The organism is Roseovarius sp. MMSF_3298 (assembly GCF_030733705.1).
GTDB lineage: Bacteria > Pseudomonadota > Alphaproteobacteria > Rhodobacterales > Rhodobacteraceae > Roseovarius > Roseovarius confluentis.
Window position 1 is genome coordinate 1 of sequence record NZ_JASHIN010000032.1, and the last position, 41749, is coordinate 41749.

At 64.3% G+C, this 41749-nt stretch carries 44 protein-coding genes; 21 read left to right on the forward strand and 23 right to left on the reverse strand.

From position 1 onward, the window contains the following. Positions 1–906 (forward strand): alpha/beta fold hydrolase (locus RBB18_RS20130; protein WP_306112283.1); only part of this gene is annotated, 906 nt, incomplete at its 5' end. A 116-nt stretch (positions 907–1022) separates the two neighbouring features. Here RBB18_RS20130 and ccoP read toward each other — a convergent pair. Genes ccoP through ccoN form a run of 4 tightly spaced genes read right to left on the reverse strand, consistent with a single transcriptional unit; the run spans position 1023 to position 4520 of the window. After that, positions 1023–1889: a cytochrome-c oxidase, cbb3-type subunit III gene (gene ccoP, locus RBB18_RS20135; protein ID WP_306112282.1), complete on the reverse strand. Its 867-nt coding sequence runs from the start codon at positions 1887–1889 to the stop codon at positions 1023–1025. A gap of 1 nt (position 1890) precedes the next feature. Further along, positions 1891–2088, reverse strand: coding sequence for a cbb3-type cytochrome c oxidase subunit 3 (locus RBB18_RS20140; RefSeq protein WP_306112281.1), 198 nt, complete (start codon positions 2086–2088; stop codon positions 1891–1893). 12 nt (positions 2089–2100) lie between these two features. After that, entirely contained in the window at positions 2101–2871 is a 771-nt protein-coding gene (gene ccoO, locus RBB18_RS20145; protein ID WP_306112284.1) for a cytochrome-c oxidase, cbb3-type subunit II, read from the reverse strand. Between the two features lie 44 nt (positions 2872–2915). Further along, positions 2916–4520: a cytochrome-c oxidase, cbb3-type subunit I gene (ccoN, locus tag RBB18_RS20150; protein ID WP_306112280.1), complete on the reverse strand. Its 1605-nt coding sequence runs from the start codon at positions 4518–4520 to the stop codon at positions 2916–2918. A gap of 203 nt (positions 4521–4723) precedes the next feature. Here ccoN and RBB18_RS20155 point away from each other — a divergent pair, with 203 nt between their 5' ends. Continuing rightward, positions 4724–5572 carry a universal stress protein gene (locus tag RBB18_RS20155; RefSeq protein ID WP_306112279.1) on the forward strand — a complete coding sequence of 283 codons (849 nt, stop codon included), beginning with the start codon at positions 4724–4726 and terminating at the stop codon, positions 5570–5572. A gap of 144 nt (positions 5573–5716) precedes the next feature. Here the strand turns inward: RBB18_RS20155 and RBB18_RS20160 are convergent, their stop codons facing one another. Both RBB18_RS20160 and fnrL read right to left on the reverse strand, forming a co-directional pair. Next, entirely contained in the window at positions 5717–6298 is a 582-nt protein-coding gene (locus RBB18_RS20160; RefSeq protein WP_103764675.1) for a hemerythrin domain-containing protein, read from the reverse strand. A gap of 221 nt (positions 6299–6519) precedes the next feature. Continuing rightward, on the reverse strand, positions 6520–7266 hold the full coding sequence (gene fnrL / locus RBB18_RS20165; protein WP_306112278.1) for a transcriptional regulator FnrL: 747 nt from the start codon (positions 7264–7266) through the stop codon (positions 6520–6522). Between the two features lie 67 nt (positions 7267–7333). Here fnrL and hemN point away from each other — a divergent pair, with 67 nt between their 5' ends. After that, the gene (gene hemN, locus RBB18_RS20170) at positions 7334–8689 is read left to right on the forward strand and encodes an oxygen-independent coproporphyrinogen III oxidase (RefSeq protein ID WP_306112277.1); all 1356 of its coding nucleotides are present in this window, start codon (positions 7334–7336) and stop codon (positions 8687–8689) included. Between the two features lie 7 nt (positions 8690–8696). Here the strand turns inward: hemN and RBB18_RS20175 are convergent, their stop codons facing one another. The 6 genes from RBB18_RS20175 to greA all read right to left on the reverse strand — a co-directional run bounded on the left by RBB18_RS20175 (position 8697) and on the right by greA (position 12476). Continuing rightward, positions 8697–9113: a GNAT family N-acetyltransferase gene (locus RBB18_RS20175; protein WP_103764672.1), complete on the reverse strand. Its 417-nt coding sequence runs from the start codon at positions 9111–9113 to the stop codon at positions 8697–8699. After that, positions 9103–9765 carry a tRNA (adenosine(37)-N6)-threonylcarbamoyltransferase complex dimerization subunit type 1 TsaB gene (gene tsaB / locus RBB18_RS20180; protein ID WP_103764671.1) on the reverse strand — a complete coding sequence of 221 codons (663 nt, stop codon included), beginning with the start codon at positions 9763–9765 and terminating at the stop codon, positions 9103–9105. The genes RBB18_RS20175 and tsaB overlap by 11 nt, the downstream gene beginning before the upstream one ends. Before the next feature lie 4 nt (positions 9766–9769). Then, entirely contained in the window at positions 9770–10330 is a 561-nt protein-coding gene (locus RBB18_RS20185; protein WP_103764670.1) for a NifU family protein, read from the reverse strand. Positions 10331–10414: 84 nt separating this feature from the next. Next, positions 10415–10870 carry a universal stress protein gene (locus RBB18_RS20190; RefSeq protein WP_103764669.1) on the reverse strand — a complete coding sequence of 152 codons (456 nt, stop codon included), beginning with the start codon at positions 10868–10870 and terminating at the stop codon, positions 10415–10417. Between the two features lie 91 nt (positions 10871–10961). Further along, positions 10962–11978, reverse strand: coding sequence for a hypothetical protein (locus RBB18_RS20195; protein WP_103764668.1), 1017 nt, complete (start codon positions 11976–11978; stop codon positions 10962–10964). A gap of 27 nt (positions 11979–12005) precedes the next feature. Then, complete coding sequence (gene greA / locus RBB18_RS20200; protein WP_103764667.1) at positions 12006–12476, reverse strand: transcription elongation factor GreA; 471 nt, start codon at positions 12474–12476, stop codon at positions 12006–12008. Between the two features lie 283 nt (positions 12477–12759). Here greA and RBB18_RS20205 point away from each other — a divergent pair, with 283 nt between their 5' ends. The 3 genes from RBB18_RS20205 (at position 12760) to RBB18_RS20215 (ending at position 17062) form a co-directional block, all read left to right on the forward strand. Beyond that, a complete protein-coding gene (locus RBB18_RS20205) occupies positions 12760–14406 on the forward strand; it encodes an electron transfer flavoprotein-ubiquinone oxidoreductase (protein ID WP_306112276.1) in 1647 nt (548 codons plus the stop codon). Between the two features lie 120 nt (positions 14407–14526). Beyond that, the gene (locus tag RBB18_RS20210; protein WP_306112275.1) at positions 14527–16239 is read left to right on the forward strand and encodes a tetratricopeptide repeat protein; all 1713 of its coding nucleotides are present in this window, start codon (positions 14527–14529) and stop codon (positions 16237–16239) included. Next, a complete protein-coding gene (locus RBB18_RS20215; RefSeq protein WP_306112274.1) occupies positions 16226–17062 on the forward strand; it encodes a 4-(cytidine 5'-diphospho)-2-C-methyl-D-erythritol kinase in 837 nt (278 codons plus the stop codon). The genes RBB18_RS20210 and RBB18_RS20215 overlap by 14 nt, the downstream gene beginning before the upstream one ends. A gap of 9 nt (positions 17063–17071) precedes the next feature. Here the strand turns inward: RBB18_RS20215 and RBB18_RS20220 are convergent, their stop codons facing one another. Then, entirely contained in the window at positions 17072–18073 is a 1002-nt protein-coding gene (locus RBB18_RS20220) for a polyprenyl synthetase family protein (RefSeq protein WP_306112273.1), read from the reverse strand. Between the two features lie 56 nt (positions 18074–18129). Between RBB18_RS20220 and RBB18_RS20225 the strand changes: the two genes are divergently transcribed. The 3 genes from RBB18_RS20225 (at position 18130) to RBB18_RS20235 (ending at position 19378) form a co-directional block, all read left to right on the forward strand. Next, positions 18130–18351 carry a DUF2007 domain-containing protein gene (locus RBB18_RS20225; protein ID WP_103764664.1) on the forward strand — a complete coding sequence of 74 codons (222 nt, stop codon included), beginning with the start codon at positions 18130–18132 and terminating at the stop codon, positions 18349–18351. Then, positions 18348–19103: a tRNA1(Val) (adenine(37)-N6)-methyltransferase gene (locus RBB18_RS20230; protein ID WP_306112272.1), complete on the forward strand. Its 756-nt coding sequence runs from the start codon at positions 18348–18350 to the stop codon at positions 19101–19103. Before RBB18_RS20225 ends, RBB18_RS20230 begins: the two co-directional genes overlap by 4 nt. A gap of 110 nt (positions 19104–19213) precedes the next feature. Continuing rightward, a complete protein-coding gene (locus RBB18_RS20235; protein WP_103764794.1) occupies positions 19214–19378 on the forward strand; it encodes a YdcH family protein in 165 nt (54 codons plus the stop codon). 50 nt (positions 19379–19428) lie between these two features. On the opposite strand, the gene RBB18_RS20240 is transcribed toward RBB18_RS20235, so the two are convergent. From RBB18_RS20240 to RBB18_RS20260, 5 genes are all read right to left on the reverse strand, one after another. Beyond that, the gene (locus RBB18_RS20240; RefSeq protein WP_306112271.1) at positions 19429–20367 is read right to left on the reverse strand and encodes a transcriptional regulator GcvA; all 939 of its coding nucleotides are present in this window, start codon (positions 20365–20367) and stop codon (positions 19429–19431) included. Positions 20368–20666: 299 nt separating this feature from the next. After that, on the reverse strand, positions 20667–21389 hold the full coding sequence (gene phbB / locus RBB18_RS20245; RefSeq protein WP_103764662.1) for an acetoacetyl-CoA reductase: 723 nt from the start codon (positions 21387–21389) through the stop codon (positions 20667–20669). A 108-nt stretch (positions 21390–21497) separates the two neighbouring features. After that, the gene (locus RBB18_RS20250) at positions 21498–22325 is read right to left on the reverse strand and encodes a patatin-like phospholipase family protein (protein ID WP_306112270.1); all 828 of its coding nucleotides are present in this window, start codon (positions 22323–22325) and stop codon (positions 21498–21500) included. A gap of 74 nt (positions 22326–22399) precedes the next feature. Beyond that, positions 22400–23575 (reverse strand): acetyl-CoA C-acetyltransferase, encoded by a 1176-nt coding sequence (locus RBB18_RS20255; RefSeq protein ID WP_103764660.1) that lies wholly within the window; start codon positions 23573–23575, stop codon positions 22400–22402. 130 nt (positions 23576–23705) lie between these two features. After that, positions 23706–24545, reverse strand: a complete 840-nt coding sequence (locus RBB18_RS20260) for an EAL domain-containing protein (protein WP_306112269.1) — start codon at positions 24543–24545, stop codon at positions 23706–23708. Between the two features lie 113 nt (positions 24546–24658). On the opposite strand from RBB18_RS20260, the gene RBB18_RS20265 reads away from it, so the two are divergent. The 5 genes from RBB18_RS20265 (at position 24659) to RBB18_RS20285 (ending at position 28907) form a co-directional block, all read left to right on the forward strand. Then, positions 24659–25237 carry a DNA-3-methyladenine glycosylase I gene (locus RBB18_RS20265; protein WP_103764658.1) on the forward strand — a complete coding sequence of 193 codons (579 nt, stop codon included), beginning with the start codon at positions 24659–24661 and terminating at the stop codon, positions 25235–25237. 76 nt (positions 25238–25313) lie between these two features. Next, positions 25314–27071: a dihydroxy-acid dehydratase gene (gene ilvD, locus RBB18_RS20270; protein ID WP_103764657.1), complete on the forward strand. Its 1758-nt coding sequence runs from the start codon at positions 25314–25316 to the stop codon at positions 27069–27071. A gap of 8 nt (positions 27072–27079) precedes the next feature. Further along, the gene (locus tag RBB18_RS20275) at positions 27080–27655 is read left to right on the forward strand and encodes a hypothetical protein (RefSeq protein WP_306112268.1); all 576 of its coding nucleotides are present in this window, start codon (positions 27080–27082) and stop codon (positions 27653–27655) included. A gap of 99 nt (positions 27656–27754) precedes the next feature. Beyond that, positions 27755–28525: a DUF6478 family protein gene (locus RBB18_RS20280; protein ID WP_103764655.1), complete on the forward strand. Its 771-nt coding sequence runs from the start codon at positions 27755–27757 to the stop codon at positions 28523–28525. 10 nt (positions 28526–28535) lie between these two features. After that, positions 28536–28907 (forward strand): hypothetical protein, encoded by a 372-nt coding sequence (locus RBB18_RS20285; protein WP_103764654.1) that lies wholly within the window; start codon positions 28536–28538, stop codon positions 28905–28907. Positions 28908–29182: 275 nt separating this feature from the next. On the opposite strand, the gene RBB18_RS20290 is transcribed toward RBB18_RS20285, so the two are convergent. Further along, the gene (locus RBB18_RS20290; protein ID WP_306112267.1) at positions 29183–30418 is read right to left on the reverse strand and encodes a DNA recombination protein RmuC; all 1236 of its coding nucleotides are present in this window, start codon (positions 30416–30418) and stop codon (positions 29183–29185) included. Beyond that, positions 30415–32277, reverse strand: coding sequence for a DNA mismatch repair endonuclease MutL (gene mutL, locus RBB18_RS20295; protein WP_306112266.1), 1863 nt, complete (start codon positions 32275–32277; stop codon positions 30415–30417). The genes RBB18_RS20290 and mutL overlap by 4 nt, the downstream gene beginning before the upstream one ends. Positions 32278–32460: 183 nt before the next feature. Between mutL and RBB18_RS20300 the strand changes: the two genes are divergently transcribed. Further along, complete coding sequence (locus tag RBB18_RS20300; protein WP_306112265.1) at positions 32461–32838, forward strand: rhodanese-like domain-containing protein; 378 nt, start codon at positions 32461–32463, stop codon at positions 32836–32838. Positions 32839–32937: 99 nt separating this feature from the next. Next, entirely contained in the window at positions 32938–33618 is a 681-nt protein-coding gene (locus RBB18_RS20305; protein WP_103764650.1) for a hypothetical protein, read from the forward strand. A gap of 9 nt (positions 33619–33627) precedes the next feature. On the opposite strand, the gene RBB18_RS20310 is transcribed toward RBB18_RS20305, so the two are convergent. Both RBB18_RS20310 and RBB18_RS20315 read right to left on the reverse strand, forming a co-directional pair. Beyond that, positions 33628–34662: a succinylglutamate desuccinylase/aspartoacylase family protein gene (locus RBB18_RS20310; RefSeq protein WP_306112264.1), complete on the reverse strand. Its 1035-nt coding sequence runs from the start codon at positions 34660–34662 to the stop codon at positions 33628–33630. Positions 34663–34802: 140 nt separating this feature from the next. Next, positions 34803–35456, reverse strand: coding sequence for a peroxiredoxin (locus RBB18_RS20315; protein ID WP_103764648.1), 654 nt, complete (start codon positions 35454–35456; stop codon positions 34803–34805). Between the two features lie 151 nt (positions 35457–35607). On the opposite strand from RBB18_RS20315, the gene RBB18_RS20320 reads away from it, so the two are divergent. The 3 genes from RBB18_RS20320 (at position 35608) to RBB18_RS20330 (ending at position 38615) form a co-directional block, all read left to right on the forward strand. Next, on the forward strand, positions 35608–37050 hold the full coding sequence (locus RBB18_RS20320; RefSeq protein ID WP_274594004.1) for an aldehyde dehydrogenase family protein: 1443 nt from the start codon (positions 35608–35610) through the stop codon (positions 37048–37050). Positions 37051–37055: 5 nt separating this feature from the next. Further along, on the forward strand, positions 37056–37289 hold the full coding sequence (locus RBB18_RS20325; RefSeq protein ID WP_274594005.1) for a hypothetical protein: 234 nt from the start codon (positions 37056–37058) through the stop codon (positions 37287–37289). A 279-nt stretch (positions 37290–37568) separates the two neighbouring features. After that, positions 37569–38615: a phosphotransferase gene (locus RBB18_RS20330; protein ID WP_274594006.1), complete on the forward strand. Its 1047-nt coding sequence runs from the start codon at positions 37569–37571 to the stop codon at positions 38613–38615. A 163-nt stretch (positions 38616–38778) separates the two neighbouring features. On the opposite strand, the gene RBB18_RS20335 is transcribed toward RBB18_RS20330, so the two are convergent. Beyond that, positions 38779–39423, reverse strand: coding sequence for a pseudouridine synthase (locus tag RBB18_RS20335; protein WP_103764793.1), 645 nt, complete (start codon positions 39421–39423; stop codon positions 38779–38781). Positions 39424–39725: 302 nt separating this feature from the next. Between RBB18_RS20335 and RBB18_RS20340 the strand changes: the two genes are divergently transcribed. Then, positions 39726–39935, forward strand: coding sequence for an AlpA family transcriptional regulator (locus tag RBB18_RS20340; RefSeq protein ID WP_103764644.1), 210 nt, complete (start codon positions 39726–39728; stop codon positions 39933–39935). A gap of 231 nt (positions 39936–40166) precedes the next feature. After that, on the forward strand, positions 40167–41591 hold the full coding sequence (locus RBB18_RS20345) for an amidase (protein WP_103764643.1): 1425 nt from the start codon (positions 40167–40169) through the stop codon (positions 41589–41591). The last annotated feature ends 158 nt before the right edge of the window (positions 41592–41749 follow it).

Consider the following 41749-nt stretch of genomic DNA (forward strand, 5'->3'; position numbering starts at 1 on the left):
GGTGCGCGGGGCGTCTCCCCCGACTGGCCCGTGGTCCCGGCCTTCTGGCCGCGCCACGGGTCTTTTTTCACCGACAGGCTTGCCCTCATGACCTGGAACCTGGATCACACCACAGACACCCCCGCCGGCACCGTCGCCTGGGGCAGCGCCGGATCGGGTCCGCCGCTCGTCCTCGCCCACGGCTGGCCTTGGTCGTCAGTGTCGTGGCACCAGATCATCCCCACGCTGGCGAAAACGCACACTGTCTACTGGCACGACATGCCCGGCTATGGCCGCTCCGAAAAACGCGCCGATCAGCCCACCGGACTCGACGTGCAGGGGCAGGTCTTTGCCCAAATTCTGCGCCATTGGGGCCTCGACCGGCCCCGCGTCGTGGCGCACGACTTCGGCGGCGCGACCAGCTTGCGCGCGCATCTGCTGCACGGGGCCGAATTCGACCGGCTTGTGCTGATGAACGTGGTGGCGATGCGGCCCTGGGGGTCGGAGTTCTTCGACCATGTCGGCCGCCATATCGACGCCTTCATCGGCCTGCCCCCGCACATCCACGAAGCCATCGTGCGGGCCTATATCGACGGCGCGCTGGTCACTGACCTTGCAGCCGACGATACCGAGGCGCTCGTCGCCCCCTGGCTGGATGAGGCGGGCCGCGCCAGTTTCTACCGCCAGTTCGCCCAGGCCGACGAACGCTTCACCGCCGAGATCGAGCCGCATTACTGCGAGGTCCGCTGCCCGGTCAAAATCATCTGGGGAGAGGCCGATCCGTGGATCCCACTGGACCATGGCCGCGCCTTACACGCGCTGATGCCAGGGGCGGAATTTGAAACGCTGCCCGGCGTCGGCCATCTGCCCCAGCTCGAAGCACCAAAGGCCGTTCTAAGCGCCCTGGCCGATGTGCTCGAAAACTGATCCCTTCCAACGAAAAACACCGGCCCCTCCTGAAATGCGCGAACAGAGGGAGGGGCCGGTGCCTTCCCGGGGGCATTGCAATAGCACCCCCGGGAATCTCTTGTCGGAACGTCAGCTCATTCGCCGCCACCCAACTGGTGGACGTAAGCAGACACCGCCCGGATCTCCGCTTCGCTCAGACGCTCCTGCCAGGACGGCATGACGCCAAAGCGCGAATTCCACACCGTCTCGTACAGAGCGTCGTAATCCCCGCCGTAAAGCCAGATCGCGTCGGTCAAGTTCGGCGCACCCTGCTCCTCCATTCCCATGGCGTTCTCGCCATGGCAGGCGGCACAGTTGTATTCGAACACTTCCGCACCTGCCTCGGCGGCCTGCGCATCCTGCGGCTCACCCGACAGGGACATGACGTAGTTCACCACCTGCACGACCTCTTCCTCGGTCAGAAGCTCGTCGCGGCCAAAGGCCGGCATCTGCGAATAGCGCGCGTCGGGGTCCTCGTCGTTGCGGATCCCGTGGGTGACGGTCGTGTGGATCGCCTCCATCGAGCCGCCCCACAGCCAGGCGTCATCCGACAGCGTCGGATAGCCGGTGGCCCCGCCGCCCTCGCGCCCGTGGCACTGCACGCACCAGGTGTTGAACACCGCCTCGCCCGCGGACCGGGCAAAGCCCGCCAACTCGTCGTCGCCCGGAATCGCCGCCAGCTCGACACTGGCCAGCCGCTCGTTGATCTGCGCGTTGGCCGCCTCGGCCGCCTCGATCTCGGTCTGCACGTTGGCCCGGGTCGAATACCCCAGGTAACCTTGCGTCGCGCCCGAGATCATCGGCCAGGCCGGATAGGCGATCGTGTACCAGACGCCCCAGGCGATCGTGGCGTAGAACACCCACAGCCACCAGCGCGGCAACGGGTTGTTGTATTCCTCGATCCCGTCCCATTCGTGGCCGGTCGTTTCGACCTCATGGTTGTCTTGCGGTTTCTTAACCATTTTATTGCTCCTCGTCCGAGGCACGGCGCGTGGCCGGGGCCGGCGCGTCTTCATTGCGGAAGGGAATGTCGGCGACATCCTGGTAGGCGCCCCGCGACCCGGGCCGCATGACCCAGAGCACGACGCCGATGAAGAAGGCGAAGAGCGCCAGCAGCATCCAGCTGTCCGCGAACTCCCGCAGCAGGGAATAGGTGTCCATCGTCGTCCCTCCTTACCGGCTGGCCACGGGCGTGAAGGTCGAGAAATCGACCAGCGTGCCCAGCATCTGCAGATAGGCGATCAGGGCGTCGGCTTCGCTGATGCCCGGACGGCCGTCGAAATTGGCTACCTGTGCGCTCTCGCCATACCGCTCGATCAACCCGTCATAGTCGCTGTCGGGATCGGCCTGCGCCCGGAAATCCGCCTGCGCGTTCTCCACATGCGCTTCCTCGTAAGGCACACCCACCAGCTTGTGCGTCGCCAGAAGGTCGCCCACGTACTGCCCGTCGATCAGCCGCTCCTCGAGATAGCCGTACTTGGGCATCACCGATTCCGGCACCACCGATTGCGGGTCGCGCAGGTGGTCCACATGCCAGGCGTTCGAATACCGTCCGCCGACGCGCGCCAGGTCCGGCCCGGTCCGCTTGGACCCCCACTGGAACGGGTGGTCGTACTGGCTCTCCGCCGCAAGGCTGTAATGCCCGTACCGCTCCACCTCGTCGCGCATCGGCCGGATCATCTGGCTGTGGCAGACATAGCATCCCTCGCGGATGTAGATGTCACGCCCGGTCAGCTCCAGCGGGGTGTAGGGGCGCATCCCCTCCACTTCCTCGATGGTGTTCTCCAGCCAGAACAGCGGTGCGATCTGCACGATGCCGCCGATGGTCACCACCAGGAAGGCAAAGATCGCCAGCAGGGTCACGTTGCGTTCCAGGATCTGGTGCCGGTCCAGGAAGGTCTTCTTCTTGGGCCGGTCCCCCACGCCCGAGGTCGAAGCCGGCATCGGGGGTTTCTGCATTTTATCGTCAGCCATTTTTCCGGCCCTCCTTATTCAGCCGGGACAGCGGAGTTGTCGGTCTGCACCGCCGGGCTCCGTCTGACTGTCATGTAAAGGTTGAAGCACATGACGATCGCACCGGAGAGGAACATGACCCCGCCCAGACCGCGCACCACGTACATCGGCAGCTTCGCACTCACCGTGTCGGCAAAGGAGTTCACCAGGAACCCGTTGGCATCCACTTCGCGCCACATCAGGCCTTCCATGATGCCGGTCACCCACATCGACGCCGCGTAGAGAATGATCCCGATCGTCGCCAGCCAGAAGTGCCAGCTCACCAGGCTCAGGCTATACAGCCGCTCGCGGTTCCACAGCTTGGGCACCAGGAAGTACAGGCACCCGAACGTGATCATCCCGTTCCAGCCCAGCGCGCCGGAATGCACGTGCCCGATGGTCCAGTCGGTGTAATGCGACAGGCTGTTCACCGAGCGGATCGACATCATCGGCCCTTCAAAGGTGGACATCCCGTAAAAGCCAAGGCTGATCACCATCATCCGGATCACCGGATCGGTCCGCAGCTTGTCCCACGCGCCGCTCAGCGTCATCAGGCCGTTGATCATCCCGCCCCACGAGGGCATCCAGAGGATGATCGAGAACACCATGCCCAGCGTCGAGGCCCAGTCGGGCAGCGCGGTATAGTGCAGGTGGTGCGGACCCGCCCAGATATAAAGAAAGATCAGCGCCCAGAAGTGGATGATCGAAAGTTTATAGCTGAACACCGGCCGCCCGGCCTGTTTCGGCACGAAGTAGTACATCATCGCCAGGAATCCCGCCGTCAGGAAGAAGCCCACGGCGTTATGGCCGTACCACCATTGCGTCATCGCATCCTGCACGCCCGAAAAGATCTGCACGGATTTCGAGCCGAAGATGCTCACCGGAATGCTCAGGTTGTTCACCACGTGCAGCATCGCGACCGTGATGATGAACGACAGGTAAAACCAGTTCGCCACGTAGATATGCGGCTCTTTCCGCTTCACCAGCGTGCCGACGAACACGGCCAGGTAGGACACCCAGACGATGGTCAGCCACCAGTCCACGTACCATTCCGGCTCCGCGTATTCCTTGGATTGCGTCGCGCCCAGCAGGTAGCCGGTGGCGGCCAGCACGATCACCAATTGGAACCCCCAGAACACGAACCACGCCAGGTTCCCGCCCCACAGCCGCGCCGCGCAGGTGCGCTGCACCACGTAGAACGACGTCGCGATCAGCGCGTTGCCGCCAAAGGCGAAAATCACCGCGCTGGTGTGCAAGGGCCGCAGCCGGCCAAAGTTCATGTAGCCTTGCGCCCATTCGAAATTGAGCGTCGGAAAGGCCAGCTGGAACGCGATGAACGTCCCCACGAGGAAGCCCACGACCCCCCAAAGCGCCGTGGCGATCACCCCGGCGCGCACGACCCCGTCCATGTATTCCCCGGACAGGTCGACCACGGGGCGGTCCTCGTCCGTGTTGCGCAGCACCCAGATGAACATGCCCGCCGCCACAAGGGCGATGGTCAGCGCATTCACAAGGTACGCGATATCCCGTGCCTGGTTGGCGGCGAACAGCGCGAAAAACGCGATCAGCCCCAACAGGATCAGTTTTACGTAGTTACCCATTTTGCGTCCCTTTGCCGTATGTCCGCGCAGGCCCTGCCGGGGCGCACGGAGTCATTTGACTGGGGCCGCTTATTTCCGATGCCGAGTCACCCCGCTTTGATCTGCATCAAAGGATTGGCGGGAATGGGTTGACCGGCATCAAGGCAGCGTCTCGCCCCGGGGGCCAGATTGCGTTCGAAATGGTTAATGAAAGGCGAATCGCAATGTCCTGGAAAACGATCTTCTGCGCCCTGTCCGATGCCTCACGCGTCGAGCATACCTTGACCCACGCCGCCGAACTGGCCCGCCTGCACGGCGCGCATCTCGACGTGCTCAGCCTCGGCGTCGCCCGCGATCCGGCAACGCATTATTTCTCCGGCGCCGGTGTCAGCGCCGTGATGGTGCAGAACATATTCGAAGGTTGCCACGAGGAAGCCGCCGAGATCGACAGCGCCGCGCGCGGGCTCCTGGGCCGGCAGGACGGCTTCTTCTGGTCCTGCGACAAGGGCGTCGCGCAGCTTGCCGACCTGGGACACCATGTCGCCGACCGCGCCCGCTTTGCCGATCTCGCCGTACTGCCCATGCCCTATGGCGAGGGGCTGGGCCCCGAGCTTGCCCCCCTGACCGAGGCGATCCTGTTCGACGGGCGCATTCCCGCGATGGTTCTGCCCAACACGCCGGACATCACCCTTGACCCCAAGCGGGTCGTGATCGCCTGGAACGACGGTCAGGAGGCGCTGCGCGCCGCCCGCGACGCGCTGCCGATGCTGCAACGGGCCGAGCGCGTACACGTCGTGGTCGTCGACCCGCCGGTACACGGCCCGAACCGCTCCGATCCCGGCGGTCTGCTATCACAATTCCTGGTGCGTCACGGCGTGGCGGTCGAAATCGACGTGGTCTCCAAGACCCTGCCCCGCATCGCCGACGTGCTCTTGCGCCGCGCGCAGGATATCGACGCCGATGCCGTTGTCATGGGCGCCTACGGCCATTCCCGCGTCCGCGAGGCGGTCTTCGGCGGCGCCACCCGCTACATGCTGGAGCACGCGCCCCTGCCGCTCTTCATGGCGCATTAAAGCGTTTCCGGGTCAGTCTGAAACATGCATCGCTTTTTGCGTCTCAAGAGGCAGCGAAAAGCGATTCAGTGTTTCCCGGAAACGCTCTGAGGTCGGGGCTGGGGTCGCGCAACGGACCAGACACATGGGTTCCTGCGCGCGGCCTCAGATCGTCCCGAGGTAATACCCGATGGCCTCTTCCAGCTCCGTTTCCTCGTACCCGAAATGAGAGCGCACGACCTCTTCCAGCTTCCGGTACGTGGCGGCGGCCCGGGCAAAGTTTTCCTCGCTGGGGTCTTCCGCCAACGTGTCTGCCGCGCGCCCAAGACGAACGATCAACTCGTGGACGACCTCGTGCTCTGACACCAGTTTCGCCACGACCTCCCGGAACATTCCCCCGCCCGCTGCCTCGATGCGGGGAAACATGTCGGTGCTCTCGATATCGTGGTGCAGCTTCAACACCTGGCACTCGCGCCCGCACAGGGTCCCGAACACCCGGAAATTCTCGGCCATGTCCAGCGACAGCACGATCTGCCTCAGGTTCTCGGGTGGGGCATCCCGCGCTTCGATCCGCGCCAGCACCGCGCCGATCCGCGCCATCTCCATCAGGTAGTGCCGGTGGATCGCCGCCAACTGTCGGCCCTGGCGCCGATGCCTGTCCGTGGCGTCCGGCACCTTCGGCGCCCGTGGCCGCGCGGCCTCGTCGATGGTGAGGTCATCCAGCGAATAAGTCGAGAGGTCAGCCATGCCCGGTAACAAAGCCCCTCCCGGACCGAAGTCAAGACCATCGGTCACCCCGTAGAGTGGGTAAAAAACCACGCGCCGCGCCTTAACCGCACATTACCCCCGAACGCCCCGTTAACCCCGCCAATTCGGAAAAATCGCACCGTCGCGATACCACTTGAATACCGACGCAATACCGACGTCGAATTTTTCCTGAATTCAAAGGATTAACCTTATTCCCGGGCTCAGGCCAGCATCCCGCCGTCGCTGTCATCCCCCGCCTCTTCCAGCAGGCGGTCGAAATCCGGCACCGTCACATGCCGCTTGCCTTCCAGGTGGATCACCTGGTCACGCTTCAACGCACTGATCTGGCGGCTCACCGTCTCCAGCGTCAGGCCCAGGTAATCGGCCATCGCCTCGCGCGTCAGCGGCAGGTCGAACACCACCTGCCCCGCGGCCTTGGACATGTTCAAGACCGCGTTACGCCGCCCCAGGATCGCCAGGAACGACGCGATCTTCTCCCGTGCCGTCTTGCGGCCCAGCAGAAGCATCCATTCGCGCGCCGCATCCAGCTCGTCCAGCGTCATCTCCAGCAGGCGCTGACCTATATGCGGCGTAACTTCCATCATGTTCTCAAAGGGATGCTTGCGGAAACAACACATCACCACGTCGCTCACCGCGACCACGTTATAGGCCGCCTTCTCGCGCCCTGGACGGCCCACGAAATCGCTCGGCAACAGCAGGCCCACCATCTGTGTGCGCCCGTCTTCCAGCGTCTGCGTCAGCATCGCGATGCCCGACACGACCGAGCCCACGAAATCCATCCGGTCCCCGGCCCAGATCAGCGTCCGGCCTGCCTCGAAGCTGCGATAGTACTTGATCTGGTCCAGCTGCTCCAGTTCCTGCGCATCACATCGCGCGCACACGGCCCGGTGCCGAATGGGACACGCATCGCATTCACGGGGGATCAGGTCATGTGCGTCTTTGAGCATCGACAATGCTTTCGGTCGAGTTGATCTGCATCAAGGCTTCGCTCTTCCTTGTGAGTATTTTAACGGCATGATTGACCGAGAACAACTCCGCAGACTGGGCCTGTTCGACGCGAATGTACCGCGTTACACAAGCTATCCCACCGCACCGCATTTCTCCGATTCCGTCGGGTCCTCGACCATGCGGGACTGGATTTCCAACATCGAACCGGGCAGCGCAATCTCGCTCTACCTGCATGTGCCCTTCTGCCGCAGGCTATGCTGGTTCTGCGCCTGCCGCACGCAGGGCACCAAATCCCTTTCGCCCGTCGCCGCCTATGTCGAGACGCTCAAGGCGGAATTGGCCCTGCTGAAAGCCACCCTGCCACAGGGCATCACGCTGTCGCGCCTGCATTGGGGCGGCGGCACGCCGACTCTTCTGTCTGCCGACCTTATCACCGATCTGGCCGAATCAGTGCGCGACGCGGTCCCCTTCGGCGACGACACCGAGTTCTCGGTCGAGATCGACCCGAACGAGATCGACGCCCCCCGGATCGAGGCGCTCTCCGCCGCAGGGATGAACCGCGCTTCCGTGGGCGTGCAGGACTTCGACGACACCATTCAGCAGGCCATCGGCCGCATCCAGACCTTCGACATCACCCGCGACACCATAGACGCGCTGCGCGCCGCCGGCGTGCGCAGTCTGAATGCGGATATCCTTTACGGCCTGCCGCACCAGACCAAGGGGCGCATGGTGGAAAGCGTGCAGAAACTCCTGTCGCTCAACCCCGACCGCGTGGCGCTTTATGGCTATGCCCATGTGCCGTGGATGGCCAAGCGTCAGCAGCTTATCCCGTCCGATGCGCTGCCCACGCCCGAGGAACGGCTGGAGCTCTTTGATGCCGCCCGCCGCCTGTTCGTCTGGGACGGCTACCGGGAAATAGGGATCGACCATTTCGCGACACCCGAGGACGGCTTGAGCATCGCCAAGAAACTTGGCCGCCTGCGCCGCAACTTCCAAGGCTACACCGACGACACGTCCGAGGTGCTCATCGGGCTGGGGGCCTCGTCGATTTCGCGCTTCCCGCAAGGCTATGCCCAGAACGCCCCCGCGACGGGAGCCCATACCGGGGCAATCCGCGAGGGCCGCTTCTCGACCAGCCGGGGGCATGTCTTCAGGGGACAGGATCTTCTGCGGGCCCGCCTTATCGAGGCCGTCATGTGCGACTTCCGCATCGACGCCGGGGAAATCTGCGAAACTTTCAGCATGTCGCGCAAGGCTGTACGTGAAATGCTTGAACCTGCCACACGCGCCTTTGACGGGCTTCTGGACCTAAGCAACGAGGGCCTCTTCATCCCGCACGAGGCACGCCCGCTAACCCGGATGATCGCCCGCAGCCTCGACGCCTACGACCTCAACCACGCCGGACACAGTTCGGCGATCTGAGCCGGGATCAGGTCAGGCGCTTCTCCAGTACCAGCGCGTCGACCGTCCCGCCATCGGGCCGCTTGTAATACTTCGCGCGCCGCGCAAGCTCGGTGAAGCCGAACGAGCGGTAAAGCCCCAGTGCCGCCGCGTTGTCTGCCGCGACTTCCAGGAACAGGCGCTCGGAGCCGCGCGCACGGGCCTCGGCCTCGAACGCTTGCAACGCCGCCCGCCCGTGTCCTTGCCGCCGCGCGTCGGGATCGGCGGCAAGCGTCAGAAGCTCCGCATCGCCCGCAACCGCCTGTCCGACAGCAAACCCCTTGGTGTCACCGACCACGAAGATATGCGAATGCTCCAGAAGGTCACGGAACTCGCCTGCGTCCCAAGCCCGCCCCTGCCCGTCGAATGCCCGCGCATGCAGCGCGGCCAAGTCGTCAGGCGTCATCAAGGATCACCGGGGGAGCATCGCGCGAGGGCGCCGCGTCGGCGGGCTTGAGGTACAGCGGCGCCGGGGGGGGCGTGTCTTCGCGCCAGCGCGTCGCGGCAATCCGCGCGATGGCAGAGGCCGGCGCAAAGGTCGCCGGAACCGCGGGCGCGCCGATCTGTGCCGCCACCGCCTTGGCCGCCGTGCCGACACATACAAGCCCCGGCTCCATCAGGCCTGTGTCGATCTCGTCGATCGCCATCAGGTCCGGCCCAAGCGGTGTGTCCATGTCAAAACCTTGCACATAAGCCTGTCCACGGGGTGCGTCCCGCGTCGCCAGCACCGGGCTGTCCTGCCCATATGCTGCGGCCTCGAGGATGCTGACGCCAATAGCGGGGATTTCCAGCGACAAAGCCAGCCCCCGCGCCGCGGCGACCGAAATCCGGATGCCGGTGAAATTTCCCGGCCCGATGCCGACCCCAATGGCGTCAAGGTCGCTCCAGCCGGCGCCGCCCTTGGCCAGAGCGTCTTCCAGCGCCGGAAACAACGCCTCGGCCTGTCCTTTTGGCATATCGACATGGTGATCGCTCAGAACGTCCTGCCCCGAAAGCAACAACACCCCCAGCCACGGGCCGGAGGTGTCGAATCCCAATACGAGCGGCGCGTTGGTCACGAGGTCAAACGCCGACGGGGCGGACCTCGGTCACTTCGGGGATGTAGTGCCGCAGCAGGTTCTCGATCCCCATTTTCAGGGTAATGGTCGAGGATGGGCAACCGGCGCACGCGCCTTGCATGTGAAGGTAAACCACGCCGCGCTCGAAACCATGGAACGTGATGTCGCCGCCATCCTGTGCCACGGCAGGGCGGACTCGGGTATCCAGCAATTGCTTGATCTGGTCGATGACCTCGGAATCCTCGCCTTCGCTGGCGGCGTGGCCCGACTCCGGACCGTCGCCGGTCATGACCGGCTGACCGGACTGGAAATGCTCCATGATCGCGCCAAGAATTGCGGGTTTCACATGGTCCCACTCCACCGCGTCCTGCTTGGTCACGGTCACGAAATCATTGCCCAGAAACACGCCGGTCACACCCTCGACGCCAAAGACGCGCGCAGCAAGCGGCGACTTGTCGGCCGTCTCGGAAGACGGGAAGTCTGCGGTCCCGGCGTCCAATACGGTCTGGCCGGGCAGGAACTTCAGCGTTGCGGGATTCGGTGTCGATTCCGTCTGGATGAACATTGTGCGCGCCCTTTTTGTCAGTTGTGCAAGATATGCGCAGCGAGACTGGCCCTGTCAAGGTTTGGAACGATTCTAAAACTGGGTTCAGGTGATCGCTTCCAGTCGCTCCTTGCTCAGGTCGCCGGGCACGATGGTGATCGGGATGGGCAAGCCACCGGAATTCTTCGACAATTGCGACACGAGCGGCCCGGGCCCCTTTTTGTCGGCGCTGGCGCCCAGCACCAACACGCCGATCTCGGTGTCCTCCTGAACCTGCGCCATGATCTCCGCCACCGGCTCGCCTTCGCGGATCACCAGCTCGGGGTCGATGCCCTGCTTGTCGCGCATCCACTTCGCGAAGACCTCGAAATGCGCGTGAATGCGCTCGCGGGCTTCCTCGCGCATGATGTCGCCCACGCCGATCCAGTGGTTGAATTCGTCGGGCGGAATGACCGCGAGAATCTCAACCCCGGCTTGCGTGTTCTTGGCGCGCATTGCGGCGAACCGCATGGCGTTGAGGCATTCCCGGCTGTCGTCCAGCACCACGAGAAACTTGCGCATGATGTTCCCTTCGTCTTCCGGCGTTCATATTGACGCGTTCCGGGGCGTCCGGCAACAGCCGCTTTCTTGCACGGCTCACACCACGGCAGTATCAGTCAAACGTCCCCGCCACGCGCCCGACCAGCATGAAGGCGCGCGCCGTGCGCGTGTCCGACATCTCGGACATCTCGGCATCCGTCGCCACCTCGGCGAACTGGCTGATCGTGCGGTCGAACAGCCGCAGGAAATGGTGGGCGGCATCGCGAAAGATCATGTCCTGCTTCATGCGAGCGGCCGTCAGCGCCAGCGACGAGCGGTCCCGCACACCGCCCAGCGCGGCTACGGCGCGTCCGCGTTCCCCGGCAGCGAACCGGCGCCAAACTTCGGGCCGGGCCATGTCTGGGCGCAGGTCGTCCATGTAGATGCCGTCCTGAGACAACAGTGTCAGCACGTCCTGGCTGGCCTGAATCAGTTGCGCGCTATGGCGGACCTTCAGCGCCCGGCGCAGTGCGGCGAAGCCTGCCTTGTCCTCGGCGTTCTCCGGGAAATTCAGCGCCCTTATGAAGTCTTCGGTCGCCAACGGCGGCGCCATCTCTTCGGGCGGGGTGCCCAACGGCAACGCAACCTGGTCCGTGCCCACCTCCTCGTTCTTTGACACTGGCGCGGGCCGCACCTCCACCGGGCTGCGCGACGTCGAGAACGTCGCCAGCGCCGTCTCGGTCTTGCGTTGCGCCGCCGCGATCTCCTCCAGCTTTTTGGCGACCGAGGGCTGTGCGACCTCGTGCGCGGCCTGGCTTTGCGCCACATAGGCCTGCCGGATCGCGTCGATGGCGGTTTGCAGGCGCCGGCTCTCCTCGCGCATCACCTTGCTCGAACGTGCCGCCGTAGCCGCGACCCAGATCATCGCCACCGGCATGAAGATGGCCAGCAGGACCACCACGAATTGCAGCGCCCCGCCGGATTCCGAGAACATGCCCATCGGCTCCAGCACCAGAAAGAACACCGCCGTGCCGACAAGCCACAGAATCGTAAGCGCCAGCGCGATTATCTCGACACCCGTGACCCCGTCCTTTCGGGGCCGGTCATAGACACCAAGCGGTGTCTGCGGTGACTGGTTCGGATCGGTCATGGGCAAACCTGATTGAAAAGGACCGGGTCAGATATATTCGACCTTCAGCACCTCGTAGGCCTTATCGCCGCCGGGCGTGCGCACTTCTACGCTATCGCCCTCCTCCTTGCCAATCAAAGCCCGCGCAATCGGCGATTTTACGTTCAGCAGGCCCTTCTCGATACTGGCCTCATATTCGCCCACGATCTGATAGGACTTCTCCTCGTCCGTATCCTCGTCCACCAGCGTCACCGTCGCGCCGAACTTGATCGGGCCGGACAGCTTCTTGGGGTCGATCACGTCGGCGAGGCTGATCGCGCCTTCCAGCTCCTTGATGCGGCCCTCGATGAACGACTGTTTTTCCTTGGCGGAATGATACTCGGCATTCTCCGACAGGTCGCCATGCTCGCGCGCCTCGGAAATCGCCTTGATGATGGCCGGGCGCTCGACGGATTTCAGCTGTTTCAGCTCCGCGTTAAGCGCGTCGAAACCGTCCTGTGTCATCGGGATCTTTTCCATGACCTGTCCTTCTTTCTTGTCCCTAGTATCACCAAGGGGCCGCCGTTACGCGACCCCGTTCGTTTTCCAAACCATGCGCGACAGATTGACCCGACCTGCCCCGCCAATGCAAGTAGGTCCAGACCGCCGACCGCACAATCGTGCCGAAACTTGCGCCTTTTTGACGCTTTTGACCGTCTGTTACGTCGTGTTCGAATTGACCTTGCGCAACCCCGCACGATAACCAGTTGCGAAGTTTCTTACGCGGGCCGGCATGCGACCGGACGACCAGGAGAGGACCAAGATGACCCAAGTCGAACGCGAAGCCATGGAATACGACGTCGTGATCGTCGGCGCAGGGCCCGCAGGCCTGAGCGCCGCGATCCGCCTGAAACAGCTCGACCCCGAGCGCGAGGTCGTGGTGCTGGAAAAAGGCTCCGAAGTGGGCGCGCATATCCTGTCGGGCGCGGTGCTCGATCCCTGCGGTCTCGACGCCCTCATACCCGACTGGAAGGAAAAGGGCGCGCCGCTCAACGTCCCGGTGAAAGAGGACAACTTCTTCATGCTGGGCGAGGCGGGCAAGGTCCGCATCCCCAACTTTCCGATGCCGCCGCTGATGAACAACCACGGCAACTATATCGTCAGCATGGGCAATGTCTGCCGCTGGATGGCCGAACAGGCCGAGGCCTTGGGTGTCGAAATCTTCCCCGGCATGGCCTGCTCGGAAATCGTCTATGGTGAAAACGGCGAGGTGAAGGGCGTCGTGGCCGGCGAATTCGGCAAGAACGCCGACGGCACCCCCGGCCCCGGCTACGAGCCCGGCATGGAACTGCACGGCAAATACGTGTTCCTGGGCGAAGGCGTGCGCGGTTCGCTGTCCAAGGAGGTCATCGCGAAATACGACCTTTCCAAGGGCAAGGAGCCGCAGAAATACGGCCTCGGGATGAAGGAAATCTGGGAAATCGACCCGGTAAAGCACCGCGAAGGCACCGTCACCCACACGATGGGCTGGCCCTTGGGCAAAAACGCGGGCGGTGGCTCGTTCATCTACCACCTCGACAACAACCAGGTCTACGTCGGCTTCGTGGTGCACCTGAATTACCGTAACCCGCACCTCTACCCCTACATGGAATTCCAGCGGTTCAAGCATCACCCGGTGGTGGCCGACCTGCTCAAGGGCGGCAAGCGCGTCGCCTACGGCGCCCGCGCCATTTCCGAGGGCGGATACCAGTCGATGCCCAAGATGGTCGCGCCCGGCGTCGCCCTTCTGGGCTGCTCGGTCGGCATGGTCAACGTGCCCCGCATCAAGGGCAACCACAACGCCATGCTGTCGGGTAAGGCCGCGGCAGAAGCCGCGCACGAAGCCATCGAAACCGGTCGGGCCAGCGACGAGCTGTCCAACTATGAGAGCGAAGTGCGTAACGGCGCCATCGGCACGGATCTGAAAAAGGTCCGCAACGTCAAGCCGTTGTGGTCCAAGTACGGCCTCACCGCCTCGCTCACGCTAGGGGGCCTCGACATGTGGACCAACACGCTCGGCTTTTCCTTTTTCGGCACGCTGGGCCACGGCAAGACCGACGCCGAGGCGACCGAAGAAGCCAGCAAGCACGCCGAAATCGACTACCCCAAGCCCGACGGCAAGCTGAGCTTTGACCGCCTGACCAATGTCAGCTTTTCGATGACCAACCATGAGGAAAGCCAGCCCGCGCACCTCAAGCTGAAGGACCCGAATGTTCCGGTCGAGGTGAACCTGCCCAAGTATGCCGGCCCCTCGGCCCGCTACTGCCCGGCAGGGGTCTACGAGTTCGTGGAAAAGGACGGCGAGCAGCAGTTCGTCATCAACTTCCAGAACTGCGTCCACTGCAAGACCTGCGATATCAAGGACCCCGCCCAGAACATCAACTGGACCACGCCACAGGGAGGCGACGGGCCGAACTATCCCAATATGTGAGCGACAGGCGAAATCACGCGGACACCGAGGGCGGCAAATTGGCCGCCCTCATTGCGTTAACGGGCCGCTCATACTACTTTCTCGCAAATCATCGACCATACAGGCAGGGAGCCCAGACCCGTGAAAATCCTGACCGCAGGCGCAATCGCCGCGATTCTGCAGGGCATCGCGTTGCCCGCACTGGCTGATATCAATGTCGGTGCCTACCTTGCCGCACGGCAAGCACGCTACCTCAACGATTTCGACGCCGCCGCGCAGTATTACACTCAGGCGCTGACCCGCGACGCCAGCAACCCCGTCATCCTCGAAAGCACCGCGATTGCTTTCATGGCACTTGGCGAGATCGACCGCGCCGTGCCCGTCGCCCGCCAGATCGAGCAACAGGAGCTGCAAAGCCAGGTCGCCTTCATGGCCCTCATCGCCGAAGATGTGGCAGCCGGCAACCATGACGCCGTGATCGAACGGATCGAGGCCGGCAAGGGCGTAGGCCAACTGGCCGATGGCCTCGTAATGGCCTGGACCGAACTCGCCCGCGGCGATGTCGACGCGGCCCTCGCGCGCTTCGACGAGGTCTCCGAGGAACGCGGCCTTAAGAATTTCGCCCTCTATCACAAGGCGCTGGCTCTCGCCTCCGTTGGCGATTTCGAGGCAGCTGAGGCTATCTTTTCCGGTGGCGACGATGACGCACCCCTGCAACGCACCCGCCGTGGCACCCGCGCCTGGGCCGCCGTGCTAAGCCAGCTGGAACGCAACGACGAGGCCATCGCGCTTCTGGATGACGCCTTCGGCGCCAATGCGGATCCCCAGATCCTCGCCCTCCGGGCCGAGCTTGAAACCGGCCTGCCCGTGGCCTTCGACATGATCTCCGGCCCCAAGGACGGCGTGGCAGAGGTGTTCTTTTCCATCGGTCAAGCCTTGTTGGGCGACATGGGCGATGACTATACCCTGCTTTACGCCCGCGTGGCGCAGTACCTGAACCCCGACCACGTCGATGCTATCCTCATGTCGGCGGAACTGCTGGAATCGCTCGAACGCTACGAACTGGCCACCGAAACCTACAAGAGCGTCCCGCGCGATCATCCGTCTTTCACCGCCGCCGAGATGGGCCGCGCCGAGGCCCTGCGCCGGGCGGACAAGATGGACGCCGCCATCGAGGTGTTGGAACAGCTGCGCGACTCGCACCCCGAACTGCCCATGGTGCATGTCGCCGCCGCAGACCTTTATCGCCAGAGCGAACAATACGGCAAGGCAGTCACCGCCTATGACAACGCCATCGACCTTCTGGGCGAGGCACAGCCCGGCCATTGGTTCGTATACTATGCCCGCGCTATCAGCCATGAACGGCAGGATGAATGGCCCGAGGCCGAGGCCGATTTCCGCAAGGCGCTGGAACTGAACCCCGAACATCCGCAGGTGCTGAACTACCTCGGCTATTCGCTGGTCGAAAAACAACAGAAGCTGGACGAGGCGCTCGACATGATCGAACGCGCTGTCGAGGCGCAGCCCGAATCTGGCTACATCGTCGACAGCCTCGGCTGGGTCCTTTACCGGCTGGGCCGCTACGAGGAGTCCATTGGTCACATGGAACGCGCCGCCGAGCTGATGCCGGTGGACCCGGTGGTCAACGACCACCTCGGCGACGTGCTTTGGGCCGTGGGCCGCGAGGTCGAGGCTCGGTTCCAATGGAGGCGTGCGCTGTCCTTCGTCGACAAGGAAAACCCCTCGCCCGATGTGGATCTCGACCGGATGCGCCGCAAGCTCGAGGTCGGCCTCGACGTTGTCCTGCAGGAAGAAGGCTCGCCCCCGCTGGAGGTCGCGGATGACGGCGGCTGAGGGCTTCGCCCCGGCCAAGGTAAACCTGACGCTGCACATCACCGGGCAGCGCGATGATGGCATGCACCTTCTCGACTCGCTGGTGATGTTCGCCGATGTGGGCGATCACCTGACGGTCTCGCTCTCCGACACGCCGCACCTTTCGCTCAGCGGCCCGATGTCCAAGGGCGTGCCGGACGGGCCAGACAACCTCGTTCTGAAAGCCGCCGACCTGATGGGGGTCAGTGCCGATATCACGCTAAACAAGCTTCTGCCCCATGCCGCGGGCCTTGGTGGCGGCTCGTCGGACGCAGCCGCCACCCTGCGCGTGCTGTCGCGCCTGACCGACACGCCCATGCCCGCCGATGTCACGCCGCTGGGTGCCGACGTGCCCGTCTGCCTCGGCAACAGCGCTGCGCGGATGCAGGGGATCGGCGAAAAGATCACGACGGCGCACGACCTGCCCTGCCTGAACGCGGTCCTGATCAACCCCGGCGTGCCCATGCGCACGCCCGACGTCTTTGCCGCCGTCGGTCAGAAGAACAACACGCCCATGCCCCCGGACCTTCCGGCCAATCTCAGCGGGATCGAATTCATCGACTGGCTTCGTGGCATGCGCAATGATCTGGAATATGCGGCCATCGGGCAGACGCCTGTCATCTCGCAAGTGCTGGGTGCGCTCAGCGTGACGGCGGGCTGCCGCATGGCCCGCATGACAGGCTCGGGCAGCAGCTGCTTCGGCCTCTACACCGGCGAGGAAACCGCCCGCGCCGCCGAGGGCCGCCTGAAAGAGGAAAATCCGGGCTGGTGGATCACCGCCACCCGCCTCAACGCGCATCCCTGAGAATGCGTCCTAGCGGATGCGCGCCACCACGTAATCCGACAGCGCCAGCAGCATCTCCCGCACCGGATGTTCAGGCAGTTGCGCCATCGCCGTATTCGCCTTTGCCGTCCATTCCAGCGCGTCGGCCCGCGTGGCCTCCAGCGTGCCGTGCTTGTTCAGCAACCTAAGCGCCTCGTCCAGGTCGCCGTCGCGCTGGTCGCCCTTCTCGATGGTCCGCGCCCAGAACGCCCGCTCGCTCTCGTCGGCCAGCGCCACCGCCTTGATCACCGGCAGGGTCAGCTTGCGCTCCCGGAAATCGTCGCCCACGTTCTTGCCCGTGGCCTTGGCATCACCCTGGTAGTCCAGCAGGTCATCGACGATCTGGAACGCAATGCCCAGCGCGTCACCATAATCGAAAAGCGCCTGCACCTGGTCGTCCGCTACGCCTGCGATCACGCCGCCCACCTCGGTCGCCGCCGAAAACAGCGCCGCGGTCTTGCCGCGAACGATCTGCAGGTAGATATCCTCATCCGTCTTCAGGCTGCGCGACGCGGTCAGCTGCAGCACCTCGCCTTCGGCAATCGTTGCCGCCGCGTTCGACAGGATGTCCAGCACCGTCAGCGACCCGGTTTCCACCATCAGCTGGAACGCGCGTGCGAACAGGTAATCCCCGGTCAGCACGCTGGACTTGTTGTCGAACAGCAGGTTCGCCGTGGGCCGTCCTCGCCGCTGGGCGCTTTCGTCCACCACGTCGTCGTGCAACAGCGTCGCGGTATGGATGAACTCCACCGTTGCTGCCAGCTTCACGTCGTCCTCGCCGACATAACCGCACAGATCCGCCGCCGCCAGCGTCAGCATCGGGCGCAGGCGTTTGCCCCCCGCCTCGACCAAATGCGCTGTCACCTCGGGGATGCGCGGCGCGTGACGCGACGCCATGCGCGCACGGATCAGGCTGTTCACCGCGTCAAGTTTGTCCTCGAAATGCGAGGCCATTGCTTCGTGCGGTTTGGTAGCGGCGTGGTCCAGTCCCATCAAACTCCCGTCACTCAGGCTCGACAATGCGCGTCCGGTGTCCTTAAGTCATCCCCATGAAGCATCTTCTCAGCACCACCGACCCGACCGTGATGGCTTTCGCCAAGGCTTTGCTTCAGGGCGAGGATATAGACTGCTTTGAATTGGACGTAAACATGAGCATCCTCGAAGGCGGCATCGGGATTTTCCCCCGCCGCTTGATGGTCAGCGAGGAAGATTACTTTCCCGCGCGCCAGACCCTTGAGGACAACGGTATAGAGGTCGAGGCACGCTCGTGACGCTTGAGACCACCTGCGACGATTTTCTCGGTGGCGGGCTGAAAATCCTGCAGCCCCAGGCCGGCTATCGCGCCGGCATCGATCCCGTGCTGCTGGCCGCCAGCATCCCTGCCAAGCCGGGCGAGACCGTGCTCGATCTCGGCTGCGGCGTCGGCGTCGCGGGGCTTTGTCTGGCCCGGCGCGTGCCCGGCGTTCACCTGGTGGGCCTGGAGCGCCAGCCTGCCTATGCCGAACTCGCCCGGCAAAACGGTGCAGCGAACGCCCTGCCGTTCGAGGTGGTCGAAGGCGACCTGTCCGCCATGCCCGACACCCTGAAAAAGCGCCAGTTTCACCACGTTCTAGCCAACCCGCCCTATTTCGACCGCGCTGCCAGCACGGCGGCCACCGATCCGGGCCGCGAAGGGGCCATGGGCGAGGATACTCCCCTCGCCGCCTGGGTCGCCGCCGCCGCCAAACGCACCGGGCCCAAGGGCACCACAACCTTCATCCAGCGCGCCGACCGGCTGCCAGAGCTTCTGTCCCACGCCGCGCGCCACCTCGGCAGCCTCCAGCTTCTGCCACTGATTCCCCGACCCGGCCGCCTTGCGCGGCTGGTCCTTCTGCGCGGCCGACGCGGCGGACGCGCCGCATTTCGGCTGCATGACGGCTGGTGCCTTCATAATGGGCAAAGGCACGTTAACGATTGCGAAAACTACACATCGGCAACGGCTTGCATACTGCGCGACGGCAAGGAAATGCCTTTCCCGGACTAATTTAAGCAAGTTGCAGCTAATTCCCGCCGTCGGATTTTGCGTTCGCAGCGTGACAGACCATATCTTTTATGCTGCACTATCCCGTGCACACCAAAAGAGGAGACGCATTCATGGCTTTGAGTTCACATGTCGAGGAACTGAAAAAGAAACACCAAGCTCTCTCGGAACAGGTCGAAGCGGCACAGCGTGCCCCGGGAATGCCCGACCTAGAAATCTCAAGCATGAAAAAGCAGAAACTCCGACTGAAAGAAGAGATTGAACGACTGACCCATTAGCATGTCACGCAATGACTGATCGGGATGCGCCCTCGCGGCGCATCTCGTCATCAATCGGGCACCAGCGGTACCATTTCCAGCTTCGCCGTCGTCTCGAACCCCTTGGCGGTTTCGGCCAACATCCATTCTCGGAATACCTTGATCTGAGGTTTGTCCTCGGCGCCCCTGCGACAGACAAAGCGAAACTGGGCGCCCGCGCTTACCGCTTTACCGTAGGGCGCAACCAGCCTGCCTTCCATCAGGTCCTTGATCACCAGGGCCCGGCGCCCCAGCACCACGCCGACGCCCGCAAGGGCCGCATCCACCGCGTGGTCACCTTGCGAAAACCTCGGACCGTGCGGCGCGACCGGCGTCGTGCCCATCGCACGGAACCATGCCGCCCAATCGGTCGCCGGATCCAGAAAATCGATCGACTGGTCGACGATCAGCACCGCGTCGCGCAGGCTTTCGATCGTCGGATACCGTTCGGCCAGCGCGGGTGTCATCATCGGCGTTACCCACTCCTCGGCCAGCGGCAGCGAATACAACCCTTTGTCCGCCCCGTGACCGAACCGGATCGCCACGTCCACCTCGTCGCGGGCGAAATCCATCAGCCGCAACGACGCCGTGAACCGCAGCTCGATCTCGGGATGCGCTTGGGCAAACTCGTATAACCGTGGCGCCAGCCATTTCGCGGTAAAGGCCGGCCCGGCGGTGACTGTCAGCGTGCTGTTGTCCAGCCCCCGCCGGGTCGCCATCCAGGCCGCCGACAGCGCCGAGAACCCGTCTCGGCACCCCGGCGCCAGTGCCGCGCCCGCCTCGGTCAGTTCCACTGCCCGGTTCAGCCGCCGGAACAGCGCCGCGCCCAGATGCTCCTCCAGCGACTTGATCTGGAACGACAGCGCGGCCGGCGTCACGTTCAATTCCGCCGCCGCCTTCTGAAAGGACATGTGCCGCGCCGCGCATTCGAACGCGCGCAAGGCAGTCAACGGGGGTAGACGATCGCTCATTTCACTAAAGTATTACTTAACTGAAGCCGTGAAAAGTCTCGATTGTGGTCTTTTCTGCAAAGACGCATATTCAATCCAGTCAAGTTTCCCTGAAAGGATCAGCCATGATCGAAACAGCCACCGATGCCAAGACCCGCGATGCCTATCGCGCCGCGCACTACGAACGAAGCCGTGCTTTTGGCGAGCTACTCAACTGGCTGGGCCGCAAGACACCTTCCAGATGATCGTTGCAGGTCTCTGGAAACAGAAAGGGCCGGTTCCCCTGACCGGCCCTTTCGCTTTTCGTGGATGCATAACCCTCAGACGAAGAATTGCGCCCCGTTGGCCGAGATGGTCGAACCGTTGATGAACCCGGCATCGTCCGACGCCAGGAATGCCACGCAGCGAGCGATCTCTTCCGGCTCACCCAGTCGACCCGCCGGGATCTGACCAATGATCGATTCGCGCACGTTTTCGGGCACCGCCATCACCATTTCCGTCGCGATATAGCCCGGACAGACCGCGTTCGCGGTGATCCCGGCGCGCGCGCCTTCCTGCGCCAGCGACTTGATGATGCCAAGATCACCCGCCTTGGTCGCGGCATAGTTCACCTGCGCGAACTGCCCCTTCTGACCGTTGATCGAGCTGATGACGATCACACGGCCGAACTTGCGCTCGCGCATGCCGGGCCAGACCGGGTGCACGGTGTTGAACACGCCCGTCAGGTTGGTGTCGATCACGTCCTTCCACTGGTCCGGCGTCATCTTGTGGAACGGCGCATCGCGCGTGATGCCCGCATTGGCCACCACCACGTCGATCGGCCCCAACTCGGCCTCGACGGTTTCGATCCCGGCCTTCGAGGCGTCGTAATCGGCCACATTCCACTTGTAGGTCTTGATGCCGGTCTCTTCGGTGAACTTCGCCGCGGCTTCGTCGTTGCCCGCATAGGTGGCAGCAACCACGTAGCCCTCTTCCTTCAGTTTTTTCGAAATGGCCTCGCCGATACCGCGGCTACCGCCGGTCACAAGGGCAACTCTCGCCATGGGAATCCTCCAGTCTTTCTGTCCAGTGTTGGTTCTCTTGGAAACTTTGCTACTCATCATGCGCGCAAAGCGCAACATTGTTGCGCGATTCTTTTTGCCGCGCGGCACTCATCCGCCGTTCAGGTACGCTTCCGCGTCTTGCTCCCCCAGAGCCCACGTATCGCGCAGCTTTTGCGGGTCGGTAAAGTCGATCTTGTCCGCGGGCGTTTCCTCGGACGGCCAGACATAAACGCGGCCCGGCACATCCGGCAGTTTCTTGTAGGGCCGGGTCAACAGCACCAGCGTCTCGCCTTCGTCGGGGTCGGGCAGCGGGGCCTGGTCTGCCATGCCGCCATCGACCACGCGCCGGTCGCCCCAAAGTGGCGGCTCGAACACCGGCGGGATCACCGCAGCGGCATTGATCAGTTCCACCAGCCGCCCGTCGCGAGCCGCCTGGTTGGCATCGACCAGTTGCGAGGTCAGGCCCATTTTCTCGGCCCAGTCGAAATGCGGGCCGCCCACGATATGCAGTTCCGCCTCATAGGCCGCGGCCAGCGCAGTGCCCGTCATGGTCGGATGGCCGGTCGAGGGCGGATGCGCGATCTGGATCTGAAAGGCCGGACCATTCGCGACCCGCTCCTTGGCCGCCTCGTCAAGAACTGTCTCGACCACATCGCAATAAATGCGCTGGTGTGGCGTGATGCCTTCCTCGTCTGCGGCAAACAGATCGAGGTTGTGGTCGCGCTTCTGGAACGCTTCGCACATCACGTCCAGCAGCCGATCTTCGATCCCGGCAATCCACGCCGCGCCGGCCATCGCGCCGCCGCTCACCCCGGTCACCCGCTCGGGCGTAAACTTGCGCACCTGCTCCAGCCGCGTCAGGAAACCGCCCTGCCAGAAACACCGCAACCCACCGCCGGAAAACACGATCTGCGGGGGATTGTCGGGCAGCTTCATGCAAATGGCCTTTCGGGAAATCACATGGAAAAACAGGCCCCGCAGGGCCTGTTTTCTATTTCGGTATCAGGTACTTACGGACGCTCGATGCACATCGCGACACCCATGCCACCACCGATGCACAGCGTGGCGAGGCCCTTCTTGGCGTCGCGGCGCTTCATCTCGAACAGCAGGGTGTTCAGAACGCGGCAGCCCGAGGCCCCGATGGGGTGGCCGATGGCGATGGCGCCGCCGTTCACGTTCACGATCGACGGGTCCCACCCCATGTCCTTGTTCACGGCACAGGCCTGCGCGGCGAACGCCTCGTTGGCTTCCACCAGCTCCAGGTCGTCGACGCTCCAACCCGCCTTTTCCAACGCCTTGCGGCTGGCATGGATCGGGCCCACGCCCATGATCGACGGGTCCAGTCCGGCCGTTGCGTAGGAGGCGATCCGCGCCAGCGGCTCGATCCCGCGCTTCTCGGCATTCTCGGCACTCATCAGCAACACGGCCGCCGCACCGTCATTGAGGCCCGACGCGTTGGCCGCGGTGACCGACCCATCCTGCGTGAAGGCCGGGCGCAGCTTCTGCATGCCCTCTATCGTGGCGCCGTGGCGGATGTATTCGTCCTTGTCGACGACCGTCTCGCCCTTCCGGGTCTTGACGGTGAACGGGATCACCTCGTCATCGAACTTGCCCGCCTTCTGTGCCGCCTCTGCTTTGTTCTGGCTGGCGACGGCGAACTCGTCCTGCTGGTCGCGCGTGATCTGCCACTTGTCGGCGACGTTCTCGGCGGTCTGGCCCATGTGATAGCCGTTGAACGCGTCCCACAGCCCGTCGCGGATCATCGTGTCAATGTATTTCATGTCGCCCATCTTGTGCCCGGCCCGCAGATGCGCGGCGTGGGGGCTGAGGGTCATGTTTTCCTGTCCGCCGGCGGCCACGACATCGGCATCGCCCAACTGGATGTGCTGCGCGCCCAGCGCCACGGCCCGCAGGCCCGAACCGCACACCTGGTTGATGCCCCAGGCCGCGCTTTCGATCGGCAGGCCGGCGTTCACATGCGCCTGGCGTGCGGGGTTCTGGCCCTGCGCCGCGGTCAGGACCTGGCCAAGGATCGTTTCCGAAACCTCGGCCTTGTCGATGCCCGCGCGCTCGACGATGGCTTCCAGAACGGCTGCGCCAAGGTCATGGGCCGGGGTGTTGGCGAACGCCCCGGAGAAAGAGCCGACAGCGGTGCGTGCTGCCGAAGCGATAACTACATTGGTCATAGTGTCCTCCACCAATTCTTTCTGGCCGAGGAAAAAAGGGCAGCATGCCTGATGCGGCCCCCGGATTCCCCGCATTACGCAGGGTGTACCGCAGTCGCCGCAACGCGGCAACTGTAGCCGTTGTCACAGGTCAGGCCGTCGCCGCCGCCTGAGCCGTTGCCAGCCATGGCGGCTGTACCGTGGGCGCACCGAAGTAATAGCCCTGAAGGCAATGCACCCCGATATTCTGCAGGAATACGGCGTCGTTGGGCCGCTCCACGCTTTCGGCCACGGTGACCATGTCGAACTGTTCGGCGATGGCGATCAAGGCCCGCGTCAGAACCTGGTTGTCCGGGTTGTCCGCGATTCCGCGTATAAACTGCCCGTCGATCTTGAGTATGTCGAAATAGAAATCCTTGAGGTACCGGAACGAGGTGAACCCGGCCCCGAAATCGTCCAGCGCGAAACTGATGCCCTTCTTCTGCAGATCCGCCATGAAATTCACCACCAGCTCGGGCACCAGCATCGCCGAGCTTTCGGTGATCTCGAGGATCAGTCGCTCACCCAGCGTCGGGTCTTGCCCCAACCCGCGCTTCAGCGTCCGCATCCAGCGCGGGTAGCCGATGGACCGCGCCGACATGTTGATCGACAGGCGGATATCAGGATACTCGCGCAAGGTGCGGATTCCCTTTTCAAGCGACAGGCAGTCGACGATGCGGCCCGTCTCGGTCGCTTCGATCGCGTCGATGAATTCGCGCGCCGGGATGATCCGGCCCGTTTCGTCCAGCACCCGTGCCAATCCTTCGTAAAACGCCGGCCTGTCCTGCCGCCCGGACGGCACCACGGCCTGATAGGCCAGCATCATTTGGCCGTGTCGCACCGCCTCCTCGACCATCTGGACCACCGACTGGTCCCGCGCCGACACGGCGTAGGACAAGGGGTTGTGATGCCCCGTTGGCACGGTCGCCCACTTCAATCTCTTTTCACCCATGAATCTCTCCGTACTCCACCGCTGCCCAATAAGCGCCACGCAGCCTAAGGAATTGTTAAACCGGGCATTTGAGTCATACTGTCCGCAACAGGCGAAACCGGGGGGCTTGAAGGATGGAAAGATGCGGCTGGGTCGGCACCGATCCGATTTACGAGGCCTACCACGACACCGAGTGGGGCGTACCCGAATGGGACAGCCGCGCGCTGTGGGAAAAACTCATTCTCGACGGCTTCCAGGCCGGTCTCAGCTGGATCACCATCCTGAAGAAGCGCGACAACTTTCGCGCGGCTTTTCAAGGCTTTGATCCGAACCTCATCGCGACCTGGGGCGAGGATGACGTGCAGCGCCTTTTGGACGATGCCGGCATCATCCGCCACCGCGGCAAAATCGAGGCCACGATCACCAACGCCCGCGCCTGGCAGGCAATCGAGGCCGAACAGGGTTTTGATTCCTACCTGTGGTCCTACATGGGCGGGGCCCCGCTTCAGAACCGCTGGGCCAGCCTGGCCGAGGTGCCCACCGAAACCGAAATATCCCGCGCAATTTCGAAAGATTTGAAGAAACGCGGCTTCAAATTCTGCGGCCCCACCATCGTCTATGCCTTCATGCAGGCCGTGGGCATGGTCAACGACCACGTCCTCACCTGCCATCGCCACGTCCCTGTTGCAAAAATGGCCACGTCGCCGCGCTGAACTTTGACCGCGCGAAAGCTTGCCCCCGCCGCCCCTGTGGCCTAGACCGGATCCGAAGATTTCAGGGGAGGCCCAAATGACCAAGTTCGACAAAAGCAAACTGCCCAGCCGCCACGTGACCGAAGGGCCCGCCCGCGCGCCACACCGCTCGTATTACTACGCGATGGGCATGACCGAGGAGGAGATCCACCAGCCCCTCGTCGGCGTCGCCACCTGCTGGAACGAGGCCGCGCCCTGCAACATCGCGCTGAACCGCCAGGCCCAGGCCGTCAAGGGCGGCGTGAAAGAGGCCAAGGGCTCCCCCCGCGAATTCACCACGATCACCGTCACCGACGGCATCGCCATGGGCCACGAGGGGATGCGCTCGTCGCTCGCCTCCCGCGAGGCCATCGCGGATACCGTCGAGCTGACCATGCGCGGCCATTGCTACGACGCCATCGTCGGCCTTGCGGGCTGTGACAAGTCGCTGCCCGGCATGATGATGGCCATGGTCCGCCTCAACGTGCCGTCGGTCTTCATCTACGGCGGATCGATCCTGCCGGGCAAAGCCCCCCAGATCGACGAGATCCCCGAGGAATTCCGCACCCGCGACCTGACCGTGCAAGACATGTTCGAGGCCGTGGGCTGGAACCAGAACGGCACCATGTCCGACAAGGCGCTCGACGCGCTGGAACGCGTCGCCTGCCCCTCCGCCGGCGCCTGCGGCGGGCAGTTCACCGCCAACACCATGGCCTGCGTATCCGAGGCGATCGGCCTTGCCCTGATGAACTCTTCCGGCATGCCCGCGCCGTACGAGTCGCGCGACCAGTATGCCGAAGCCTCCGGTCGCGCCGTAATGGACTTGCTGGAGAAAAACATCCGCGCCCGCGACGTGGTCACCCGCAAGTCGATGGAAAACGCCGCGCGCGTCGTCGCCTGCACCGGCGGCTCCACCAATGCCGGTCTTCACCTGCCCGCCATCGCGCATGAGGCCGGGCTCGAGTTCTACCTCGACGACGTCTGCGAAATCTTCCGCGACACGCCCTATTTCGTCGACCTGAAACCGGGCGGCCAATACGTGGCCAAGGACCTTTACGATGCCGGCGGTATCCCCGTGGTGATGAAGGAGCTGCGCAAGGCGGGCCTCATCCACGAGGACTGCATGACCGCCACCGGGCGCAGCATCGGCGAGGAACTCGACCGCATCGAGCGCGAGGCCGACGGCAAAGTGATCTATTCCATCGATGCGCCCCTCACCAAGACCGGCGGCGTCGTCGGTCTCAAGGGCAACATCGCCCCGCAAGGCGCCATCGTGAAGGTCGCGGGCATCGCCCCCGAGCACCAGGTCTTCACCGGCCCGGCCCGCGTTTTCGAGTGCGAGGAAGACGCGTTTGCCGCCGTGCAAAAGCGCGAATACGAGGAAGGCGAGGTTATCGTCATCCGCAACGAAGGCCCCGCCGGCGGCCCCGGCATGCGCGAGATGCTGGCCACCACCGCCGCGCTTTCGGGCCAAGGCATGGGCAAGAAGGTCGCGCTCATCACCGATGGCCGCTTCTCCGGCGCAACGCGCGGTTTCTGCGTGGGGCACGTGGGCCCCGAAGCGGCCCACGGCGGCCCAATCGCGATGCTGAAAAATGGTGACATGATCACCATCGACGCCATCAAGGGCGAGCTTTCGGTCGATCTCGGCGATGACGAACTTGAGGCACGCAAGAAAGACTGGCCCGGCCCGCGCGAGACGATCTACGCCTCCGGCGCGCTCTGGAAATACGCGCAACTCGTGGGCGAGACCTACAAGGGCGCAGTAACGCACCCCGGCGCCGAGGCCGAGCGTCACGTCTACGCGGACCTCTGACCCTGTCCGTGCGCGCACTCCGACCGGTCTGGCTGGCGGCCCTGCTCTGGCCGCTGGCCGCCTGTGACGACGTGGGGCTCGGCACTGCCGACGAGCCCAACGTGGTCGAGGCGCTGGCACTCTATGACGGCGCGGTCGTGGTGCGCGGCCCCCGCGGCTATTGCGTCGACGCAGGCAACGTCCGCCGCCAGCCTTCCAGCCGTCTCGTCTTCCTCGGCAGTTGTGAATCGCTCAGCGGCGAGCCGGGCGTTACCGTGCCGCTGGCTCTGATCGCGGTCAACGTGGCGGGCAAGCAGCCGGGCCGCGCCCAGCCCACCGCCGCCACCATCGCCGCCAGCGCCGCCCCGAAAAAGCCGTTGGCCGCGGTAGATATCGACGGACTTGCGCTGGTGCACCTCGATGCGGGCGGCGAACTGGCCCTTCCCGGCGGTGACCCGCGCTACTGGCGCGGCGGCATGGTCATCAACGACCATTTCGTCAGCCTCGCGGTCTACGCCCCCGCCGACAGCAACCTTGCCGGCGCGTCGGGCCGCCGCTTCATCACCGATCTCGCACGCACCCTGCGGAGCGCCAGCGCGCAGTAACCCAAGGCAATCAATGGATTGTTTCCAAACGCGGGTTAATGATATGGCAATGTCTCAGGGGCAAACTGTGGCATAACCAACCGGAATCGATCCACGCATATGGGGCTGAAACGTTCAGGACTGGATTGGCTGGCCCATCGGCGCGACCTGCGGCGGTGGAGGCAAACCGTGCGGGACGCCACGTCGATGACGCTGGGACAGCTTCGCGCCGAACGCTCCGAGGCGCGGAAACTGCGCTATCATCTCAACGAGTTGATCAGCCTTGCCGACAACCGCCTTGCGTTGCCGATGATCGGCTCCCACGCGTTTCCCAAGCCGCATGGCACCGACTGGTCCTGGCGCCCCGCGATCTGGCGCGAACCCTTGGCAGTGCCCGGGCGCTCCTCGGTTCTCAGCAAGACGCAATTGGGACGCGAGCTGACACTGTTTCACGACTGCCAACAGTCCGAACTGTCCCTGCGCCAACTGCGCAACACCCGCGAGGCCGACCTCGCACCCTTCGGCCTGCGCATGGACGTCTTCAGCTTTGACGGCTCCTTCCTGTCGCTCGTTCTGGATCTGCCTGAGGCTGCGGTATCGGGGCTGCAATCGCGCCATCTCATCCGCATGGACACCATCGTCGAGATGGAAAAGCCCCTGGAGATCTTCGCCCGGCTGAACATCAAGCACGGCCCGAACACCGAACAGATCGTGCGTGAATTGCCGCTGCACGAAGAGGAAATCATGGTCGAATTCGACCTCGCCTATTCCAAGCTGAACGAAAAGCGCATCGAACGGGCCTGGGTCGACCTGATTTTCGAGAACCCGCAGATGAGCCAGGTCATCCTGCGCGACCTTACCTTCAGCCGCCGGCCACGCGCGGAATTCTAGGGGGATACGGATGCAAGAGCTGACATTGACCAAGACGCGCCTCTTCGAAGGGGTCTGGGAAGGAGTCATCACCGGCGCCGGCGATCGCCGCCCGGACGTGTCGGTCACGCACCTGCAAGAGACCATCGCCGGGGTCGAGGTCGTCGAGAAACCCGGGGAACAGGCCTGGGTCCTACGGGTGCCCATCCCAGCCGACCGTATTGCCGACGGGGTGCAGACCTTCCTGATCTCCGACACCGAAACCGGCGCCGCCCTGGGCAGCTTCTCAATCGTCTCGGGCGATGCGCTGGCATACGACATCCGCGCCGAGGTGACGCTCCTGCGCGAAGAGCTCGACATGCTCAAACGCGCCTTCCGCCGGCACTGTCTGGAAACGATGTAGGTCCGCTTTGCGGACCTAAAAGACGTTTGATCTAAGGCCCCAGCGCGGAATCAGGCCGCAGGCCCCGCGCCATTGACGGGCCGCCCCCACGGCCCGGCGATTGGGTGAAGTTCGGTGCATCGCTCAATTCTTTTTCGGATTTGGCCTGGATAAAACGCTGCCGAACGACCGTCGGATCGCCGCGCCGCGGCCCGTCAATGGCGCTCGAGGCTATAGATCACACTTGTCTCGCAATGGGCTCGTTTCGAACTTTCGCAGCCATCCCAGACCGCCGGCTAGCCGTCCTTGCCCAGCTTCACTACGTTCACCGGATCCTCCGGCGCCAGTTCCTCGAAGTCGAAATTGTCCAGCTTCGCCGCCCGCTTGCCCGCGCGCTCGGCGGCGGTGGAAATCCCTTCCACGTCCCGCCGCGCCTGGTCGAAATGAGTCTCGAGCTTGCCCGCGCGTTCCAACACCAGTTCCACGTCGCGGTGCAGCTGCCCCAGCATCTTGCGAATGGCCCCGGCCTGCTCGCGCATCCGTGCATCCTTCAGGATCGCGCGCATCGTGTTCAGCGTGGCCATGCAGGTGGTGGGCGACACGATCCAGACCTTCTGGGCGAACCCCTCGCGCACCAGTTCCGGGAAATTGGCGTGAAGTTCGGCATAGACCGCCTCGGACGGCAGGAACATCAGCGCGCCGTCCGCCGTTTCCCCATCGAGGATATACTTCTCGGAAATATCCTTGATGTGCTTTTTCACCGAGGTCCGCAGGCACTTCGCGGCCTCGTTCAGTTCGTAATCGCTCGTGGCGTTGCGCAGCGCCTCGTAAGCTTCCAGCGGGAACTTGCTGTCGATCGCGATAGGCCCCGGCGGGTTCGGCAGGTGAATCAGGCAATCCGCCCGCCGCCCGTTCGACAGCGTCGCCTGCAACGAATAGCTGTCCGACGGCATCGCCTTGCTGACGATATCGGTCAACTGGATCTCGCCGAACGCCCCGCGCGTCTGCTTGTTCGACAAGATATCTTGAAGCGACAGCACATCCCCCGACAACTTGGTGATATTGTCCTGCGCCTTGTCGATGGCGCTCAGCCGTTCCTGTAGCGCGGTCAGGCTGTTGGTGGTCTGCTTGGACGAGCCGTGCAGTGTCTCGCGCATCCGCTCCTGCATCTCGGTCAGCGCCCGCTGGCTGCGCATCGCATTGTCCGCCAGCCGGTCCTGCATCTGCTGCTGCACCCCCGCCAGCCGCTGTTCCACCATCTGCGCCAGCTGCGTCTGTCCGCTGGTCGCCGTGTCGCTCACTACCTGGATCGAACTGCGCAAGCCCTCCTGCCCATTGGCAAGGCTCTGCACATTCTGCCCCAGATGCCCCAATTGCTGCGCCAAAGGTTCCGTCGCCCGCGCCGTCCGCGCCGCGGCCCGCAGCGCAAGGATGACCAACAGGAGGATCAGCAGAACCACGGCACCGGCCGCCATCGCGGCCATCACCAGCGGGTCGTCCAACGTGTAAGTTGTCTCGCCAATGGTAATCATGTCCGCCCGAACAGCCGCTCGATATCGCTTAGTTTCAGTTCCACGTAAGTAGGCCGTCCGTGGTTGCACTGCCCCGAATGCGGCGTTGCCTCCATCTCGCGCAACAGCGCGTTCATCTCTTCACCACTCATGCGCCGCCCCGACCGGATCGAGCCATGACAGGCCACCCGGCTCAGGATCGCCTCGATCCGCGCCTGAACGTTCAGGCTCTCACCCATGTCGGCTAGCTCGTCCAGCACGTCACGCAGCATTTTGCCCGCGTCGCACGGCCCCAGGATCGCCGGCGTCTCGCGCACCGCGATGCTGCCCGGTCCGAACGCCTCGATCACCAGCCCCAGCCGCGCCAGGTCTTCGGCCATGTCCAGCAGAATGCCCGCCTCACCGCTGCTCAACTCCACGATCTCGGGGATCAATAGCGCCTGGCTGGCCACGCCGTTCTCGGCCATCTGCCGCTTCAGCTTCTCGTAAACCAGCCGCTCATGCGCCGCGTGCTGATCGACGATCACCATCCCGGTCTCGGTCTGCGCCACGATGTAATTCTCGTGCACCTGCGCCCGCGCCGCCCCCAGCGGCAGCGATTGCGGCGCCACGGCGTCTTCGTGCGTCTCCACCACTTCCGGCTCGACCCGCCCGGAATATGCACTCTGCATCTCGGCAAAGCCCGCCTCCGGCGCCTGCATCTGGTAACTCGCCGCCCGCGCCGATGCCCCGGGCCGATCCATCTGGTACACCCGTGCGCCGCCCGCCTGCGGCACCGGCTCGGGCCGCATCGCGCCCAGAGTCGCACCCGCCACCGTGGTCGACGCCCGATGTCCCGCCTCCGCCAGCGCGTGACGCAGCCCCGAGACCAGCAGCCCCCGCGCCACGCCCGGATCGCGGAACCGCACCTCGGACTTTGCCGGGTGCACGTTCACATCCACCAGTTTCGGGGCGCATTCCAGAAACAGCGCCGCCACCGGATGCCGGTCCCGGCTAAGGAAATCGTGATAGGCCGCCCGCAGCGCGCCATACAGCATCTTGTCGCGCACCGGCCGCCCGTTAACGAACAAGTACTGCGCCACCGAGGACCCCCGCGAATAGGTCGGCAACGCGGCATAACCCGTCATCGCGATCCCCTCGCGCTCGGCCTCGATCCGCAGGGAGTTCTCGGCGAACTCCCGCCCCAGCACCTGGCTCAGCCGCCCATGCAGCGCATCGAACAGGTCGCCACTCTCGGCATCGGCGCGAAAGACCGTGCGCGGCTCGCGCCCTTCGCTCACGTCCCGCAGGGTAAAGCTGACGAACGGCTCGGCCATCGCCAGCCGCTTGATCACGTCGCCCACCGCCTGCGCCTCGGCCCGGTCGGTGCGCATGAATTTCAGCCGCGCGGGCGTGGCATAAAAGAGGTCCCTCAGCTCCACCACCGTGCCCCGGTTCAGCGCCGCGGGCTTCACCGCGCCGATGCCACCGCCCGACACCGTGATTTCGACCCCGTCAAACCCCTGCGCCCGGCTGGTGATCGTCAGCCGTCCCACCGACCCCAGGCTGGGCAACGCCTCGCCCCGAAACCCGAAGGAATGAATGTTAAGCAGGTCCGAGCCGTCGATCTTCGACGTCGCGTGCCGGCTCAGTGCCAGCGGCAGCTCGTCGGCGGTCATTCCGCAGCCGTCGTCCCGCACCCGGATCAGGGTCTTGCCGCCATCGGCGATATCCACCTCGATCCGCCGCGCGCCGGCATCCAGCGCGTTCTCCACCAGCTCCTTGACCGCCGAGGCCGGGCGTTCCACCACTTCACCGGCGGCGATCCGGTTGATCGCCGTCTCCTCCAGCTGGCGGATGACAGGCCGCTCCTGGCCTATATTGGGGCTGATTTCATTCATACCCCAATACCTAGCATGGCCGCGTCCGATTCTGCTAGGTCCGACTGCGCCAATAAATGCGTCCGGCACCGCTTCTCTCTCGATCCCGATCGCCACGGAACCCAAGGCACTGGACCGCTTCGGGAACTCGCAGCGCAACGCCCTAGTTTTTCTTCAAATGCCAAGCGCAGGAAAGGCCATCCCATGAAATCCGAAACCATCGGCACCGCCACTTTCGAGACCTGGACCATCGATGAGGTCGCAGACGCCTTCGCCGCGAACGAGATCGTCCTGATCGACGTCCGCACCATACCCGAATACGCGTTTCAGCATATCGAGGGCGCCATGCTCTTCCCCATGCCGTTCTTCGACGCGCACAAACTGCCCGGCCAGACAGATAAGCGCATCGTCCTGCATTGCGGGTCCGGCGTCCGGTCCGAAAAGATGGCCCGTGCCGCAATCGAGGCCGGCATAGACCGTATCGCCCACATGGAAGGCGGCTTCGGCGCCTGGAAAGAGGCCGAAAAACCCTACATCGGCACCTCCATGAGCACCGGCGGCCCCGAGCGCGTCAACGCCTGATCCGGGCGGGTCTCCGCCGCGCAGGCGGGCTTTGCGCTTGATGCGGCGCCGCGCCTCGCCTATTCCCGCGCCAAATCCATCGCGAGAGGCACGCGTCCCATGACCCTTTCCACGATCCGGACCATCGACAGGATCCTTCTCGGCATTGTCGTCGCCGTACTGGTCCTCACGGTCGGCATATACTTCTACAGCACGGATTTCTTCTCGCTGACCTACGCCCGCGAGGACGGGTACGTCGAATACGGCACCGCGATCTTCCTTTTCGTGGCCAGCCTCGTCCTGTTGATGAACGCGCGGTCGCTCAAGGCCCGCGGGGCCGGTCTCGCCCTCGCCTGCACCGTGTTCTATGCCCTGCTCTTCTTCTTCGCCGCGGGCGAAGAGGTGTCCTGGGGCCAGCGCATCTTCGGCTGGGAAACCGGCGAAACCTTCCAGCAGATCAACAAGCAGCAGGAAACCAACCTGCACAACCTGATCGTGCCTACGCCGTGGGGCGATTTCCATCTGGCCAAGACCCTCTTCGGCCCGATCCTGACGCTAATCCTGTTGCTCTACCTCGCGGTGCTGCCCTTGCTCTACCCGCGCGTGGGCTGGCTCAAGCGCACGCTCGACCGTATCGCCGCGCCAGTCCCCGGCACCCGCCACGCGGTGCTGGCCGTCTCCGCCAGTCTGGTGATCGCCGCTATCGACGTCTCGCGCAAATGGGAGGTCTACGAACTGGTCTTCAGCCTGCTGGCCACGTCGATCTTCCTGCTGCCCCAGAACCGCGACCACACGACCTGAGACCCCGGCTCAGATGATCTCGTCCTCATCGTAAAGCGGGGCCGCCTCCATGTGCGCTGCCACCCCCTCGGCAGCATGCTCGGCACGCGGCGTCTCGGCGATGTGAAACAGCGCCTCGCCCTCGTAGACCGCCGGCATATTCGATCGTCCGATCACGATCCCCGCCTCTTCGCACACCACCTCGCAATCGGTCTGGCCCATCGGGTCGCTGACCGCACCCAGCACCGTGCCCGGCGCCACCGCGTCGCCGACCGCCTTGTAGCCGCGAAAGACACCGCCGACCGGGGCCCGGTACCAACTCGAAGAATTCGCCACCACTGGCACGCTGCGCCGCTTCGGCACGCCCTTGGCCCCGATCATGCCCAACCGCCGCATCACCCGCAGACAGCCGCTCACCCCGGCCCGCACCGCCAGCTCGTCGAACCGCAGCGCCTCGCCGCCTTCATATAAAAGGACATCCACGCCCTCCTCCTCGGCGGCCAGCCGCAAGCTGCCCTCGCGCAGCTTCGAGGCCATCATCACCGGCGCGCCGAACGCCTCGCCCAGTGCTTTCAGTTGTTCGTTGTCCGGCGTCAGCCGGATCTGCGGCAGGTTCGTACGATGAATCGCCGCCGAATGCAGGTCGACCCCCACATCCGACCGCCGCACCACCTCTTCCATGAAGATATGCGCCAGCCTTGAGGCCATGCTGCCTTCCGCGCCTCCGGGGAAACACCGGTTCAGGTCGCGCCGGTCCGGCAGATAGCGGGAATGATTGTGAAACCCGAACCCGTTGACGATCGGCACCGCCAGCAGCGTACCCGCCATCCCCTTCAGGGGCGCAGCCCGCAACAGCCGCCGCACGATCTCGACCCCGATCACCTCGTCGCCATGAATCGCGGCCGACACGAACAGCACCGGCCCGGGCCGCCGCCCGTGGATCACGTGCACCGCAAGGTTCACCGGCGTGTGGTCCGACAGCGTGCTCACCGGCACATCCACGGTCTCACGCGAGCCGGCCTTCACCACCTGCCCCCCAATCTCGAATGCGTCCCGTTTCGCCATGCCCGGCTATGTCGCGCAAAAAAAGGGCCCTGTCTACAACCGAACAGGACCCTCTTTCTCTGGCTATAAATATCCCGAGGAGTTTGAGGGGCAGCGCCCCTCATCCCACAGATAGGGCGCGGCGCAGCCGCCCCGCTGGATCAACCCGGCAGCTTCGCCATCCGCAGATAGGGCAGCACCGTGTTGAACTCGCCGAACTTCGCCTTGGCGTCCTCGTCGCTGACCGAGGTGGGGATCACCACGTCCTGCCCCACGGTCCAGTCGGCGGGCGTCGCCACGCCCTGCCCGGCGCTGGTCTGCAACGCATCCAGCGCGCGCAGCACCTCGCCAAAGTTGCGGCCCACCGTCATCGGATAGGTCATGGTCAGCTTCAGCTGCTTGTCCGGCCCGATGATGAAGACCGACCGCACCGTGGCGCTGTCGGCGGGCGTGCGACCGTCAGGCAGATAGGCCTCAGCGGGCAGCATGTCGAAGGCCTTGGACACTTCCAGGCCGTCATCCGCGATGATCGGAAAGCCCGGCTTCGCGCCGCCGGCGGTCTCGATGTCGCCCTTCCATTTCTTGTGATCCTCCACGCCGTCGACGCTCACGCCGATCACCTTGGTGCCGCGTTTCTCCCACTCGTCGGCCAGCCGCGCGACGGCGCCGAACTCGGTGGTGCAGACGGGCGTGAAGTCCTTGGGATGCGAGAACAGGATCGCCCAGCTGTCGCCGATCCAGTCATGCAGGCTGAATTCACCCTGGTCGGTGGTCACGGTCAGGTCGGGAATGGTATCGTTGATCCGCAGTGCCATGGGGCATCTCCTTCTTTTGCAAATCGGGTTCTTTCGCTCAACATAAGAAGGCTGCGCGAAATTAACAGCCGCCCACTTGCGGCAATCCGCCCCCTATGGTCATGTGCGCGCGAAATGCCCACATATGCGGCTCAGACGAAAGGAATGCGACATGATCGAGAAGAAACAATTCTACATCGATGGCGCCTGGGTCGACCCGGTCGCGGGCACCGATCATCACGTCATCGACCCCTCGACCGAAGACCCCTGCGCCGTGATCTCGCTGGCCGGCGAGGCTGACTGCGATGCCGCCGTCGCCGCCGCCAAATCCGCTTTTCCCGGCTGGATGACCACCCCGGTGTCCGAGCGTATGGCCCTGGTCGAGAAACTGCGCGAAATCTACAAAGCCCGCGCCGAGGACATGGCCCGGGCCATTAGCCTGGAAATGGGCGCCCCCATCGACCTTGCCCGCGCACAGCAGGTCGGCGCCGGGTCGTCGCACATGAAGGCTATCCTCAAGGCCGCATCGGAATTCGACTGGATCGAACCCCTGGGCGATCACGCCCCCAATGACCGCATCATTCACGAGGCCGTGGGCGTCGTGACCATGATCACGCCCTGGAACTGGCCGATGAACCAGATCTCGCTCAAGGTCATCGCCGGGTTGCTGGCGGGCTGCACCATGATCCTCAAACCGTCCGAGGAATCGCCTCTCTCGGCCCTGCTCTTCGCCGAGATGATCGACGAGGCGGGCTTTCCCAAGGGCGTCTTCAACCTCGTGAACGGCGACGGCGCGGGCGCAGGCACGGCGCTCACCGGGCATCCGGATGTCGACATGGTCTCCTTCACCGGTTCCTCGCGTGCCGGCAAACTGATCTCCAAGAACGCCGCGGACACGCTCAAGCGCGTTTCGCTGGAGCTGGGCGGCAAGGGCGCCAACCTCATCTTCGCCGACGCCGACGAAAAGGCCGTCAAGCGCGGCGTCCTGCATTGCATGAACAACACCGGCCAGTCCTGCAACGCGCCCACGCGGATGCTGGTCCAGCGCGACATCTACGACCAGGCCGTCGAGACCGCTGCCGAGACGGCAAACAAGGTCGCCGTCGGCCCCGCGTCCGAGGAAGGCCGCCACATGGGACCGGTTGTGAACGAGACCCAGTTCAACAAGATCCAGGACCTGATCCAGAAAGGCATCGACGAAGGTGCCCGCCTCGTCACCGGCGGCACCGGCCGCCCCGACGGGCTCAACCGCGGTTTCTTCGTCAAGCCGACGATCTTTGCCGACGTGACCAACGACATGACCATCGCGCGCGAGGAAATCTTCGGCCCGGTCCTGTCGATCATCCCCTTCGAGACCGAAGAGGACGGCATCCGGATCGCCAACGACACGCCCTACGGCCTGACAAACTATGTCCAGACGCAGGACCCGGCCCGCGCCAACCGCTGCGCCCGCGCCCTGCGCTCGGGCATGGTGGAAATGAACGGCCAAAGCCGCGGCCTCGGCGCGCCCTTCGGCGGCATGAAACAGTCCGGCAACGGGCGCGAAGGCGGCAAATGGGGGCTTGAGGACTTTCTCGAGGTCAAGGCCGTCTCCGGCTGGACCGAAGGCGCCTGACACGGATGGAAGTCCACGCCTTCGTGTTGCATCTCATCCGGGCTTCGGCCCGGCGAGAGAACGCGCAGGCGCTGCTGGCCGACGCCCGCGAAATCGGCGGCATGAAAGGCGAGATATGGCCCGCCGTCGACGGCGGCGCGATGTCCTCCACCGACTTGTCGGCCAGTGTCGGCGCCGCGCTGTTCGATCCGGCATACCGGCCTGCGCCCGGCGATGATCTACCCATCGGGCCTTGTTGATATCGGGGAAGAGCTTGACGGGCCTGACACCCGACCCGACGACCAAGCCTGGACCGAGAAGATCACGCGCGAATATCACCGCGCGAGGTACGCAGCGAGCGTGTCACGACTCTCACGCCTCAGCACGGCCCCCACTAGCGGCGGTTTCGCAAGGGACGCACAGCACGACTGATCCAACCGGATCGACCGCCAACGCCCCACAACCGCGCGTATCATTCACCGTTCAGGGGGCGGCGCAGATACCTTTTCCCCTCCGTCAAAACCCACTACACAGCTCGAATGAACAGCACCCCCGATATCACGCAGGCCGCCTTCGTGCCCGAGACCGTGCACAAGCGCGATATCTTTTCCGAGACCATCTCCGGCCACCTCGAAGGCCACCCCGACATCGCCGTCGTCCTGCGCAAGCTCGACACGGTGCCGCTCTACGCCCGCCCCCTATCGCGTTGGCTCGCCGGCCGCGAAACCCGCGGGTTGCGTGCAGTGCAGGGAATCGAAGGCTGCCCTACCCTGATCCGCGCTGACCGCGTGGGCCTTTTGCGCAGCTGGACGCAAGGCACGCCCCTGCAACTGGCCAAACCCACCGATCCGGAATGGTACCGCGACGCCAAGCGCCTGCTGCGAGAGATGCGGCGCGCCGGCGTGACCCATAACGACATCGCCAAGCCGCAGAACTGGCTGATGACGCCCGAGGGCCGCGCCGCCGTAATCGACTTCCAGCTTGCCTCGGTCCACCCGCGCCGCGGCAAACTCTTCCGCCTCAAGGCCCGTGAGGACCTGCGCCACCTGCTGAAACAGAAACGCGCCTACGCGCCAGACCTGCTCACGCCTTCAGAGCATCGGATGCTGACGCAGAAATCCCTGCCCTCTCGTTTGTGGATGGCCACCGGCAAGCGGCTCTACAATTTCATCACGCGCCGCCTGATGAACTGGTCCGACGGCGAAGGGACCGAGGACCGGCTGGACCGCGACGGTCCCGCCCTGCGCAAGGCTCTCCTTGCCGATCCGCAGATCACCGACGTCGCCCTTTGCACCTTCGCCCTGCCCGCCAAGGGCGTCGGCCTCTACGCCTTCGTCGAAACGCCGCTTTCGGCGGCCGAGGTCACGAAACTGGCCCCCGCACCAAAGCCCGAGCACATCCAGACCGTGCCGGCCCTGCCCCGCCACGCCGACGGCACCCCCCGTCTCGATGCCCTCACGCTGGTGGCCACCAACCGGCTCGACGAACTGGAACAGCTTCAGACGGGCGACCCGGATCTCGCCACCACGCTCCACCCCATCGTCGCGCAGCGCCTCAACCTGACCGACCGCGTCCTGCGCGCCTGACAATGTGCCGCCCGCCCGATGAGCCGTTATTCTGGCTGACACGTGTGGCGACGTTCCTGTTCGCGATGTGGCTGGCCCGGCGTTGACCGCGTTGCCCTTAGCCCGGTTTCACTGTTCCAAAAATACTCAGGACCAACGGCCCGGTCCGGGCGCACCGCCCGCCTCAGAACGCTGCTTTCTGGCGAAACACCATCCCAGCCCCTCCATCCGGGTGCCGTAGCCGCAGTTCCTCGGAATGCAGCATCAGCCGCTCATGGTCCAGCGCCGCACCCTCGGCATAAAACGGATCCCCCAGGATCGGATTCCCCAAGCTCAGCATATGCACGCGCAGCTGGTGGCTCCGCCCGGTCTTCGGCATCAGCCGCATCCGGGTCTCGCCCTCGCCATATCGCTGCACCCGCCAGTCCGTCACCGCCGCCTTGCCGGTCTCATGGCACACTTTCTGCCGGGGCCGGTTCGGCCAATCCACGATCAACGGCAGGTCAACCGTCCCGGTCCGCTCCTCGACTCGGCCCCAGACCCGCGCGGTGTAGATCTTCTTCACCTGACGTTTTTCGAATTGCAGGCCAAGATGCCGCTGCGCATGGGGCGTCAGGGCAAACACCATCACGCCCGACGTGTCCCGGTCCAGCCGATGCACCAGCAGCGCCATCGGAAACACATCCTGCACCCGGGCCAACAGGCAATCGGCCAGGTGTTCGCCCTTGCCGGGTACGCTCAAAAGGCCGGGCGGCTTCGCCACGACAAGGATCTCGTGATCCTCGTGCAGCACGTCCAGCGGCGTCATCGGCGGGTTGTAATCGGACATGGCCCGCCGCATACACCAGCTCCGCCAGCCATGCCAGCCCAGCCCGCTCTTCGAACCTTCCGACCGCTTTCGCGGTTCTCGAAATACTTCCGCCGGAAGAGATTGCCGAAGCTTGCATCGGTCACGTCAGAACGGGCGATGAAGCTGTCGATGCCTACGAATGTTCAACTTACTTGCCCAAGCGCACACCCTTGATGAAAGAGTGGGCAAACATTCTTACCGGCAATTCCTGAACAAAACGTAAACGTGGCTTAAATCATTCGCTGTTAAGGTGATTGCATCCAACGAAATAGAGGACATGCATGACCGATAAAATATTAAGGCAGAAAGATATTCAGGAACTGACCGGGCTCAGCCGCTCGACGATTTACAGACATTTCAACGCTGGCACATTTCCAGCACCCGTTAAGTTGACCGAGCGCCTTATCGGATGGCGCCACAGCGCGATTTCTGAGTGGGTCGCGGATCGCCAGGCGTTTGCCTTCGTATGTCCCACGAACGTCCGGCATTAAGTGCCGGGCGGCTCTTTACGGCCCATTGCGGCGGTTGGTCAGCCAGTCTGGTGCCGCGGCGCAGCTTCACCGAAGCAGCCATTCGCTGCACGTGCATCATCCCGCTTCAGGTTGACGCTCATATTGCGGCCGAACCCCGCAGTGCGATGCCTTGCTTGCCGTTGCGCGAGACGTCGGGATCCCAGGAACAACTCGTGCGTTGCTCCGGTGATGGCAATCACGAGGAACGGAATGACAAACGACATCGGAAGCCTGACCGCCACGCAACTCGCGCAGGCCTTTCGGGAAGATCGCGCCACTCCGAGCGACGCCGTTCGGGCCGCTCTGGATCTGATCACGCGCTACAACCCGGCGGTGAACGCCTATGTCCACGTCGATTATGCCGGCGCCGAGGAGGCCGCCCATGCCTCGGACCAACGCTGGGCGGACGGCGCTCCGCTGAGCGCAATCGACGGGCTGCCGGTCTCGATGAAGGACCTCACCGAGGTCGCCGGCATGCCCGCCCGGGACGGCTCGCTCCTGACAGGTGACGGGCCCTGCGACACCGACGCCCCGCCCGCACGCATGCTGCGCGAGGCCGGAGCGGTGATCCTCGGCAAGACCAACACGCCGGAATTCGGCTGGAAAGGCGTGACCGACAACCGGGTCTTCGGCGCGACCCGAAACCCGTGGGACACCAAACTGACGCCCGGAGGATCGTCCGGCGGAGCCGCCGCCGCGGCAGCGCTCAACATGGGTGTCCTGCACCAAGGCGGGGACAGCGGCGGGTCGATCCGCATCCCGGCCTCCTTCACCGGCACGTTCGGGTTCAAGCCGACCTTCGGTTGGGCGGCGCAATGGCCGCCGTCCCGGGCACCGACCCTGTCCCAGATCGGCCCCATCACGCGGACTGTCGAGGACGCGGTCTTGATGCTGAACGTGATCGGCCGATACGATCAGGCTGACCCCTATGCGCACCGCGGCCAGCCGACCGACTGGGGCGAAGACTTGGGCCGGGGCCTCGACGGGCTGCGGATCGCCTGGTCGCTCGACCTCGGCTATGCGTCGGTCGATCCCGCGGTGGCGGCGCGCGTTCGCGAGGCCGCCGAGCGCATGGCCGCGCTCGGTGCGGACATGGTCGAGATCGATCCCGGATTCGAAAGCCCGATCGAGATCTTTCAAATGATCTGGTTCACCGCCTCGCTCGATCTCTACCGCCAATGCGACGAGGAAGAGCGTGACATGCTCGATCCTGGCCTCGTGGACAACGCCCTTCGGGCGGAGGCTTGGGACGCGGTCGACTATTTTCGCGCGCAGACCAGAGGTGCCGAGTTCACCCGCCATCTCGAGCGGTTCAACCAGGACTATCACCTGTTGATGACGCCGACCGTGGCGATCCCGCCCTTCGAGGCCGGCCACGATGTTCCTCCCGGCAGCGCCATGACCGACTGGACCGAGTGGTCGCCTTTCACATATCCGTTCAACCTCAGCCAGCAGCCGGCGGTCTCGGTGCCCTGCGGGTTCACGCAAGCGGGCCTCCCAGTGGGTTTCCAGCTGGCGGGCGGCAAGCACGACGACACCCGCGTGCTGCGCGCAGCGCATGCCTACATGGACGCCCACCCGCCGATCCTTCCGGATGCCGCTGACAGCCGCGGCGGGCCGAAAACAGCGAGCTGAAGCCGGCGCTGATCAGGTCAGGGTGACGGATAAGAGACCTCACATTCTGGTTGCTCGGCAAATAGGTGAATGACGGCCCAAATGTATGTACCGGCTGCTGTTCGCAAATGATTTCTGGCATGTTCTCGGAAGTCGCTCATATGTATCCGGCCTGTTGG

Excerpts from the sequence above, each read along its gene's own strand:
- ccoP (WP_306112282.1), bottom strand. The coding sequence starts at position 1,889 with ATGGTTAAGAAACCGCAAGACAACCATGAGGTCGAAACGACCGGCCAC.
- RBB18_RS20140 (WP_306112281.1), bottom strand. The coding sequence starts at position 2,088 with ATGGACACCTATTCCCTGCTGCGGGAGTTCGCGGACAGCTGGATGCTG.
- ccoO (WP_306112284.1), bottom strand. The coding sequence starts at position 2,871 with ATGCCGGCTTCGACCTCGGGCGTGGGGGACCGGCCCAAGAAGAAGACC.
- ccoN (WP_306112280.1), bottom strand. The coding sequence starts at position 4,520 with ATGGGTAACTACGTAAAACTGATCCTGTTGGGGCTGATCGCGTTTTTC.
- RBB18_RS20155 (WP_306112279.1), top strand. The coding sequence starts at position 4,724 with ATGTCCTGGAAAACGATCTTCTGCGCCCTGTCCGATGCCTCACGCGTC.
- RBB18_RS20160 (WP_103764675.1), bottom strand. The coding sequence starts at position 6,298 with ATGGCTGACCTCTCGACTTATTCGCTGGATGACCTCACCATCGACGAG.
- fnrL (WP_306112278.1), bottom strand. The coding sequence starts at position 7,266 with ATGCTCAAAGACGCACATGACCTGATCCCCCGTGAATGCGATGCGTGT.
- hemN (WP_306112277.1), top strand. The coding sequence starts at position 7,334 with ATGATTGACCGAGAACAACTCCGCAGACTGGGCCTGTTCGACGCGAAT.
- RBB18_RS20175 (WP_103764672.1), bottom strand. The coding sequence starts at position 9,113 with ATGACGCCTGACGACTTGGCCGCGCTGCATGCGCGGGCATTCGACGGG.
- RBB18_RS20185 (WP_103764670.1), bottom strand. The coding sequence starts at position 10,330 with ATGTTCATCCAGACGGAATCGACACCGAATCCCGCAACGCTGAAGTTC.
- RBB18_RS20190 (WP_103764669.1), bottom strand. The coding sequence starts at position 10,870 with ATGCGCAAGTTTCTCGTGGTGCTGGACGACAGCCGGGAATGCCTCAAC.
- RBB18_RS20195 (WP_103764668.1), bottom strand. The coding sequence starts at position 11,978 with ATGACCGATCCGAACCAGTCACCGCAGACACCGCTTGGTGTCTATGAC.
- greA (WP_103764667.1), bottom strand. The coding sequence starts at position 12,476 with ATGGAAAAGATCCCGATGACACAGGACGGTTTCGACGCGCTTAACGCG.
- RBB18_RS20205 (WP_306112276.1), top strand. The coding sequence starts at position 12,760 with ATGACCCAAGTCGAACGCGAAGCCATGGAATACGACGTCGTGATCGTC.
- RBB18_RS20215 (WP_306112274.1), top strand. The coding sequence starts at position 16,226 with ATGACGGCGGCTGAGGGCTTCGCCCCGGCCAAGGTAAACCTGACGCTG.
- RBB18_RS20220 (WP_306112273.1), bottom strand. The coding sequence starts at position 18,073 with ATGGGACTGGACCACGCCGCTACCAAACCGCACGAAGCAATGGCCTCG.
- RBB18_RS20225 (WP_103764664.1), top strand. The coding sequence starts at position 18,130 with ATGAAGCATCTTCTCAGCACCACCGACCCGACCGTGATGGCTTTCGCC.
- RBB18_RS20235 (WP_103764794.1), top strand. The coding sequence starts at position 19,214 with ATGGCTTTGAGTTCACATGTCGAGGAACTGAAAAAGAAACACCAAGCT.
- RBB18_RS20240 (WP_306112271.1), bottom strand. The coding sequence starts at position 20,367 with ATGAGCGATCGTCTACCCCCGTTGACTGCCTTGCGCGCGTTCGAATGC.
- phbB (WP_103764662.1), bottom strand. The coding sequence starts at position 21,389 with ATGGCGAGAGTTGCCCTTGTGACCGGCGGTAGCCGCGGTATCGGCGAG.
- RBB18_RS20250 (WP_306112270.1), bottom strand. The coding sequence starts at position 22,325 with ATGAAGCTGCCCGACAATCCCCCGCAGATCGTGTTTTCCGGCGGTGGG.
- RBB18_RS20255 (WP_103764660.1), bottom strand. The coding sequence starts at position 23,575 with ATGACCAATGTAGTTATCGCTTCGGCAGCACGCACCGCTGTCGGCTCT.
- RBB18_RS20260 (WP_306112269.1), bottom strand. The coding sequence starts at position 24,545 with ATGGGTGAAAAGAGATTGAAGTGGGCGACCGTGCCAACGGGGCATCAC.
- RBB18_RS20265 (WP_103764658.1), top strand. The coding sequence starts at position 24,659 with ATGGAAAGATGCGGCTGGGTCGGCACCGATCCGATTTACGAGGCCTAC.
- ilvD (WP_103764657.1), top strand. The coding sequence starts at position 25,314 with ATGACCAAGTTCGACAAAAGCAAACTGCCCAGCCGCCACGTGACCGAA.
- RBB18_RS20280 (WP_103764655.1), top strand. The coding sequence starts at position 27,755 with ATGGGGCTGAAACGTTCAGGACTGGATTGGCTGGCCCATCGGCGCGAC.
- RBB18_RS20285 (WP_103764654.1), top strand. The coding sequence starts at position 28,536 with ATGCAAGAGCTGACATTGACCAAGACGCGCCTCTTCGAAGGGGTCTGG.
- RBB18_RS20290 (WP_306112267.1), bottom strand. The coding sequence starts at position 30,418 with ATGATTACCATTGGCGAGACAACTTACACGTTGGACGACCCGCTGGTG.
- mutL (WP_306112266.1), bottom strand. The coding sequence starts at position 32,277 with ATGAATGAAATCAGCCCCAATATAGGCCAGGAGCGGCCTGTCATCCGC.
- RBB18_RS20300 (WP_306112265.1), top strand. The coding sequence starts at position 32,461 with ATGAAATCCGAAACCATCGGCACCGCCACTTTCGAGACCTGGACCATC.
- RBB18_RS20305 (WP_103764650.1), top strand. The coding sequence starts at position 32,938 with ATGACCCTTTCCACGATCCGGACCATCGACAGGATCCTTCTCGGCATT.
- RBB18_RS20310 (WP_306112264.1), bottom strand. The coding sequence starts at position 34,662 with ATGGCGAAACGGGACGCATTCGAGATTGGGGGGCAGGTGGTGAAGGCC.
- RBB18_RS20315 (WP_103764648.1), bottom strand. The coding sequence starts at position 35,456 with ATGGCACTGCGGATCAACGATACCATTCCCGACCTGACCGTGACCACC.
- RBB18_RS20320 (WP_274594004.1), top strand. The coding sequence starts at position 35,608 with ATGATCGAGAAGAAACAATTCTACATCGATGGCGCCTGGGTCGACCCG.
- RBB18_RS20325 (WP_274594005.1), top strand. The coding sequence starts at position 37,056 with ATGGAAGTCCACGCCTTCGTGTTGCATCTCATCCGGGCTTCGGCCCGG.
- RBB18_RS20330 (WP_274594006.1), top strand. The coding sequence starts at position 37,569 with ATGAACAGCACCCCCGATATCACGCAGGCCGCCTTCGTGCCCGAGACC.
- RBB18_RS20335 (WP_103764793.1), bottom strand. The coding sequence starts at position 39,423 with ATGTCCGATTACAACCCGCCGATGACGCCGCTGGACGTGCTGCACGAG.
- RBB18_RS20340 (WP_103764644.1), top strand. The coding sequence starts at position 39,726 with ATGACCGATAAAATATTAAGGCAGAAAGATATTCAGGAACTGACCGGG.
- RBB18_RS20345 (WP_103764643.1), top strand. The coding sequence starts at position 40,167 with ATGACAAACGACATCGGAAGCCTGACCGCCACGCAACTCGCGCAGGCC.